Source organism: Hominimerdicola intestinalis (assembly GCF_054655215.1).
The window spans coordinates 115,343-173,013 of the sequence record NZ_BAAHNZ010000002.1 but is presented as its reverse complement, the minus strand read 5'-3'; the positions used below and the strand labels follow the sequence as shown (position 1 = coordinate 173,013).

At 40.7% G+C, this 57,671-nt stretch carries 59 protein-coding genes, 1 other RNA gene and 1 pseudogene (1 of these 61 cut by a window edge); 51 read left to right on the top strand and 10 right to left on the bottom strand.

What is annotated here, in order from left to right:
- Positions 1-94 precede the first annotated feature (94 nt).
- From ACYQ0H_RS03215 to ACYQ0H_RS03190, 6 genes and pseudogenes are all read left to right on the top strand, one after another.
- Positions 95-1,414, top strand: coding sequence for a phosphoadenosine phosphosulfate reductase (locus ACYQ0H_RS03215; protein ID WP_459811401.1), 1,320 nt, complete (start codon positions 95-97; stop codon positions 1,412-1,414).
- Positions 1,414-1,971 carry an IbrB-like domain-containing protein gene (locus ACYQ0H_RS03210; RefSeq protein ID WP_459811400.1) on the top strand — a complete coding sequence of 186 codons (558 nt, stop codon included), beginning with the start codon at positions 1,414-1,416 and terminating at the stop codon, positions 1,969-1,971. Before ACYQ0H_RS03215 ends, ACYQ0H_RS03210 begins: the two co-directional genes overlap by 1 nt.
- A 224-nt stretch (positions 1,972-2,195) precedes the next feature.
- Positions 2,196-3,053, top strand: coding sequence for a pyridoxamine kinase (locus ACYQ0H_RS03205; RefSeq protein ID WP_459811399.1), 858 nt, complete (start codon positions 2,196-2,198; stop codon positions 3,051-3,053).
- Positions 3,054-3,231: 178 nt separating this feature from the next.
- Positions 3,232-3,564 (top strand): annotated as a pseudogene (locus ACYQ0H_RS03200) (GNAT family N-acetyltransferase); the annotation flags it as partial.
- Between the two features lie 13 nt (positions 3,565-3,577).
- The gene (locus ACYQ0H_RS03195; RefSeq protein WP_459811398.1) at positions 3,578-4,081 is read left to right on the top strand and encodes a tRNA (cytidine(34)-2'-O)-methyltransferase; all 504 of its coding nucleotides are present in this window, start codon (positions 3,578-3,580) and stop codon (positions 4,079-4,081) included.
- 69 nt (positions 4,082-4,150) lie between these two features.
- Positions 4,151-5,026: a DegV family protein gene (locus tag ACYQ0H_RS03190; protein WP_459811397.1), complete on the top strand. Its 876-nt coding sequence runs from the start codon at positions 4,151-4,153 to the stop codon at positions 5,024-5,026.
- Positions 5,027-5,071: 45 nt separating this feature from the next.
- On the opposite strand, the gene ACYQ0H_RS03185 is transcribed toward ACYQ0H_RS03190, so the two are convergent.
- Positions 5,072-5,356, bottom strand: a complete 285-nt coding sequence (locus ACYQ0H_RS03185) for a hypothetical protein (RefSeq protein ID WP_459811396.1) — start codon at positions 5,354-5,356, stop codon at positions 5,072-5,074.
- Between the two features lie 272 nt (positions 5,357-5,628).
- Positions 5,629-7,185, bottom strand: a complete 1,557-nt coding sequence (locus ACYQ0H_RS03180; RefSeq protein WP_459811395.1) for a cohesin domain-containing protein — start codon at positions 7,183-7,185, stop codon at positions 5,629-5,631.
- Between the two features lie 404 nt (positions 7,186-7,589).
- On the opposite strand from ACYQ0H_RS03180, the gene ACYQ0H_RS03175 reads away from it, so the two are divergent.
- Positions 7,590-9,356, top strand: a complete 1,767-nt coding sequence (locus ACYQ0H_RS03175) for an SH3 domain-containing protein (RefSeq protein ID WP_459811394.1) — start codon at positions 7,590-7,592, stop codon at positions 9,354-9,356.
- Positions 9,357-9,399: 43 nt separating this feature from the next.
- On the opposite strand, the gene ACYQ0H_RS03170 is transcribed toward ACYQ0H_RS03175, so the two are convergent.
- Entirely contained in the window at positions 9,400-9,573 is a 174-nt protein-coding gene (locus ACYQ0H_RS03170) for a hypothetical protein (protein ID WP_459811393.1), read from the bottom strand.
- A 483-nt stretch (positions 9,574-10,056) separates the two neighbouring features.
- Between ACYQ0H_RS03170 and leuC the strand changes: the two genes are divergently transcribed.
- From leuC to ACYQ0H_RS03150, 4 genes are all read left to right on the top strand, one after another.
- Positions 10,057-11,322 carry a 3-isopropylmalate dehydratase large subunit gene (gene leuC, locus ACYQ0H_RS03165; RefSeq protein ID WP_459811392.1) on the top strand — a complete coding sequence of 422 codons (1,266 nt, stop codon included), beginning with the start codon at positions 10,057-10,059 and terminating at the stop codon, positions 11,320-11,322.
- Positions 11,323-11,500: 178 nt separating this feature from the next.
- Entirely contained in the window at positions 11,501-11,887 is a 387-nt protein-coding gene (locus tag ACYQ0H_RS03160; RefSeq protein WP_459811391.1) for a hypothetical protein, read from the top strand.
- A 29-nt stretch (positions 11,888-11,916) separates the two neighbouring features.
- Complete coding sequence (gene leuD / locus ACYQ0H_RS03155; RefSeq protein ID WP_459811390.1) at positions 11,917-12,396, top strand: 3-isopropylmalate dehydratase small subunit; 480 nt, start codon at positions 11,917-11,919, stop codon at positions 12,394-12,396.
- A gap of 177 nt (positions 12,397-12,573) precedes the next feature.
- Positions 12,574-13,644 carry a branched-chain amino acid aminotransferase gene (locus ACYQ0H_RS03150; protein WP_459811389.1) on the top strand — a complete coding sequence of 357 codons (1,071 nt, stop codon included), beginning with the start codon at positions 12,574-12,576 and terminating at the stop codon, positions 13,642-13,644.
- Positions 13,645-14,004: 360 nt separating this feature from the next.
- On the opposite strand, the gene ACYQ0H_RS03145 is transcribed toward ACYQ0H_RS03150, so the two are convergent.
- Positions 14,005-14,988, bottom strand: a complete 984-nt coding sequence (locus ACYQ0H_RS03145; RefSeq protein ID WP_459811388.1) for a diacylglycerol/lipid kinase family protein — start codon at positions 14,986-14,988, stop codon at positions 14,005-14,007.
- Positions 14,989-15,203: 215 nt separating this feature from the next.
- On the opposite strand from ACYQ0H_RS03145, the gene ACYQ0H_RS03140 reads away from it, so the two are divergent.
- The 8 genes from ACYQ0H_RS03140 (at position 15,204) to ACYQ0H_RS03105 (ending at position 19,972) form a co-directional block, all read left to right on the top strand.
- Positions 15,204-16,034, top strand: a complete 831-nt coding sequence (locus ACYQ0H_RS03140; protein ID WP_459811387.1) for a tetratricopeptide repeat protein — start codon at positions 15,204-15,206, stop codon at positions 16,032-16,034.
- A gap of 25 nt (positions 16,035-16,059) precedes the next feature.
- Positions 16,060-16,563: a COG2426 family protein gene (locus tag ACYQ0H_RS03135; RefSeq protein ID WP_459811386.1), complete on the top strand. Its 504-nt coding sequence runs from the start codon at positions 16,060-16,062 to the stop codon at positions 16,561-16,563.
- Between the two features lie 119 nt (positions 16,564-16,682).
- The gene (gene smpB, locus ACYQ0H_RS03130) at positions 16,683-17,153 is read left to right on the top strand and encodes an SsrA-binding protein SmpB (protein WP_459811385.1); all 471 of its coding nucleotides are present in this window, start codon (positions 16,683-16,685) and stop codon (positions 17,151-17,153) included.
- A gap of 182 nt (positions 17,154-17,335) precedes the next feature.
- Positions 17,336-17,694: a transfer-messenger RNA gene (ssrA, locus tag ACYQ0H_RS03125) on the top strand.
- 133 nt (positions 17,695-17,827) lie between these two features.
- A complete protein-coding gene (locus tag ACYQ0H_RS03120; protein ID WP_459811384.1) occupies positions 17,828-18,169 on the top strand; it encodes a hypothetical protein in 342 nt (113 codons plus the stop codon).
- 28 nt (positions 18,170-18,197) lie between these two features.
- Positions 18,198-18,977 carry a leucine-rich repeat domain-containing protein gene (locus ACYQ0H_RS03115; RefSeq protein ID WP_459811383.1) on the top strand — a complete coding sequence of 260 codons (780 nt, stop codon included), beginning with the start codon at positions 18,198-18,200 and terminating at the stop codon, positions 18,975-18,977.
- 17 nt (positions 18,978-18,994) lie between these two features.
- Positions 18,995-19,315 (top strand): DUF4176 domain-containing protein, encoded by a 321-nt coding sequence (locus ACYQ0H_RS03110; RefSeq protein ID WP_459811382.1) that lies wholly within the window; start codon positions 18,995-18,997, stop codon positions 19,313-19,315.
- 3 nt (positions 19,316-19,318) lie between these two features.
- Positions 19,319-19,972, top strand: coding sequence for a GNAT family N-acetyltransferase (locus ACYQ0H_RS03105; protein ID WP_459811381.1), 654 nt, complete (start codon positions 19,319-19,321; stop codon positions 19,970-19,972).
- 414 nt (positions 19,973-20,386) lie between these two features.
- Here the strand turns inward: ACYQ0H_RS03105 and ACYQ0H_RS03100 are convergent, their stop codons facing one another.
- Positions 20,387-20,578, bottom strand: a complete 192-nt coding sequence (locus tag ACYQ0H_RS03100; protein ID WP_459811380.1) for a hypothetical protein — start codon at positions 20,576-20,578, stop codon at positions 20,387-20,389.
- 340 nt (positions 20,579-20,918) lie between these two features.
- Here ACYQ0H_RS03100 and ACYQ0H_RS03095 point away from each other — a divergent pair, with 340 nt between their 5' ends.
- From ACYQ0H_RS03095 to ACYQ0H_RS03065, 7 genes are all read left to right on the top strand, one after another.
- On the top strand, positions 20,919-21,353 hold the full coding sequence (locus tag ACYQ0H_RS03095; RefSeq protein ID WP_459811379.1) for a hypothetical protein: 435 nt from the start codon (positions 20,919-20,921) through the stop codon (positions 21,351-21,353).
- Positions 21,316-21,651, top strand: a complete 336-nt coding sequence (locus ACYQ0H_RS03090) for a DUF6076 domain-containing protein (RefSeq protein WP_459811582.1) — start codon at positions 21,316-21,318, stop codon at positions 21,649-21,651. The genes ACYQ0H_RS03095 and ACYQ0H_RS03090 overlap by 38 nt, the downstream gene beginning before the upstream one ends.
- Positions 21,652-21,756: 105 nt before the next feature.
- Complete coding sequence (locus tag ACYQ0H_RS03085; RefSeq protein ID WP_459811378.1) at positions 21,757-22,488, top strand: LytR/AlgR family response regulator transcription factor; 732 nt, start codon at positions 21,757-21,759, stop codon at positions 22,486-22,488.
- Positions 22,469-22,915, top strand: coding sequence for a GNAT family N-acetyltransferase (locus ACYQ0H_RS03080; RefSeq protein ID WP_459811377.1), 447 nt, complete (start codon positions 22,469-22,471; stop codon positions 22,913-22,915). Before ACYQ0H_RS03085 ends, ACYQ0H_RS03080 begins: the two co-directional genes overlap by 20 nt.
- Positions 22,915-23,646 carry a sensor histidine kinase gene (locus ACYQ0H_RS03075; protein WP_459811376.1) on the top strand — a complete coding sequence of 244 codons (732 nt, stop codon included), beginning with the start codon at positions 22,915-22,917 and terminating at the stop codon, positions 23,644-23,646. The genes ACYQ0H_RS03080 and ACYQ0H_RS03075 overlap by 1 nt, the downstream gene beginning before the upstream one ends.
- Before the next feature lie 89 nt (positions 23,647-23,735).
- Entirely contained in the window at positions 23,736-25,616 is a 1,881-nt protein-coding gene (locus tag ACYQ0H_RS03070) for an ABC transporter ATP-binding protein (protein WP_459811375.1), read from the top strand.
- Complete coding sequence (locus ACYQ0H_RS03065; protein ID WP_459811374.1) at positions 25,609-27,504, top strand: ABC transporter ATP-binding protein; 1,896 nt, start codon at positions 25,609-25,611, stop codon at positions 27,502-27,504. The genes ACYQ0H_RS03070 and ACYQ0H_RS03065 overlap by 8 nt, the downstream gene beginning before the upstream one ends.
- On the opposite strand, the gene ACYQ0H_RS03060 is transcribed toward ACYQ0H_RS03065, so the two are convergent.
- The 3 genes from ACYQ0H_RS03060 to ACYQ0H_RS03050 all read right to left on the bottom strand — a co-directional run bounded on the left by ACYQ0H_RS03060 (position 27,471) and on the right by ACYQ0H_RS03050 (position 29,442).
- Positions 27,471-27,710 carry a tyrosine-type recombinase/integrase gene (locus tag ACYQ0H_RS03060; protein WP_459811581.1) on the bottom strand — a complete coding sequence of 80 codons (240 nt, stop codon included), beginning with the start codon at positions 27,708-27,710 and terminating at the stop codon, positions 27,471-27,473. The genes ACYQ0H_RS03065 and ACYQ0H_RS03060 overlap by 34 nt on opposite strands.
- A 318-nt stretch (positions 27,711-28,028) precedes the next feature.
- Positions 28,029-28,391 (bottom strand): PH domain-containing protein, encoded by a 363-nt coding sequence (locus ACYQ0H_RS03055; RefSeq protein WP_459811373.1) that lies wholly within the window; start codon positions 28,389-28,391, stop codon positions 28,029-28,031.
- Between the two features lie 25 nt (positions 28,392-28,416).
- Positions 28,417-29,442, bottom strand: coding sequence for a hypothetical protein (locus ACYQ0H_RS03050; protein ID WP_459811372.1), 1,026 nt, complete (start codon positions 29,440-29,442; stop codon positions 28,417-28,419).
- Positions 29,443-29,544: 102 nt separating this feature from the next.
- Between ACYQ0H_RS03050 and ACYQ0H_RS03045 the strand changes: the two genes are divergently transcribed.
- The 5 genes from ACYQ0H_RS03045 (at position 29,545) to ACYQ0H_RS03025 (ending at position 34,206) form a co-directional block, all read left to right on the top strand.
- Positions 29,545-30,138: a phage portal protein gene (locus ACYQ0H_RS03045; protein WP_459811371.1), complete on the top strand. Its 594-nt coding sequence runs from the start codon at positions 29,545-29,547 to the stop codon at positions 30,136-30,138.
- 28 nt (positions 30,139-30,166) lie between these two features.
- Entirely contained in the window at positions 30,167-31,897 is a 1,731-nt protein-coding gene (locus tag ACYQ0H_RS03040; protein ID WP_459811370.1) for a minor capsid protein, read from the top strand.
- 2 nt (positions 31,898-31,899) lie between these two features.
- Positions 31,900-32,094, top strand: a complete 195-nt coding sequence (locus ACYQ0H_RS03035; protein ID WP_459811369.1) for a hypothetical protein — start codon at positions 31,900-31,902, stop codon at positions 32,092-32,094.
- Positions 32,095-32,337: 243 nt separating this feature from the next.
- Positions 32,338-33,420, top strand: a complete 1,083-nt coding sequence (locus ACYQ0H_RS03030; RefSeq protein WP_459811368.1) for a Fic family protein — start codon at positions 32,338-32,340, stop codon at positions 33,418-33,420.
- Positions 33,421-33,501: 81 nt separating this feature from the next.
- Complete coding sequence (locus tag ACYQ0H_RS03025; RefSeq protein WP_459811367.1) at positions 33,502-34,206, top strand: DUF4355 domain-containing protein; 705 nt, start codon at positions 33,502-33,504, stop codon at positions 34,204-34,206.
- 350 nt (positions 34,207-34,556) lie between these two features.
- Here the strand turns inward: ACYQ0H_RS03025 and ACYQ0H_RS03020 are convergent, their stop codons facing one another.
- Positions 34,557-35,201: a hypothetical protein gene (locus ACYQ0H_RS03020; RefSeq protein ID WP_459811366.1), complete on the bottom strand. Its 645-nt coding sequence runs from the start codon at positions 35,199-35,201 to the stop codon at positions 34,557-34,559.
- A 746-nt stretch (positions 35,202-35,947) separates the two neighbouring features.
- On the opposite strand from ACYQ0H_RS03020, the gene ACYQ0H_RS03015 reads away from it, so the two are divergent.
- From ACYQ0H_RS03015 to ACYQ0H_RS02985, 7 genes are all read left to right on the top strand, one after another.
- The gene (locus ACYQ0H_RS03015; RefSeq protein WP_459811365.1) at positions 35,948-38,290 is read left to right on the top strand and encodes an ABC transporter permease; all 2,343 of its coding nucleotides are present in this window, start codon (positions 35,948-35,950) and stop codon (positions 38,288-38,290) included.
- 15 nt (positions 38,291-38,305) lie between these two features.
- On the top strand, positions 38,306-39,073 hold the full coding sequence (locus ACYQ0H_RS03010) for an ABC transporter ATP-binding protein (RefSeq protein ID WP_459811364.1): 768 nt from the start codon (positions 38,306-38,308) through the stop codon (positions 39,071-39,073).
- Position 39,074: 1 nt separating this feature from the next.
- The gene (locus tag ACYQ0H_RS03005) at positions 39,075-39,344 is read left to right on the top strand and encodes a DUF1905 domain-containing protein (protein WP_459811363.1); all 270 of its coding nucleotides are present in this window, start codon (positions 39,075-39,077) and stop codon (positions 39,342-39,344) included.
- 2 nt (positions 39,345-39,346) lie between these two features.
- The gene (locus tag ACYQ0H_RS03000) at positions 39,347-40,015 is read left to right on the top strand and encodes a response regulator transcription factor (RefSeq protein ID WP_459811362.1); all 669 of its coding nucleotides are present in this window, start codon (positions 39,347-39,349) and stop codon (positions 40,013-40,015) included.
- A complete protein-coding gene (locus ACYQ0H_RS02995) occupies positions 40,002-41,231 on the top strand; it encodes a HAMP domain-containing sensor histidine kinase (RefSeq protein ID WP_459811361.1) in 1,230 nt (409 codons plus the stop codon). Before ACYQ0H_RS03000 ends, ACYQ0H_RS02995 begins: the two co-directional genes overlap by 14 nt.
- Positions 41,232-41,888: 657 nt before the next feature.
- Complete coding sequence (locus ACYQ0H_RS02990) at positions 41,889-42,080, top strand: hypothetical protein (RefSeq protein ID WP_459811360.1); 192 nt, start codon at positions 41,889-41,891, stop codon at positions 42,078-42,080.
- Between the two features lie 12 nt (positions 42,081-42,092).
- Entirely contained in the window at positions 42,093-42,731 is a 639-nt protein-coding gene (locus tag ACYQ0H_RS02985) for an ABC transporter ATP-binding protein (RefSeq protein ID WP_459811359.1), read from the top strand.
- A gap of 159 nt (positions 42,732-42,890) precedes the next feature.
- Here ACYQ0H_RS02985 and ACYQ0H_RS02980 read toward each other — a convergent pair whose 3' ends face one another.
- Complete coding sequence (locus ACYQ0H_RS02980; RefSeq protein WP_459811358.1) at positions 42,891-44,156, bottom strand: glycoside hydrolase family 27 protein; 1,266 nt, start codon at positions 44,154-44,156, stop codon at positions 42,891-42,893.
- 212 nt (positions 44,157-44,368) lie between these two features.
- Between ACYQ0H_RS02980 and ACYQ0H_RS02975 the strand changes: the two genes are divergently transcribed.
- The 13 genes from ACYQ0H_RS02975 to glyA all read left to right on the top strand — a co-directional run.
- Entirely contained in the window at positions 44,369-45,844 is a 1,476-nt protein-coding gene (locus ACYQ0H_RS02975; RefSeq protein ID WP_459811357.1) for a glycoside hydrolase family 43 protein, read from the top strand.
- Between the two features lie 127 nt (positions 45,845-45,971).
- Complete coding sequence (locus ACYQ0H_RS02970; RefSeq protein ID WP_459811356.1) at positions 45,972-47,072, top strand: metallophosphoesterase; 1,101 nt, start codon at positions 45,972-45,974, stop codon at positions 47,070-47,072.
- Positions 47,065-47,442, top strand: a complete 378-nt coding sequence (locus tag ACYQ0H_RS02965) for a PAS domain-containing protein (RefSeq protein ID WP_459811355.1) — start codon at positions 47,065-47,067, stop codon at positions 47,440-47,442. Before ACYQ0H_RS02970 ends, ACYQ0H_RS02965 begins: the two co-directional genes overlap by 8 nt.
- A complete protein-coding gene (gene tgt, locus ACYQ0H_RS02960; protein WP_459811354.1) occupies positions 47,443-48,582 on the top strand; it encodes a tRNA guanosine(34) transglycosylase Tgt in 1,140 nt (379 codons plus the stop codon).
- Between the two features lie 94 nt (positions 48,583-48,676).
- On the top strand, positions 48,677-49,237 hold the full coding sequence (locus ACYQ0H_RS02955) for a manganese efflux pump MntP (RefSeq protein ID WP_459811353.1): 561 nt from the start codon (positions 48,677-48,679) through the stop codon (positions 49,235-49,237).
- Positions 49,238-49,400: 163 nt separating this feature from the next.
- The gene (locus ACYQ0H_RS02950; protein ID WP_459811352.1) at positions 49,401-50,060 is read left to right on the top strand and encodes an HAD family hydrolase; all 660 of its coding nucleotides are present in this window, start codon (positions 49,401-49,403) and stop codon (positions 50,058-50,060) included.
- 75 nt (positions 50,061-50,135) lie between these two features.
- On the top strand, positions 50,136-51,794 hold the full coding sequence (locus ACYQ0H_RS02945) for an AMP-binding protein (protein WP_459811351.1): 1,659 nt from the start codon (positions 50,136-50,138) through the stop codon (positions 51,792-51,794).
- A 54-nt stretch (positions 51,795-51,848) separates the two neighbouring features.
- Entirely contained in the window at positions 51,849-52,469 is a 621-nt protein-coding gene (locus tag ACYQ0H_RS02940) for a hypothetical protein (protein ID WP_459811350.1), read from the top strand.
- 54 nt (positions 52,470-52,523) lie between these two features.
- Positions 52,524-52,718 carry a hypothetical protein gene (locus ACYQ0H_RS02935; protein WP_459811349.1) on the top strand — a complete coding sequence of 65 codons (195 nt, stop codon included), beginning with the start codon at positions 52,524-52,526 and terminating at the stop codon, positions 52,716-52,718.
- 84 nt (positions 52,719-52,802) lie between these two features.
- Positions 52,803-53,822, top strand: coding sequence for a phenylalanine--tRNA ligase subunit alpha (pheS, locus tag ACYQ0H_RS02930; RefSeq protein WP_459811348.1), 1,020 nt, complete (start codon positions 52,803-52,805; stop codon positions 53,820-53,822).
- Positions 53,823-53,841: 19 nt separating this feature from the next.
- The gene (pheT, locus tag ACYQ0H_RS02925) at positions 53,842-56,253 is read left to right on the top strand and encodes a phenylalanine--tRNA ligase subunit beta (protein ID WP_459811347.1); all 2,412 of its coding nucleotides are present in this window, start codon (positions 53,842-53,844) and stop codon (positions 56,251-56,253) included.
- Between the two features lie 176 nt (positions 56,254-56,429).
- Positions 56,430-56,675: an IreB family regulatory phosphoprotein gene (locus ACYQ0H_RS02920; protein WP_459811346.1), complete on the top strand. Its 246-nt coding sequence runs from the start codon at positions 56,430-56,432 to the stop codon at positions 56,673-56,675.
- 168 nt (positions 56,676-56,843) lie between these two features.
- Positions 56,844-57,671, top strand: partial view of a serine hydroxymethyltransferase gene (glyA, locus tag ACYQ0H_RS02915; RefSeq protein ID WP_459811345.1) — the 5' portion only. Its footprint extends 420 nt past the window's final position; the window shows 828 of its 1,248 coding nt (coding positions 1-828); its start codon is at positions 56,844-56,846; the stop codon falls past the right edge of the window.

The following is a 57,671-nucleotide window of genomic DNA, read 5'->3' as shown; positions in this document are numbered from 1 at the left end:
ATGCTTTCTTGTGTAATAATTGCTATAATATGTAGAATAAACTTGAAATATGTCAAAAAATATAGTATAATTATACAGCAAGGCGGTGATAAGTTTGATAAAAAATTATCTGGACATTAATGTGTATGAAGCATTCCTTAATCGTATGGAGTATATTTTTCAGGAGTTTGACAATATTTATGTTTCCTTCAGCGGAGGTAAGGACAGCGGACTTTTGCTTAATCTTATTCTTGACTATATCAGAAAGAATAATATAAAGAAAAAGATAGGCTTATTTCATCAGGATTTTGAAGCTCAGTATTCATATACTACTCAATATATTTCCGAAACCTTTGAAAAAAACCTGGATCTTGTCGAGCCGTACTGGGTATGTCTTCCTATGGCGACCAGAACCGCTCTCAGCAGCTATGAAATGTACTGGTATCCGTGGGACGATAATAAAAGGGACTTATGGGTCAGGAAAATGCCTGATAAGCCTTATGTTATAAACCTTGACAATAATCCGTTTTATTACTATAAATATAAAATGCATCAGGAAAGCCTTGCAAAGCAGTTCGGAAGGTGGTACAGGGATATACACGGAGGCGGAAAAACCATATGTCTTCTCGGAATAAGAGCTTCTGAATCCCTCCAGAGGTACAGCGGTATTGTAAATAAAAAGTACGGCTATAACGGAATGTGTTGGATAACCAAAACCTTTAAGGACGTATGGTGCGGTTCTCCGCTTTACGATTGGGGTGTAAACGATGTCTGGGCCGCTAACTATAAATTCGGTTATTATTACAATCATCTTTATGATCTTTACTATAAGGCCGGTCTTACTCCGGAGCAAATGCGTGTAGCTTCACCGTTTAACGATTACGCAAAGGACAGCCTGAATTTATACAGAGTGCTTGAGCCGGAAATATGGGTAAAGCTTCTCGGAAGAGTAAGGGGAGTTAACTTTGCATCAATATACGGAAGATCTTCTGCAATGGCTTACAGAGGTATTAAGCTTCCCGAGGGGCATACCTGGAGATCGTATACGGATTTTCTGCTCTGCACTCTTCCGAAAAGCCTGAGCAAGGAATATACGGATAAGTTCAGGACGTCAATAAGGTTCTGGCATGAAACCGGAGGAGGTCTTTCAGAGGAAACGATACAGGAGCTTCTGGAGCATGGTTATAATATTGAGCGAAACGGCGTGTCCAATTATACTCTGAATAAAAAATCAAGAGTCGTTTTTGTAGGAAAGATCCCTGATGATACTGACGATATACTCAGTACAAGAGATATACCGAGCTGGAAAAGAATGTGTATGTGTATTCTGAAGAATGACCATTTATGCAGAACTATGGGCTTCGGAGAAACAAAGAAGTATAAGGTCAAGATAGAGAAAATAAGAGAGAAGTACAAAAGTCTGGAGGAGATATAATGGAATTAAAAAGTCCCGTTTATGGTGTAAGGCCGATTCCGATAGAAAAGATCGTTCCTAATACATATAATCCGAATACAGTTGCGCCTCCTGAGCTTGATCTGCTTTATGACAGTATTAAGGAGGACGGCTATACAATGCCGATCGTCTGCTATTATTCAAAAAAGGACGACACTTATATAATCGTTGACGGTTTTCACAGGTATCGGGTAATGCTGGAACATGATGATATATACAAACGTGAAAAGGGTCTGCTTCCGGTATCGGTCATAAATAAGACGATCGATCACCGTATGGCAAGCACTATCCGTCATAACCGGGCGAGAGGTTCTCATGATGTCGATCTTATGAGCAATATCGTTAAGGAGCTTCATGAGCTGGGAAGATCCGACGCCTGGATCGCAAGACATTTAGGAATGGATAAGGACGAAATACTGAGATTGAAGCAGATCACAGGTCTTGCCGCATTGTTTAAGGATGTAAGTTTCGGAAAGGCATGGATACCGGAGGAAGAGGGAGAGTTTGAAGAGGAAACTGAGCCTGTAAATGAAGCTTAGAAAAAGCGCTGAATTTATTGTTTGTTTTTACAGATCAAAATTTATAATAACCTATTGAAAATAAGTGCGGAATATGCTATAATATTTAATACATTGGCTGAAAGCTGTTTTTAATGCAGTTAATTTATTAAAGCTTGATGTGTTTTTATTTTTAACAACAGATCGAAACGGAGGCGTGCTGGCTCGTACTGGATCTCATAATTCGGTGCGTGTAAAGCGAAAGTATGACAGGACCGAAAAGAGTTGCGGCGATACATGATATTTCCGGGATAGGAAGATGCTCTCTTACTGTGATAATTCCCGTTTTGTCTGCTATGGGAGTACAGGTCTGCCCTGTTCCTACAGCAGTGCTTTCGGCTCATACCGGCTACGGTGAATTTGTAATGAGGGATCTTACCGATTATATTTCACCTGCTCTGGAGCATTATAAAAAGCTTGGCACTGAATTTGACTGCATCTACAGCGGATTTCTTGCTTCAAGCGAACAGATAGACCATTGTCTTGATTTTTTTTCAAGTTATCCCTCTGCGCTGAAGGTCGTTGATCCCGTTATGGGCGACGGAGGAAAATGCTATGCGACCTATACAAAAAATTTGTGCGACCGAATGAGCGAGCTTGTGGCTGTTGCAGATATAATAACACCTAATTTGACGGAAGCGGCAATACTTCTCGGAGAGGAATATCCGTCTGCACCGCTTAGAAGCAGTGAAGCCAAATCGTGGCTTGCAAGGCTTTCCGAGCTTGGCCCTGATACAGTGGTCATAACCAGCGTTCCTATTGCTGAGGGAGGAATTGCAACTATTGGCTATGATAAAAAGCGCAGCAGCTTTTGGAAGATCATAAACGATTATGTTCCCATAAGCTATTCCGGCAGCGGAGATATGTTTGCAAGCGTGCTTATAGGAGGAATACTCAGGGGCGACAGTCTGCCTATAGCCATGAATAGGGCGACCTCGTTTACTCAGCTGGCTATTAAAACAACCTACAGCTACGGTACTAAGTGGACGGACGGAATTATGCTTGAGCCGCAGCTGCCGTGGCTGACAGGCTATCAGGAGCTTTCTGATTATACAAACCTTTAGAGCGATACCGAGGCGTTGATAGCTTTATTGAAAAATTCAAGAGGTGTTTTTAATAATATATTTGTACGCTTGTCTGATAAAAATAATATAGAAGATATAGTAGCTTTAAGATATGAAATGCTTCGGGTTGTGAAAAAATAACAGCACACTTGAGTATTCAGAGCAATTTTGTGACGATACAAGAAATTACTTCAAAAACGGCGAGCATTATACTGCCATTGCTTTTGTTGATGAAAACGCCGTCGGCTGCGCTACAATGAGAATGATTTATGTAATGCACACCAACGACCATCCGTTTGGCAAGCGCGGACATCTGATGAATGTTTATGTTAAGCCTGAATACCGCAGGCAGGGTATTGCTGAGAAAATGGTCAGGCTGCTGATTGATAAAATGAAGGAGCTTCGTGTATCTAATATAACGTTGGATTCAACCCAAAGCGGCAGACCGCTTTATGAAAAGCTTGGGTTTATTCATTCAGACGCATATATGGAAATGAATATTGATTATTGAAAGAGAAAATATTATGCATAAATTAAATCTGGTTCTGGTTGAACCGCAGATTCCTCAGAACACGGGGAATATTTCCCGTACCTGCGCCGTTACCGGAGCGGCTCTTCACCTTGTAAAACCTTACGGATTTGAAATTACTGACAGGCAGCTGAAACGGGCAGGTCTTGATTACTGGGATAAGCTTGAAATTTATCAGTATAATAATATTACAGAGTTTTTTGAAAAGAATAACGGTGAGTATTATTTTTTTACTACCAAAGGAAAAAAGGTTCACAGCGATATCAGTTATCCTGCCGGTAAAGCTGTTTATATAATTTTCGGCAGGGAGGATAAGGGTCTGCCGGAAAAGCTTCTTGCAGAGAATTATGAACGCTGTGTAAGAATACCTATGAGAAATGAGCTGAGAAGTCTTAATCTTTCAAATTCTGCTGCCATTGCCTGCTACGAGGTGCTTCGCCAGTGGGATTATCCGGATCTGGAACGTGAAGGAAAGCTTAGGGATTATTTAATTAAATAGCAAAAGTCTATTGCTGAATTTTAAATGCCGCGAAAGGAGGTACGCTCTTTAAACAGAGCGTGAAAGCTAATGGCGAAAATAAAACTTTTAACCGATTCCGCTTGTGATATTACCAAAGAACAGGAGGAAGCCTTTGATATTCAGGTCGTACCTTTCAAGGTAGCTATGGGAGATAAAAGCTATACCAGCCGCGTTGATTTTGATAATGAAAAATTTTACAGAATGATGGACGAATACGACGGTCTTCCTGTAACCTCGCAGATCACTGTATTTGAATATGAGGAGATATTTGAAAAGCTTTTTGCAGACGGTTATACCGATATTATTAACGTTACTATAAACAGTGAGGGAAGCGCAACCTACGGCAATGCTGTTATGGCGGCTGAAAATTTATTTGCAGCTCATCCGGAGCTTAAAAAAAGCTGCCGAATATTCAATATCGACAGTCAGGGCTATACCGGAGGCTATGGATTTCCGCTGCTTCAGGCTGCTGCTAAAATCAAAAGAGGCTGTTCTGCTGAAGAGGCTGTCAGCTATATTCAGGATTGGGTAGAAAACTGCGTTATCTTCTTTGCTCCTTATTCGCTGAAATATGCTAAGAAATCCGGAAGGATCCCGTCAGCGGCGGCATTTGTCGGCGAGGTAATGGGTCTTAGACCTATAATGAGGATACACGATCATAAGATTATAACCGAAAGCAAGGTGAGGGGAGATAAGGCAATCGTTCCGAAGATCGTTGAGCTTTGCTCTGATGAGATAATACCTCAGACTCCTTACTGCGTAGTTTACGGAAATGATGAAAGCGTACGTGATGAGATCTCAAAGGCTCTAACAAAGAAGCTTGGTTATCCGCCTTCTGAGTATTTTCAGATCGGAGCGGCAATAGCAATTAATGCAGGACCTAAGGTTTCCGGAGTTATTTTTAAGGGTAAACCGGTCAAATAATCATAAGAAAAGCGAAAGGCGTCTCGGTTATACCGGGGCGCTGTATTAATTTTCCTCGCTGCTATCGTTAAGCAGTAGAGCTTCAATAATAAAGTTTACGCCGAATCTTACTCCCGCTGTCCACGACCCGTCCGATTCAGCTGTCAGCATTTCGCCCAGCAGATTGTCGATTTTCTGCTGCTGCTGTTTATCTGCTCTGCAATCTGACAGAATTTTGAATATTTCAGAATAAGCGTTCTGATATTTTTTGTTCTTTTTCAGTACGCCGTTTATTTCGTCGTCAAAATTGTATACAAGCTTTTGCAGTGAAGTAATATTAACACCTCCCATTAATCAAGTCTGGCGTTTTGTAACGCATTGCATTAATATCCAAGGAATTATTTTTATAAACAGTTATTTTATGTAGATATTATATATTATATGTCGAAAAATGTCAATGAAATGATATAATATTATCTCAGCTTTGGAATTATACACAAAATTTGTGAAATGTGTAAGGTACCATTTAGTGATTTAGAAATAAAATTGTCCGATGAATTTACGGCTGAGGCCAATAATGTATAAAAAAACGCCGGAAATATCGTTCCGGCGTTTTTGCTGTATTAATCTTCTTTTTTATGAACTCGGTTGAATATTATTACGAATAGTGACCAAAGAATTTCTGCGGCGCACAACGCAGTAATTATTATTCTTATCGGTTCAGCGGCTGAACCCGTAGAGGGATTGCTGTCTGATGACGCTGAATCGGAATCTTTTTCTGCTTCCTGAGCAGCGTGATCAACTGCGTTTTCTACTGCTTCATTATTTGATTCCTGCTGAGCTATGCTTGAAGTGCTGCTGTTCGTTTTTTCGGCTTCGCTGCTGACAGCAGAGTCCTCTCCTATGCTGCTGCTGTCAGAGCTTGTACCGTTTTTATCTGTGTTGGAATCTGTATCTGTCTTACTATTACTGCTGTCTGAACTGTCGGAGTCTGAACTCTCAGTTTCTGAATTATCAGAAGCCTTTACAGGAACGACTTCTATGGAATCAATAGCAAATTCGGAATTTTCCTTAAGATAGTAAAGCTGAACGAAAACGTTGCCCGAAATAGAATTAGGATCTATATTTTCAGCTGTCCAGGTGTCTGAACCGGTTTCATGTGTTATATTTCCGGTGGACTGCCAGCTGTTGTTTACAAGCATTCCTATTCCGCCGTTTACGCTTCCGTTTGTAGATATGTTAACTTTAATATTATATAGCTGTGAGTAATCCTTTATGTAGTCTGAAAGACTGAATGAATAACTTACGGCTTCTTCTGAATTGAAATCCTTATCATCGGTCTTGTATGTATAAATAGGCTCGGTTTTCTCATTTTCCTGTGAAGATACAGACACAGATTCATCCGGCTTTGTAACAACAGGAACTGTGGTGGTTGTTTGCGGCTTTACGGAGGATACCGAGGTGACTGTCTGGGGCTTTGAAGAAGTTTCTTTGCTTGCAGTTGAAGCAGCTGTAGTTGCTGCGGTAGTTTTAACAGTTGTTGTGGTCTTTTGTGTAGTAGTTTTTACTGTAGTGGTCGTCTTGGCTTCCGTAGTAGTTTTTGAAACGGAGGAAGATACTGTGGTAACAGTTGTTGTTTCTGTCGGCCCGCTGACCGTAAGCGGAGATTTATCGGTAGGAGCGGAATATGAAGAATTTACATAGCCTGAACCGTTAGAAGAAACCATTGTTTCAATATCTGTCCAGAAATTTATCTTTCCGCTAGCTCCGCTTTTAACAGTAAAGGTTGCGAGGGCAATATCTGTTTTTGAGGTAATATTTGTACTTGACAGGTTTGCACCTACGATCTTGACCGTTCCCTCAGAAGAAACGTAATTGGTAATTACTGAAAATTTACTTCCGACATTATATGCTGAGTCCATTTCAGATTCGGAGGGAACATAAACGTCTACCTTATCGGCGTCGTAATGCAGATTGATCGTAAAGCCGGCAGCCCCGGTATCGTTAGGTATGTATCCGACTGTTACGTTTATTCTTTCGCCTGCTTTTGCAGTGTTCTTGTCGGCAGTCAGGGTTATCTCATTTGTAGCTGACGCTGAAGTGACCGTTGAAAGTATCGAAGTTATCATCAGTGCAGCAGTTGCGATTGAAAGTGCAATCTTATTTACCCTCAGGTTCATTTTATACCCTCCTGTTATTTTAATTCCGTAATCTTGACTGTATTAATTAAATCTTAACAAAAAATAAAGTGTACCGAATTTTGAACATCATTTCAAAAGGTTACATTTAGTATATGAATTATAGCACAGCTATCTTAAAATAGTCAATAGTCAAAATGTCGAAAAAACGGCGATATTTTTAGGTATTTTGCGAGCCACATTATATTTCACTAAATATATGCAGCAGGTAAGGTTACAAAACACAATATATGCTGTAATTGAATTGTAATATTTGATAAAAGAACGTTTATTTGTACTTGTAAATATTTTTTGAATAAAAAAACGGTTGACAAAAAAGATTTTCCTGCCTTATAATATAAAATAAACCGATATATTCAGACAATATATTTAATGAGGGAAGAAAAATGACTTTTAATAAATACTTTTTTGCCGTAGCGGCAGTTTTTGTAATATCAATCTTAAGTTCTTTTTTTACAGTAAGTGCGGCTCAGACAGGAAAATGCACTGCTGACGCTTTAAATATCCGTTTCGGAGCAGGAACTTCATACTCTAAAACAGGAATGCTGTATTACGGAGATACCGTTACTGTTGAAAGCACAGTTAAAGGCTCTGACGGCTCAGAGTGGTATAAGATAAGTTATTCTAAGTCCGGATCTGAAAAAAGCGGTTATGTATCCTCGGAGTATATTTCTGTTTCAGGTTCGCAGCAGGTAGGTTCGTCAGATAAGGATTTTGAAAGCTATCTTGATAAGCAGGGCTTTCCTGAAAGCTATAAGCCTGCGTTAAGAGAACTTCACAGTAAATATCCCAATTGGGTCTTTACAGCACAGCAGCTTGAAATGACTTGGGATAAAGCTCTTAAAGAAGAAAATGTTCTGGGACGAAACCTTGTACACAGCTCAGCATTAGCGTCCTGGAAGTCAATGGAGAAAGGAGCATATGATTTTGAGAATAACCAGTGGTACGGACTGGACGGTTCTTGGGTGGCGGCTTCTAAAGAAATAATAGCTTATTATATGGATCCGAGAAACTTCTTGGACGATACCTATATATTTATGTTCGAGAATCTTTCATATAATAAGGATATACATAATATCGGCGGAGTAAAGGCTATTCTGTCAGATACGTTCATGAGCGGCAGTTATACCTGTCCCGATACAAAAAAGACGTATTCCTATGCGCAGACTTTTATGGACGCAGCGGAAAAGTCGGGAGTATCTCCGTATCATCTTGCTTCAAGATGCAGGAATGAGCAGGGAGTAAACGGCGCTCCTCAGTCGCTGGGTACGGTAAAGGGCTATGAAAATTATTTTAATTTTTTTGATATTCAGGCTTATGCGACGTCGACTATGACTGCGGCGGAAATGGGCTGCAAGTACGCCAAGACTAAAAATCCGACCTATCTTCTGCCTTGGACTAATCAGTATAAGTCTATTATAGGCGGTTCTGTTTTTCTGGGAACAGGATATATTACCAAAGAACAGGACACCCTTTACCTTCAGAAATTTGACGTAGTAGACGGAGGAAACGGCTATTATTATCACCAGTATATGACCTGCGTTTTCGGACAGGCTAATGAGGCTGTTTCACTAAAAAATGCTTATTCGGACGATGTTCTCAATTCTAAGCTCGAATTTAAGATACCTGTTTACAAGGAAATGCCTGATACAGTATTTACAAAGCCGGTTAGCAGCGGAGATAATAACAATCTTCTGAAATCGCTCAGTATATCGGGTCAGAAGGTTACGCCTTCGTTTGATAAATATACCCAGTCTTATAAGCTTACAGTAGATAACAATATTTCGTCAGTAACGGTAAATGCGACGGCTTTAAGTAAGAAGGCGAAGATTTCGGGAACAGGGAATAAAAGCCTGAAAATAGGCAAGAATACACTGAATATCAATGTAACTGCAGCAAGCGGAGCTGTCAGAACCTATAAGATAACCGTTACCCGAAAGGAGGCTTCAAAAGGGCTTCAGCTCGGCGACGTTGACGGCGATAAATCTATCACGGTAGTTGACGCGCTTACGGTACTGAAATACAATGCAGGAAGTATTGATCTTACCGCAGAACAGAAAAAGCGAGCCGATGTTGATTCAAACGGCAAAGCCGACGTTGTCGATGCACTGATAATATTAAAGTACGTTTCCGGTAAGATAACAGACTTCTGATATAAGTTATGTAGCCGCAGACCGCAGTTCTGCGGCTTCAGCTTTATTTCATCATCATATTGATGCCTTCAACCATATCGCCGATAGCGTGAATAGCTTTTCCGGCGTTGGACTTTAAGCGGCGTTTTTCCCTTGAAGTCGCATTTGCAACAGCATAGGTTATAGCTCCGGCAGTAAGTCCGATTGAAACTCCTTTAGCAATTGAACTGATTTTCATTTTTTTCGCTCCTTTCATAAAGGCGGTTTGTTCCGCTGTTATTATTTTTTGAAACGAAGCGTAATTAATTCAAGGATAGTTATGCTGTATTTATTCTCAAAATTAAGGCAGAATAAACAAAGTATATGAATAAGTATTAAGCGTTTTGTATGAATTTTACAAGAACTTTGATGTCAGATTTGTTGCATTTAGTTTCATATTTTATAAGATTATAAGAGCAAAATCTTCTGAAACCAATGTATGCGCGGTATTGTGGAGGCAGTGTAAAAACTAAAATGGTTATGTAAGCTAATATCCTTATAATTCAAACGTTATATATAAATATTATTCATATTTAATATAACTTTTATGTATTTACATGCACTCAATGGGTGTGTTATAATAATAATATGTTAAGCGTTATAAGCTGTAAATTTTTAAACCAATTAATCATTGCGGTTTTGAAAATTCAAGCTTTTAAATAGAGAAGGGAGTAAGAAATATATGGGTATGACTATGACGCAGAAGGTTCTTGCCGCTCATGCCGGTCTTGACGAGGTCAAGGCTGGACAGCTTATCATGGCTGATTTGGATCTTGTGCTTGGAAACGATGTAACTTCGCCTGTTGCTATCAACGAGTTTAATAAGGCGGGCTTCGATTCAATTTTTGATACCGAAAAAGTAACGATGGTAATGGATCATTTTACACCTAACAAGGATATAAAAGCTGCCGGACAGTGTAAGCAGTGCAGGGATTTCTGCGGCGAATATAAGATAAAGAATTTTTTTGATGTAGGCGATATGGGTATTGAACACGCGCTGCTTCCTGAAAAAGGGCTTGTCGCTCCTGGCGACTGCGTAATCGGCGCAGACTCCCATACCTGTACATACGGAGCTCTTGGGGCATTTTCCACAGGTATCGGTTCTACGGATATGTGTGCAGGAATGGCAAAAGGAAAAACATGGTTCAAAGTTCCGTCAGCTATTAAATTTAATATAACCGGAAAGCTTCCGAAATATTCAGCTGCAAAGGATGTTATTCTTCATATTATCGGTATGATAGGAGTAGACGGAGCTCTTTACAAGTCTATGGAATTTTCCGGAGATGGACTTAAAAACCTTACTATGGAAGACAGGCTTTGTATGGCTAATATGGCGATCGAGGCGGGAGCTAAAAACGGTATTTTTGCCGTTGACGAGATAACGCTTGATTATATAAAGGATAAAGTCAGCAGGGATTACAAGGTATATGAAGCAGATCCCGACGCCGAGTATGATGCAGTATACGATATTTGTCTGGACGATATTAAGCCGACTGTTGCGTTCCCTCATCTTCCTGAGAACGCCAGAACTTTTGATATGATCGGCAATGTAAAGATTGATCAGGTAGTTATCGGTTCATGTACCAACGGCAGAATAGAGGATATGAGATGTGCCGCTGAAATACTCAGAGGCAGAAGAATTGCAGATAATGTAAGGTGTATAGTTATTCCCGCAACTCAGAAGGTATATCTTCAGGCTATGCAGGAGGGACTGCTTGAAATTTTCATTAATGCAGGCTGTGCCGTTTCAACTCCTACCTGCGGACCTTGCCTTGGCGGACATATGGGTATACTCGCTAAGGGAGAAAGAGCAGTTGCAACTACCAACAGAAACTTTGTCGGAAGAATGGGTCACCCCGAATCCGAGGTTTATCTGGCATCTCCTTATGTTGCGGCGGCTTCGGCGGTAACGGGAAGAATATCTCAGCCGTCGGAGATAATCGGCTGAGAAGCTGAAGAAAAAGCGATGGTAAAATAGTTTTTAAAGAAAATTTTAGAGGGAATTTTCCGGGGGCAGCTGAATGGTCGGAAAAGCTCGGGATTAAATTCTGAGATAAAGCGTTCTGATCATTTGTTATTTGATTAATGAATCAATTGGGGCACTAATTATTTAGGAGGATTCATAAATGAAAAATTACATTCGTGAAATATTCTGGGATATTATCCTAAGTATCATTACAAAAAAATACGGTACTTCTCTGAATGACGATCAGAGAGAGGATAAGGCGGATGAAATGGTAGAGCAGCTTCGCGCAGAAAATAATTTTACCGTTGAGATGACTCAGGCTTTGCTTGACAAAAAGGGAATGAATAGTTTCTATACCTCAAATATTAAGGGTCAGCCTGTATACGGAATAGTAAAAGAGGGAATGTTCCATAAAGTAAAAACCTGTTATTTTATCTCAAGGAATAAGGACGAGATCACTCCTCAGTATCTTGAGCAGGTTTACGAGGAACTAAGGAAGCAGGCTATGGGAGAGAATATCTTTAATTCTCCGGATTATAAAAACTGATCACATATCGGAAAGGCAGGTTCAATTTAATGAATGCACACGGCAGAGTACATAAATACGGGGATAACGTTGATACAGACGTTATTATTCCGGCAAGGTATCTGAATACTACCGACCATAAGGAGCTTGCTGCTCACTGCATGGAGGATATAGATACTGAATTTGTAAATAAAGTGAATAAAGGCGATATTATTGTTGCACAGGCTAACTTCGGCTGCGGTTCTTCAAGGGAACACGCTCCTATCGCAATCAAGGCAAGTGGAATTTCCTGCGTTATCGCCAAGACATTTGCAAGAATTTTTTATAGAAATTCAATAAATATAGGTCTTCCTATTATAGAGTGTCCCGAGGCTGCGGAAAAGATCAGTGACGGCGACGAGGTGAAAATTGATTTTGAAAGCGGAGTTATTACAAATATAACAAAGAACGAAACCTATCAGGGGCAGGCTTTTCCTGAATTTCTTATCAATATTATAAACAGCAGCGGCCTGCTTAATTCCCTGAAATAAAACCAATATGAACGGCAGTGTCACTAAGAACACTGCCGTTTATTTTGCAGGTCGGTAATTATGATTATTCATTGATATGTCAAAAGCTATGTCAAAAAAATTGTCTTAACTACTTGAAAATTATATTAAAGTGTATTATAATTAAGTTGAACAAAAATTATGAAAGAAGGATTTTGTATGTTGGATATTAAAATCGAGCGTACCTCTGCTCCTAAGGAAAAGCCGGCTGATGAAACAAAGCTCGGCTTCGGGCATATTTTTACAGATCATATGTTTATTATGAATTACGATACGGGTATGGGATGGCATGATGCAAGGATAGTTCCCTACGGAGAAATATCTCTTTTCCCCGCCGCAATGTGTCTTCATTACGGACAGGAGATCTTTGAAGGACTGAAGGCATATCGTACTGCTGACGGAAGCGTTCAGCTTTTCAGACCTGACGAGAACTTCAAGAGAATGAATGTATCGGCTGAAAGAATGGTTATTCCGAAAATAAACGAGCAGGATTGTCTTGACGGACTTATGGCTCTGCTTAATATAGAGAAGGATTGGGTCCCTCATACTGAGGGAGCGTCTCTTTACATAAGGCCGTTTATTATCTCAACAGATCCGTATGTAGGAGTAAAGCCGGCCGACCATTATATGTTTATGATAATCCTTTCTCCGTCGGGAGCGTATTATTCAACAGGATTAAATCCGGTTAAGATATATGTTGAAAACAAATATGTTAGAGCGGTAAGAGGCGGAACAGGCTTTGCAAAAACGGCTGCAAATTATGCGATCTCTCTTGCCGGTCAGGACGAGGCACATAAGCAGGATTATGAGCAGGTTCTCTGGCTTGACGGCGTTGAAAGAAAGTACGTTGAAGAAGTAGGCTCTATGAACATATTCTTTGTTATCGACGGTGAGGTTATTACACCCGAGCTTACCGGTTCGGTTCTTCCGGGTATTACAAGAAAATCAGCTATCGAAGTTTGCAGAGACAGGGGTTATAAGGTAACCGAAAGAAGAATATCTATTCAGGAGATTGCCGACGCCTATGATAACGGAAAGCTTGACGAGGTATTTGGAACAGGTACTGCCGCCGTTATCTCGCCTGTAGGACATCTGAAATGGGGCGATAAGATAATGGAGATCAACGATAATAAAATCGGTCCTGTTTCACAGATGCTTTACGATACTATGACTGGTATTCAATGGGGAAAGGTAAATGACAAGTACGGCTGGATCGTTCCTGTAAAGTAAATATAACAAAAGCATTTTAAAATATGAGCCGGTACTCAGTAATTAGTATCGGCTTTATTTTATGCAAAAGAAGAACGGCTTCCGTTTTTAACATCGGAAGCCGTTTTGAAGTCAGACCTTTTTGCGGCAGAAGCCAAAAACATAGAACAGCCAAACGGCCGTTACAGAAACTGCACAAATCGTTCCTGCAAACTCACTATCGAAGGCAAATGCACACATACAAACCAAGGCTGCGTTAATTAAAAGAGCTGCAAATAATGAAATAGAAGCCTTTTTGATTTTAAAATTCAAGCGAAGATCATTTCCTTTCTTAAATTAAGCAGATCATTTCTGCTATGTATAAAACGGTTGGCTGTTTCTTTAGTATTCGATTCCTTCCTGATCTTCCAGTATCGTGTCGATAGGAATATCAGCGGTATCGATCGCGTTGATAAGCTGCTGTTCAGCAGTTTTGTCATCAGGCTTTACAAGGAATCTTACTGCCTGTTTATGATTAATAATTTCGACCTTATTGTGAGCGCCTCCGGATTCTCCGTCAAGCGTCCACGCTATTTCAGCTTCTGAAGTAAACTTTACCTTAGAAGTCTTGAATTTTATAAAATGTTTATCAGTAAGCTTATTCAGAGCTGCTTCAGCCAGCAGACTTTGAAGCATCAGCGGACTTACCGGAGTTTTAACAAGGATCACCTCAAATAATCCGTCATCAAAGCAAACTCCCTCTGAGATCAGCTTTTTCATTCCTCCTACTGAAACTGTGTTTGAAACAAGTCCAAGTATAAAATTTCCGTTTATAGTTTCTCCGTCATGCTCAACAGTTATATTATATCCCGTATACTTAGGTAGACGCTTTATAGCCTCTGCTACATAAGCGGCATGGCCGAATAAATTTTTAGCGTTCTGCGGCGTTTCATAGGAAACGTCCGTAAAAGCGCCGAATCCTGCAACATAAACGTAATATTCACCGTTAAATTCTCCGACGTCGTAATCGAACGGAACTCCGTCGACTATTGACTGAGCTGCGGCAGGCATTTTTGTTGAAATACCCATGCTGTAAGCAAAATCGTTTGTAGATCCTGCGGGAATATAGCCTAAGGGTATAGTCTTTGACTGCTCCATCATTCCCTTTACCGCTTCGCTTAGAGTTCCGTCGCCGCCTGAAGCCACGACCAGATCATATTTGAAAGCATTATCTTTTATTTTTTTATATCCGTCAAGCGGTGCCTGAGTAGGATAAGCAGTTACGGTATATCCTCCCTTGGTAAATATATCGATTATTTCGCTAAGGTTGGAACGAACCGCTCCCTTGCCTGCCTGCGGATTATAAACAAACAATAATTTTTTCATCAATATATTCCTTTCTTTTTCTTTATCTGTTTGCATACAAAATATATAATTGATAAAAATACGTTTTGTTATATTTCTAATAATATTATAGCATAATATGCAAAATTGTCAAGGATAAAGCGGCTGTTTTTGTGTAAAAATTCTTTACTTGATTTTTACTTGTTTCTATTTACTTTTACAGTATAATGTGTTATTATAAAAACGAGGTGCGAGCTATGAAAATTTTTAAAAGCCCGCTGCTGACTGCGGTAATTATTCTTATTTCGTCGCTTGCTTTCGGACTTTTCATTATGTGTGCGATCTGGCTTGCAAGCGGAGGGAGTCTGGAAATTTCGGCAGCTGCGGCAATATATCGTTTATCTGCTCTTGTCTGTGTTATAATTATAAGTACGCTGCTGCTTGTGTATGTTATTAAGAAAAATATAATGTACCGAAGGATCTCGGTTATTATGGAAAGCGAAGGAGCGACTCCGCAGCTGTATGCTATGCTGAAAAACCAAGCTGACAGGGCAAGGGGAGAGAAAGCAAAGGCAATGTCGCTTCTTACTTTGGCGTCATATCTTGCAGAGGGTGGTCATTATAGTGAATGCTATGAGGTACTTGATAAAATAAAAACTGAAAAATTAAATCCGTTTTATCAGGACGAGTATCACAACGTACGTCTGTATGCAAACTTAATGCAGGGTAATATTGACGGCGCTGATGAAGTACTTAAAAATGCAAAGGCAAATTTTGAACGGGCAAGGCTGCGTGAATACAATATGCCGGTCCTTCATACTCTTGGAGTATATGAATACGCCAAAGGAAATTTTGCTCAGGCTGAAACACTTCTTATGCAGGCTAAAAATAATGCTCCTACTAAGCAGGCTATGGCTGACTGCTGCCTGTACCTGGGACTTTGCTATCTAAAGACAGGGAGGAAGGAATATGCAAAGGCGGCGGCAGAGGAAGCGGTGGGACAGGTCAGGACAGTGTATCAGAAAGAGAATCTGAAAAAGCTGATGAAGCTTGTAGAAAAAGCATATGCCGTATCGGACGGTCAATAAGAGAAAAGAAAGGAAATAACAATTTATGAGTGACGCATTGATCAATTGGTTTACAACTACTTTGGACGGTCTTCCGAAGGAGCTGATATGTTTCATAATATCTATGGTTCCTATACTTGAATTAAGGGGAGGTCTTGTTGCTGCGGCGCTTTTTCACATTCCGATAATTCAGGCTATACCCATATGTATAATAGGTAATATTGTACCTATACCGTTTATACTTCTTTTTATCAATAAGATCTTTGCCTGGCTTAAAACCACTAAAAGGTTCGGCGGATTTATATCGCGGTTTGAACAGAAAACTCTTGCAAAAGGGGATAAGGTGCGAAAATACGAATTCTGGGGTCTGCTTCTGTTTGTAGGAATACCTCTGCCGGGAACCGGAGCATGGACCGGCGCACTGCTTGCCTGTCTGCTTGAGGTGAAAATGAAGAAAGCAGTTCCTGCTATATTTTTCGGGCTTTTGCTTGCAACAGCTATAATGTGCATTATAACCTATCTTATTCCGTGGATTATTGCTGCGGTCTGATTTTTGATTCTGCATGATATATTAATTCCCTTGAATTTCCATAAAATTCATTTAGCGTATACTTGACTTTATTGGAAATTGGTGATATAATTAGGTTTACTGCAAAGGAGGTGCCGTAAATGGCTATAGATAAAAGCGGAACAAAGCAGATAGCCGATAACCGAAAAGCAAGACATGATTATTTTGTTCTTGAACAAATAGAATGCGGCATTGAGCTTGTAGGAACAGAGGTCAAGTCGATACGAAGCGGCGGTGTTAATTTAAAAGACAGCTGGTGTTCAATTGACAACGGGGAAATGTGGGTAAAGGGTATGCACATATCTCCGTATGAGCAGGGCAACATATTCAATAAGGATCCGCTGAGGGTCAGGAAGCTTCTGCTTCACAAACGTGAAACAATGCGGCTTTTGGGAAAAGTAAAGCAGGACGGACTGACTTTGATCCCGCTTGCTCTTTATTTCAAAGGCAGTAAAGTAAAGCTTGCGCTTGGAGTATGCAAGGGTAAAAAGCTTCACGATAAGCGTGACGATATGGCAAAGAAGGCAGCTCAGAGGGATATAGAAAGAGCTTTAAAGGATCGAGTTGGGTAACACCAATGAAAACAGAATAACTGACAGAATATTGTCTTTCTAAAAGGCACATATAAATATTTTTCGTTCGGCGATTGTCTTTGAAGGGTTCGATTGAAGATCCGGTAATATCAGATATGACAGACCGCAGCTATAAAGCTACCGAAATATATACAGAAAAGGTTTGCAGATCAATAAAAAATGGGGGCGTAAAGGTTTCGACGGGGATCTTGAAGCATGATAAGCGAGTAGAGGAGCGCACTCTCTTTAAACGGCGTACGTTTTGAAATTAAACGACAACGATAATTTTGAATTAGCAGCTGCTTAATGCTGCTCGTCTTACCTTTGATTACCACGGCTTAGGATAAGGCGTCGATTAGTGGTGAACGTCATTGAGTAAAGGCTGTAGCTCTCTTGATGTATTGCAGTCTACCGATAATTTCTGCCTGCTTGTTTGCGGACTTTAAAGGGAAACGGAGTAATCCGGAATAACAAGCTACACTCGTAGAAATTCGTGGGGATAGGTTTTCGGACAGGAGTTCGATTCTCCTCGCCTCCACCATATTACACTGACTAAATAGATGAAAGTGCCTTAAATCAGCCCGTAGATACAGGCTTTTTTGGTGTTCAAACGGCAAAAATAAGAAGTTAAAAACCATATATGAAAAAATCCGAAAAACACCGGCTGACGGAATTTGAACTCTCGACATTTAAATAGTTCAGAATATAAAGGCATATTTGAGGAAAATAATAAAAATGTAGATGCATTGATTTACTCGGAAAATATACAGTACTATGGTAATGTATTGCACATTGGCGGAAGTACCAATGTATTTAATAACAATATTCAGCTTAATCATTTATATATCAATAAAGATAAGCTTGAAAAGGAAGTAGAGATATATAATAGGAATAATAATAATCAAATCAATACTAGTGATTTGATTAATGATTATAAAACAGTATTAAATGGGGATAATCCATCTGAAAAATTGAACAGATATACAACGTGGATTAACGATAATCTTTATTTATAAATTTTTATATTAAGGTGGTTAAAATTTTATGGGCAAAACAAAAAAAATTGCTATTTCCATAGTTGCTATTATGCTAATCATCGGAATTCCATTATTAATGTTTTATGTAAAAAATAGTAACATTGATAAAATGTATATATATGAAATTGATAATAACAAAAATGAAGTTACTATAATCAGATATATTAATGATGAGTTGGAATCTGAAAAAACAAATCCAAATTACAAAGAGGTTGTTGAAATTCCTGAAACAATTAAAGGTTATGCAGTTACTGCAATAGGTGAAGAAGCTTTCATATGGTCAAAGATGAAAAAAGTGATTATACCGGAAACTGTTACTGAAATTAAAAGTCGTGCTTTTTTTGGATGCAAAAATCTCATGAATATTGAGGGCGTCGATAATGTTACAAAAATTGAATCTCAAGCATTCTATATGTGCACAGCTTTAAAAAGTATAGATTTGTCCAATATAACATATTTGGGAGATCATGTTTTTTTTGAATGTGAAAATATTACATCGTTATATTTTTCGAGTACTATAGAAGAAATTCCGATAGCTTTATGCAATAAAATGAGATCTCTAAAAGATGTAACGCTGTCTGAAAATACAAAGGCAATAGATAGATTGGCATTTGCAAATTGTACATCTCTTAATGAATTAAAAATACCTAAAAGCGTAACGGAAATATCTGAAGATGCATTTCAAAACATAGAATCTCAGCTTACGATATGCGGGGAAAAAGGCTCGTACGCAGAAAAATATGCAGAGAACAACGACATAAAATTTTCAGTGATTGAGTATAAATAAGTAATTTTGAGCAGGAATTGTTAATTGAAAAGGTAAATTATCTGCCATTGGGAAGTATTGTAGTAATTAAGGGCGGAGTAAAGAAGTATATGATCGCTGCAAGAGGGCTGGGAGTAAATATCGGAGAAAAAAGCGCATATTTTGATTACGGCGCATGTATGTACCCTGAAGGTATGATGGGAGATAAAATGATGTATTTTCAGCATGAGGATATTACAAAAACAGTTTTTGAGGGCTTTTCAGATGAGGATGACCGTCTCATGGTTGACAATATAAACGAAGCTCTGGCTAAGACAGACATGGAAAAGGCTGACGTCAAGAAACTTCAGGAGGAATAAACAATGAATAAAAATGACTATATTATCCGTTTGGAAACAACTAATGATTATGCAGAAGTAGAAAATCTTACAAGGGAGGCATTCTGGAATGTCTATACTCCAGGGTGTAACGAACATTATTTTGTTCACGTTATGAGGAGCCATAAGGATTTTATACCTGAGCTTGATTTTGTAATTGAGCTGGATGGTAAAATTATTGGCAACATAATGTATACAAGGTCAAAGCTAATTGACAAAAATGGCGAAGAAAAAACAGTGATTTCATTTGGGCCGCTTAGCATACACCCTGACTTTCAACGACAGGGCTACGGAAAAGCACTTATAGAACACTCGTTTTCAAAGGCTTGTGAGCTTGGTTATGATGCCGTAGTGATTTTTGGTAATCCGGGCAATTACGTTTCAAGAGGAATGAAAAGCTGTAAGAAATATAATGTTTGTCTTGAAGGTGATTATTTTCCTACTCCGCTTTTGGTAAGGGAACTAAAAAATAATGTCCTTGACGGAAGAAGATGGTACTTCCATGAGAGTAATGCAAGCGAGCCTTGCAATGATGAAAAAGCAGTAGAAAAGTTCGACGCTCTTTTTCCAAACAAAGAAAAATTGTGGAAACCCAGTCAGGAAGAATTTTATATTTATTGTCATTCGAGCATAGGATAATATAATAGCTACGAAAGCCGATGAATCACTGATTTGTCGGTTTTTAGTGTATAGCCTTTATTACTTTCTGTGAAGGTAACGCAAAGACGTTTTTGACATCCATCGGTAAATCCGAAATCATTTGCGACAAGCCTTTGCAGTCCCTTGAACAAGAAATACATTGAAACCAAGGAGGGTATATTCCTATGGATGGGTCATCAATTCTGCCATCGGGTTTCGGCTTTGTTGAAATAATAATCTGTCTGCGAAAGAATGAATCTGACTTGTCATTTGCGGCATTAAGCGTTCCGTTGAGCAGATGAATTTCGTTGGGGTTGAGTACAATTCTTACACTGCGATAAGTTCTCTGTCTGCACTTCTGTGTTCTGCACGATTTCTGCTGTATGCATAAGCAATCTCCTTTCCGTAGTTCTCTCAGAACACAGCCTTATACAAGTTTTCCTCTGCAATCAGATACTTTTTCCCTGTCATAAAGCACGGTAGCTGTCCCGTAGTAGGTACGCAGTAACTGTCTCGCACTATCTGACGGATACGATATTCTGTAAGTCCGTCGATAAGTTTTGCGGCTTCCTTAATGGTAAGCACACATCTGTTGGTAGTTGGCATTGCAACTCCACCTTTCATAATAAAATCGGTATAAACCGACACAGCTTTATGCTATGTAACAGGCGTGTTCGGGGATATATATATTCAGTTGTCAAGGTGCTGCACACGAACAGAAGAATGCACGTTTCGTTCGTGTTTCCCATTATATCCTCGCATTTGACAAAAGTCAATAGATGTAATATTATAACTCTATCGGCAACTATTTTCACATCTATTTTTGGTATAACTCAATTTAAATAGGATTCACATCTATTTTTTGCAAGGAGAAAAGAGCAATTTTTCTGATTTGATATGCGAAGCTATGCATTTTTATTGCAAGGTTGAGAGTATTATCTGTTCTATGTTGCCATATGATTTTTTGAAACCAAAACGCAATAGATTTGAAGCACTGCCTGACGAATATGAATGGCTGTTGGAAGATGAATATGATGAAAACGGAGCAACGCTTGATTATCATAACAAATATGAAATCAGGACTGGTCTTGACGAGTTTGACAGCGCTGATATGATAGATGAGGTGCTTGAGTTTGATAACAAGCTGAAAGCACTTGCAACCGAATACTACATTTTTATTGACGACCTTATGCGTATAAGGAAGGTTTATGATCCGTTTCTTGAGACGCTTCACAGCGAAAGTCGTTACCTTGATAATGCCGAAACAGCACAACTGCTTTACGATTTTAACGCTGAAACTCTCGGAAAAATGAAAACTTACGAAAAGCTGAAACCGTCAGGTAATATGCAGTTATCCGAAGAAATGTGGTTACTGTGGTAAATATTTTCTGCTCACAGCTGGAATTTTCTCAGATTATTGCACTAATCCCATCAAGGGTATGGATGGCAAGGTTTGTCGTGATATGGGGCACAGAAAGAAATATGCCGATAAAATCAAGACCGATCCTTACTGGAATGTTTATAACAAGGCTTACAAGCAGCATTATGCACGCTATCTCAAAAAGAAAATGACTCAGACAGAGTTTTTTGAGTGGGCGGATTATGCTTTTGAACTGCGTGGCAAGGCAGAAAATGGAAAATTAGAGTTTGAGGAATATTGTGTTCTGATAAAGAAATAGATAGCGTAAAAGCACGGAAAAGCAGTACTTTTCTTTCTAATGTATTTTAAAATTATTTGAAAAAATCATAATATGTGCTATACTAAACTTAAAGGTGGTGAGCGTATGGCAATTACAATAGCGATCTGCGATGACGACAGTATGCAGATAAATAATCTGCGGAAAATTCTTGGTAGGTGGGCTGAAAGCAAGCCCTTTGCCCTTCATATAAACGAATACGAAAGCGCTGAGGGATTTCTGTTTGATTATCCCGACAACCCGTGCTGTCTGCTTTTGCTTGATATTGAAATGCGTGGCATCAACGGTATGGAGCTTGCCAAGCAGCTCAGAGAAAAGGGCGATATGCTTCCGATTGTGTTTATAACGGGCTTTTCAGAATATATCGGCGACGGCTACGATGTGGAGGCTTTTCACTATCTCTTGAAACCGCTGAACGAGGACAAGCTGTTTGCCGTTCTTAACAGATATGCAGAGCGGTATGTTGAAAAATCAGCCGAAACAGTGCTGACGACTGACAGCGGAACCACACATATTTCAGCTGACAGAATAGTTTTTGTTGAAGCTTTCGGGCGGAACACTCAGGTTCATATATCAGACGGCTCGGTCATTGATTGCACAATGAATATCGGGAGTTTTGATGATTTTTCCGGCTTTGCTGTATCGCACCGCTCCTATCGGGTAAACCTCAGATATGTTAGGAGCGTAGGAAAAAACACGGTCACGCTTGATTCAGGCGGAGAAATCCCACTGTCCAGACGACTATACCGAGAGTTCAATAAAAGGTTTATAGAGTTTTATACGGGAAAGGGTGAACTTGATGAAAATAATGCCGTTTGAATCTGAATACAGAGATGACCTTATATTTATGGTTCTAGAAGCCAAAAATGCATTGGGAAGGATTCCGGGACTAAATGAAGATTTACTTGACATTAAAAAAAATTATTTTAACAAGGGCGATATGTTTTGGATAGCGCTTGACGATAATAACAGAGTTATCGGAAGCGTTGGCTATAACTCAATTGAAAACTCAGATAATGTTTATCTGCATCGTTTGTTTGTTAAGTACGATCAAAAACATTGCGGAATCGGAACTGCTCTTTTAAAAACCGCTGAAGATCATTTAAGAAAGATTGGGAAAAAAGCAGTCTATGTACATCTGGGTCAGCCTCGGGAACAGTGGTTTGAATCGTACGGCTTCTACCCGAAAAACGGGTTTTATGTATACGAAAAAGACAAACCATATCATATGAAAAAGGATCTGTAATGAAAATATTTATTATAACTGCCGTTGTTTTTATTGTCTGCGCATTGATAGTTTCCGCTGTTTTTTTGCTGCGTCGAATCGTTTACAATCTCATCGACCGCCGCATAGAACGCTTTCAGAGCGAGCTTATTGAAAAGCAGGTGCGTGAAATCGAGAATATGTATAAGCAGGTACGGGGCTGGCGGCACGATTACCGAAATCACATTCAGAATATGAAAATACAGCTCGCCGAGGGCAACTACGATAAGCTGAACAGCTACCTTGACGGTCTTACAGATGACCTTAATACCGTTGACACCGTAATCAAAACGGGCAATGTTATGGCGGATGCAATTCTGAACAGCAAGCTGTCCGTCGCGGAAAAGCTGAACATAGCTTTAAATGTCAAGGCATATATTCCAAGCGTTCTGCCGCTGTCCGATGTGGAGCTGTGCGCCGTTATGGGAAATCTGCTTGACAATGCAGTTGAAGCTTGTGCAAAGCTGCCAGAAAGCGAGAGGTTTATGCGAATTTACATAGGAACTCTTAAAAATCAGTTCTATCTTTCTGTTCAGAATGCTGCAGGAGAGGTAAAAAAATCTGTCGGCGAATATCAGTCCACCAAAAGCGGAGAACACGGCTACGGAATTTTCCGAATAGACCGTGTTGCTAAAAAATACGGCGGTTATGTCAACAGGCAAAACGAGGAGGGTGTGTTTGCTACAGAAATAATGCTGCCGTTAGGGGCGTAAATTTACCATTCATGCATCATAACGACCGTTCGTGTAAAAATCAACACAGCGGTCGATTTTTATGATATGATTAGTGTGAGGTGAAAGCTGTGAAGGAAAAGAGAAAAAAGGTTACAAAGTATACAAAAGAAAAAAAAGCCGCTGCTTGGGCGGAATATAATGAGCGGCAGGCTAAGGTTTCACACGGGGTTCGGGATAATATGTCCTACATAATTCGTGAGGTAAGAAAAAACTATCCGATTTATTTGTTCACTTCGCTGTCAATCGTGATTTTTGAAACAGCGGAAAATCTTTGTAACGCATATACGGATAAGTATGTTGTAAATCTTGCAATCGGGGACGGCTCTCGGCTTACGCTGGCACTTATTTGTCTTGCACTTATTATTGGCTCGAGATTTTTTCGGTATATAAAAAATCAATGCTTTGATTACGAGGGCAACGTAGGTGCATTCAGATTTTCCAATATGTTTATCAGAAAATTCCTGTGCAAAAATATGTCCACTGATTATGAAAACAACGAGAAAACGTTTGTGAACGACTCGCTCCAGAAAGCCAGAGAAGTAACAACGTATATTCAAAATACGGCATTGGGAACAATAAGAAAAACGCTTTCCTGTGCTATCAATATTCTTGCATTCGGCGGAATACTTTCCATGCTCCACCCAATGCTGATTCCAATAATTGTCCTTCCTGCAGTTGCCGGATATTATATCAACCGCCACAAAATGAAGTGGATTTGGAATATGGCGGATAATTGGCAGACCTTTGAAAGACAGCTGAATTATATCACTCGTGCCAGCAGTGATTTTGCATATGCAAAGGACGTGCGGATTTTCAATATGCAGGATTGGTTCGGAAAAATGTTTAAGCGCTCATTTGATAACCGTCTTGACTGGTATGAACAGCAGGATGAATGGGAGTTTCGTCATGGGGTTTTTGAGTATTTTATTCAGATTGCAGGCAATTTCGGCGCATACGTTTTCGTTATTTACGAGGTTGTCAGCGGTAATATCGGTGCCGGCGATTTTGTTTTGTATTTTAATTCTATTCAGAATCTTTCAAATGCGGTGAGAAACTGGTGCGAAAATTACGCCGGTTATAAGTGGCTTTCTGAAAATATTTCATACGTCCGCGATTATTATGAGATGAAAGAAAATACCAACCGTGACGAGGGTGAGCCGCTTCCGACGGGTGAATATGAAATCGAGTTCAAAAACGTGTCCTACAGCTATTACAAATCGGAAAACCCAACAATCAAAAATATTTCTTTCACACTTCACAAGGGTGAAAAGCTTGCGCTTGTGGGACTTAACGGCGCTGGTAAAACCACGCTGATAAAGCTTATGTGCGGACTTTATGACCCTACCGAGGGAGAAATTCTGCTTAACGGCAAGCCAGTGAACATCTACAACCGAGAGGAATATTTCAAGCTGTTTTCGACAGTTTTCCAAGATATTTCGACGCTTCCCGTAACGATTGCGGAAAATATAGCAGGCTCGAAATCGGAAGATATTGATAAGCGGCGGGTTTACGAATGTCTTAAAAAGGCAGGACTTTACGATAAGGTTATGAGCCTGCCGGAAAAGGAAAATACACGACTTGTAAAATCGGTTTATGATAACGCAACAGAGCTTTCGGGCGGTCAGGCACAAAAGCTCGCCCTTGCAAAGGCATTGTATAAAAACGCTCCTATACTGCTTTTAGACGAGCCGACCGCCGCTCTTGACCCCATCGCCGAGCATAAAATGTATCTTAATTATGCAGAATTTTCAAAGGGGAAGTCGAGCGTATTTATTTCACACAGGCTTGCGTCTACACGCTTTTGCGACAGAATTATTATGATAGAAAACGGCGGAATTTCAGAAGAGGGCTCTCATGCCGAGCTTATGAAAAAGGGCGGAAAATACGCCGAACTGTTTAAGCTTCAAAGCAGCTATTATACCGATAAGGACGGTGATTTTGATGAGTAAGGATAACGAGAAAATGACGGTCAGGGAAAAGCTTGAAATATACAAAAAATGTCTTGCGTTAATTGAAAAAAGCAACAAAGGCAATTTACTTCTGCGTATTTTACAACAGTTCTTTTTTGTGATTTCGGAGTTTCTAGGTGTATATCTTGCGGCTTCTGTAATCAACGCCATAACGAAAAACGAGCCTCTTGGTAAGCTGATTTTTACAGCAGCAATGGTATGTCTTGCTGATTTTGTGCTGTGTTTTTCAGTAAGCTTATGCGCCAAAAGACATAACAGCCGACATTTTTCATTAAATATGAATTTGCGCAGAGAGCTGAGCCAAAAGGTAATGAACATGGACTTTGTAAGGGTTGAAACGTCTGAAACGCACAAAGCCTTCGACAAATCCCAGAACCAGATATGGAATGGCGGAACCGGTTTAGCGGCGGTTTGCAACCACACAGTAAATGCCTGCATGGGGCTGATTTATATTATCGTAGGCACAGTGCTCATTGCGCCGATAGCTTTTTCCAAGCCTGTTGTAACTGCCGGATTTGTCGGATTTGTTCAGTCACCGTGGGGGCTTGCGGCTATGACTTTGCTTGTAATTTTGCTTGAGGTTTTCAAAGCAACATACGTCAATCAAAAATCAATTAGAGCCTATGAGGATATTCAAAACAGCGATGACGTAGCTCAGGCAAGGCGCTCAAGAGAATTTTATGAGAATTTTGTACTTGATAATTACCGCAACGGCAAAGAAATACGAATTTACGGCGAACAGGACCTTATAATCTCCAAACACGAAAAAAGCTCGGACTTCACAGCCAAAAGCTGGTTTGAGGGGTATAAGAAAGCGTTAGCCCCTAATCTGGCGTTTCAGATGATAAATATTGCAACAAGGGTTATTATGTACGGTTTTGCCGTAATCAGAGCAGCAACGGGAATGCTTTCACCCGGCGAGGTAGTAGCGTTTGCGCTGTATTTTACAAGAATTCAGAACGGCATTTCAGATGTTTCCGATGGAATTGGAATCTTGAAAACAACGCCTATATTCTGCAAGCAGATTTTCGACTTCCTCGCCATTCCTGACGAGAAATACAAGGGGACAATCCCCACTGAAAAGCGTGACGACAACGAGTACGAATTTGAATTCAGGCACGTTTATTTCAAATATCCTAACAGCGAGCAGTATGTTTTGCAGGATATAAATCTAAAATGGCGAATAGGCGAGAAAATGGCGCTTGTGGGCAAAAACGGCAGCGGAAAATCTACACTTGTAAAGCTGCTCACAAGGCTTTATGACCCTACCGAGGGCGAAATAACGCTGAACGGGATTGATATACGGAAGTACAAATACGAGGAGTATATGGATTTGTTTTCTGTTGTGTTTCAGGACAGCAAGCTGTTTTCTTTCAGCCTTGCTGAGAATGTTGCGGCTGATACGGAATATGACGAGAAGCGTGTTACCGACTGTGTAAACCGAAGCGGACTGACATATAGGCTTTCTGAAATGGAAAACGGCATAAAAACCTGTCTTTACAAGGATTTTGACGAACATGGCGTGGAGATTTCGGGCGGCGAGGCGCAGAAGCTCTGCCTTGCCAGAGCAATCTACAAAGGCGCGCCGTTTATTGTGCTTGACGAGCCGACAGCGGCGCTTGACCCCATTTCCGAACACGATATCTACACTAAATTCAACTCAATAGTAGGAACAAGAACGGCGATCTATATTTCACACAGGCTGTCAAGCTGCTGTTTCTGTGACGATATTACCGTTCTCGATGGCGGCAGAATTGTAGAGCGTGGCTCACATGATAAGCTGCTCGACGATAAGGGAGCGTATTTTGAATTATGGTCGGCTCAGGCGGAGTATTACAGAGATACTGCGGGGGAATTGTTTGCGTAATGTATAAAAATTAAGGAACTGTTGTAAATTTTGCAACAGTTCCTTGTTTTTACCGAATTATAGCTGCTTTGTGCTGTGTGATCATAAAAGTGGTTTACAGTCATGCTTATATCAGAGTGTCCCAAACGTCTGGCTATCTCTTGTATATTAATAGCTTCATTTGCAAGTAACGACGTATGAGAGTGCCTAAAATCATGTACGCGTATCGTTTTAATGCATGCGTTTTTTTAAAATCGGTCATTTTCATTTTGCACGGAAGTGTCACTCAGCGCCTTGATACATCCGTGCAAATTTTGTAATCATCCCTAAATCCGTCAATGCTTTTACAGCGTTTTCGGTGCTTGTCCAGTATGCTGATAAGCGGCTTCAGAAGCTGTAGATGACTTATTTTTCGGAGGAGTTATCATGCCGCCGCAACAGGATTTTTAGGTATATACTACATTTTTACTGCAAACTCATTATATCGGCATATAGATTGTCCTTAATTTTACCCCCTGAGCGCCGCTAACACTCAATTGGGGCAGTTATAAAACGTAGTTACTGATAAAATTGCATATCTGTGAAACATTACAATTGCTCTTAAATTCAAATTTAACTTTTCCTAATCCGCTGAACCAAAGCTCTAGTTCACTGTCAAGATCTAGTACCCCTGCTGTTTCCACTGAATACGACTGAATTTTGCTGTAAGGGAGAGAGGTAATGTCTTTCTTGACACCGGTATTTCCCTGAACGTTAATAGCTAGTATACGTTTATTCGTGAATACAATGCCATCACGAATCGCTTGGTATGTAGCGCAAATTGTTTCCCCACTTACCATGAGAGGCTCATACGCCTTATCATCAACCCTCTTTAGTTTAAAAAATCCTGCATTTTGAAAATCAATCATTAGATTTTCTTCCTTTATATAATTTTTATGGTTTGTTGGATTCAGAATTGCTATTATCTTCTGTGGTTGAATCACTCTCAGAATCTGAATTTGATTGTGAGGAATCGTTAAAATCGTAGTTTAAAGGTGAGTATATTCTATTGCCGATAATCATGCGTTCGGCAATCAATGCGGGTCTATTTTCTTTTTCGGAATAGCCCATAAGAGTCCCGTAAATTCTCAGTTTATTATCTGCAACTGCGCTTGAAATGCTGTTTAGATCGGATTCTGAATATGCGTTAAGCCAAACGAGCCACTTTCCATCATCAGTGTCACATAGCAAATAATCAAATCCGTTTTGGCTCATATATTCAGGGTTTGTTGTAGTTATGTATATATTATCACCTTTGAGATCTTTGGTTTTGGAGGCGGAATTATAATCGTTGTATTCTGCGTATTTATATCCGGCTTCTGAGCCATTAAAGCCAGATATTACTCTGTTTATTATGTCTGGTTTGTTAAAAACTACGACCAGCAAAATTCCGTCTATAATTACAGCCAAAGCCAACATACCGAGGATAAATCCAGCTGCTACAGTTTTAGAGCTTGATTTGCTATGCTTTTTAACAGCGTTATTTGTAGTCACTAAAATAGGGGATGAACCAAACTCATTTGCCGTTTCTTCGGTTTCGGTATTATTTACTTTGTTTTTCATGAGCAGCGAGATTCCGAGTAAGGTAGCAAATATAAATGAAACAACTGTCCATATCTTTAAATCTTGGAAAAATGCACTTTGATTTGCCAAAGCGACGATTCCGCCCAGAGCATAAGCTACTATAGCCGTAATTGTACCGCCTGTTGATTTTCTGGCTGCAACAGTAGTAATACCGGCTGCAAGCATAAAAAATCCTAAAATTATACCTGCTGCTCCTCCGGCTGTTTCTGATTTTGTAATTGCCTCGCCTAAGCTGGCGGCGCAGGACTGAAAACCAATTATTATAGATAGCAAAATAGAAAAGATACCTATAATAAGTCTCATAGTAAGCGCACCGCTTGTGTATTTGTTTGACATATTTCACCTCCACAAATAAATTTATATTACCATTATACAACACTTTTTTACAAATATCAATAGAATTTGTTATATTGTCTTAAAATGTCGTAATGATTTAATATGGCCGACAACAGCGCCGAAAAGGCCGAGACCTATAAAGCGGTAAAGGATAACGGGATACTTGAACTCCCGAATGACGCCAAAGCTGAATACCTTACAAGGCAGTTCGATGAAGCCAGCGTTGAGATACTCAGAAATGCTATAAAAAAGGATATACATACGATCTCAAATGTTCCCGATATGAGCGACGACAACTTCGGCGGAAATGTTTCAGGAGTTGCTATGGCATATAAACTTTTGGGTTTTGAGTTGATGACTAAAACGAAAGAACGCTTTTTCAAGGAGGGTCTGCGCTATCGCCTGAAGCTTATAGCCAATGTACTTTCGGCTCACAATACGGTAATAGATACGGACGGGATAGAGATCGTAATGTCGAGAACGCTTCCGCAGAATACCGCCGAGCTTGCCGATACAGTCTCGGCGCTGTCAGGACTGGTCTCGCAGGAAACGCTGCTTTCACAGCTTCCGTTCGTAGAAGATCCGGCTGAGGAGATAAAAAAGCTCAGAAAAGAAAATCAGAAAGCTTTGGAATATCAGCAGTCGGTGTTCAGCCTGAGAAGCGACGGTGCGGAAGATGAAAACGAGGAGCAGTGATCACTGGCGCAAGCGGGCGGAAAAGCGTATGGACGAAGCTGTCCTTAAAGCGGATTCGGCGGCGGACAAGATAGGAACAGCATATCTTGAAGCATTAAAGGATATACAAAAAAGGCTTGACAGCATATTCAGGAATTTTTCCGCCGGCATTTCCGAGACTGAAGCAAAGCGCATACTTAAAAGCATAAGGGAGCCTGACGTTATAAAGCGGCTCGAAAAGGCTGTTGACAGGATAGAGGACGCAGAGAAAAAGGCTTTAATGCTTGCTGAAATAAATGCTCCCGCATATAGGGCGAGGATAGATCAGCTTAACATACTGTCGGGAAACGTCAAGACCGTATGTGAAAAAATCGGCGGCAAAACTCTGTCGCTTATGGATCGGGAGCTTTACGGGATAACCGAAAGCACATATTACAGAAGTATTTTCGATACTCAGAAAGGAACAGGACTGGGCTTTACGTTTGCATTGCTTTCGCAGGACAGGATCAATGAAATACTGCTGACTAACTGGAGCGGCAAACACTATTCAGAGCGTATTTGGGAAAATACAGAAATGCTTGCCGAGACTGTACAGGAGATACTGCTCAAAGGCTTCCTTACCGGAAAATCAAGCGGCAGAATGGCAAACGAGCTTCAGGAAAGAATGCGCTCATCTTACAGCCGAAGCCTGACGCTTATAAGGACGGAGGCAAGCTTTGCTGCCAACAGCGCCGAGCTTGAAAGCTTCAGAGAAACCGGAGCGGAAAAATACCGTTTTGTGGCTACTTTGGATTTGAGGACATCTGAAATATGCAGGAGCCTTGACGGAAATGAGTATCCTCTCGCCGAAGCCTGTCAGGGTGAAAATTGTCCTCCTATGCACCCTCGCTGCCGCTCAACAACTATTTCGGCGCTTGATGATGAGATAATGGCAGAACTGAAACGTCGGGCAACAGACCCGATAACAGGAAAGCCTGCGACCGTTTCTGCGGATATGAGCTATAAGGAGTGGTATGATAAGTACGTTAAGGGAAATGCTGCTGCGGAAGCCAATGAAAAAGCGGTCAGAAATCTTTCCTACGACAGAAATCAGTTTGAGAGGTACAGAAAGCTGCTTGGAACAGAAATGCCGAAAACGCTTGAAGAGTTTCAGAAGATCAAATATACTGATAAGCATAATTATGGACTGCTGAAGGCTCAGGCACGAAAAGCGGCGGTTGACAAATCGGGGGAAAGTGGTATAATAAATATAAGGGGTGAAAGCAGTTTGAATTTGGTTATCGACAAGTTTACGCCATGCCTGGAAAATGCTCAGACGGGCGCTATTGTACCAACTGTATTTGCAAAAGCAAGTAAAAATGAACTTAAGAATCTAAAGGACTGGAAGTTCAACTGGCTGGATGAGGGCTTGAATGACTCTGAGATTTATAAGCTGTGCATAAGCGGAGAGGATACTATTCAGGGACTTGTAGCTGTTACAGACTTCAGACGTGATATGGCTGTTTATGTTAATATAGCTGAAAGCGCTCCGCATAACTTTGGAAATCATAAAATGTATAACGGAGTCGGCGGTCATTTGTTTGCAATAGCAGCACAGGTTTCACGTAATAAGGGTTACGGCGGATTTGTATTTATGGACGCAAAAAACACTGAGCTTGTTGAGCATTACAGCAAAACTCTCGGTGCGGTGCTTTTGGGCAGACCTCACCCGTACAGAATGTTTATTGACGAGGAAAATGCGGCCGAGCTGCTGAAAATATATACTTTTGAGGAGGGTTGAATATGTCGCAGGAAGAATTAAAGAAAATGAGAGAGCTGGATAAGGCGGCTGAAAAATACGGTGGTTTTACAGCGCCTCTGTCTGATAAAACAGTACGTTACGATTACAGGAAAATAAGTCGGTACTGCAAGGAAAAGGGCATTGAACCTGTGGATATGACCATCCGTGAACTTAATAGGTTTATAATTAAAAATTAAGATAATCAGGATAATGATTGAGCATATGTTCAATACAGATTAGGACAGAAATCCAAAAAAAGATAAGACTAATCGAGAAAACGCATAGTTTTTTACCGCTCCGCTAAGGCGAGGCGGTAATTTTTATAAGTGCAAGCTGTATATTCAGGATAAATTTATCAGCGTTATAGCACACTTTTTTTCGTAAAAGTATTGTATAAATAAAAAATGTGTGTTATAATATATCTAAAGGGGGATTTTATCATGAAAGCACCATTTGTTCCAATGTCGTTACCATTTGAAAAAAAGTATATTGTACTCGAAGAATTAGTGTCTGATATTGCAGCTGCTTCCTCTAAACTGGGAGAATTCAATGAAAGAATGAATCATTCTAAAATAGTGGATACTTATTCGGTAAAACATATGCTGAGAATTGAATCGTTGTATTCAACAAAAATCGAGGGCACACAGACGACTATTGACGCTGTATATGAATCAGATGTTGAAGCTTCCGAAACCAAGAATCCCGATATAAAAGAAGTGCTGAGATATGCGGACGCTTTGAGCGAGGCAAGTAACAGAGCCAAGGATAATCCTATAACCATAAAGCTGCTCAAAAGAGTGCATGAAATATTGCTGAGTGGAAATGTCAGAAAAAATTCGCGCTTTATTGCGGGTGAATTCAGAACTCAGCAGAACAAGGTAGGGGAACATATACCTCCCGTTGCGGCAGACGTTACGAAATGGATGGGCAATCTTGAACGGTATATAAACAACGATTATAATTATGATGACGGATTACCCGCAATAGTTAAAGCAGCTTTGATTCATGCACAGTTTGAAACTATTCACCCATTCCCTGATGGGAACGGCAGAGTTGGAAGAGTACTTATACCAATCTATTTGTATAAGCAAGGAGTAGTTTCTTCGCCTTATTTTTTTCTGAGCCAAGAGCTTGAGCAGAATTCAATACGATATTATTCGTATTTACAGGGTACCAGAACATTAACTCCTAGGGGATTTACCGATTGGATCAAATTTTTTCTTAATTCTATTATCAATCAGACTAAAAGGGATATTTCTTTCCTGAATAATCTTGATCAGCTTTATGATGTTACTTTGAATAAATTGAGAAACAGCGTAAATTCAATCAATACGGAAGTGATCGTAAAAGCAATCTTTAATAATCCAATTTTCACAATAAATAAACTATATCAGGAGACTGGTATAAATAAGAGTTCATTACGAAAATATGTTGATATTTTAAAAGATAACGAGATTTTATTTAAGGATCAGAAAAGCAGGAATTCAAAGTTTTATTTTATGGAGCTTTTAGATCTGCTTTAAAAATTCAATATGGATATAAGCGCTCAGCTTCGGCGGGGCGCTTTTATTATACTCAAAATTAAGAAAGGAAGGTAAAACCACATGAAAGCACACGGAATCAGGATATCAATGCAGTTTTTTGCGGAGGATCCCTCTGCGGGTGACGGAAGCGGAAGCAGCGAGCCGTCTACCATTACTCTTGAACAGGTCTTCAGCACATTCAAGCCGGAAGATATTCTTGGATCCGACAGCATGAAATCGGCGCTTGAGGCTCACACAAGGACTGCCGCTGAAAAAGCTGTTTCAGACGCAAAAGAGGCATGGAAAAAGGAAAAGCTTGAAGCCATCGGCGAAAGCAAAAAGCTTGAAAAAATGAGTGAAGCCGAAAGGGAGAAGTATAAGCTTGAGAAAGAAAAGGCGGAGTTTGAAAAACAGCGAGCCGCATTTGAACAAACTCAACTTGAGCTGTCCGTCGGTTCGGAGCTGCAGAAAAGAGGATTGCCCGCCGAATTTGCAAAGTACCTTACCGCTGATACGGCTCAAACATCCAAAGCCCGTATTGACGAGTTCGAGAAGGCTTTTAACGCGTCGCTTTCTGCGGCGGTGGATCAGAAGCTGAGGGGCGGAGATCCACCCAAGGCAGCAGAGCCGAGCAAAAGCGGCATAACAAAAGAGGCGTTTGCGAAGATGGGATATTCCGAACGGCTCAGCCTGAAGAAAACCGATCCCGAAAAATATAACGAACTGAAAGGATCGTCGGTGATCTGCTCAAGCTGTTTGCGCTGCTCTGGGCGGTATCAAATCTAAAAAAACTGATCGTTAAGGTCCATGAGCTTTATAAGTGGTTCAGGGATCTTGAGGTTATCAAAACCGCTAAAAAGTGGCTGGATAGTTTTATTACCGTGTTTAAAAATTCTGAGGCTGAAAAAACAAGCAATCAGAAACGGCTTGTACAGTGTTTCCGAGGACTTGGTAAGTATGATAATTCATTAGGGTTTGCGGTTGTTGTGGTATGTGACGAAATACTCGGTTGCCGCCGTCATCAGCGCTGAAAACGAAATTGGCGAAGAGCAAAGCAGTATTGCAGATGCCGTGTCGGAATAATATAAAAACACCGCCTATCAAATCGGATAGGCGGTGTAAATTAGTTAGGTGTATCAGAATTCCAGATATATAATATCGCTATCAAAGGAATCGTCCCAATCGTCCCGGTTGAAAATGTGGAAAGTAAACTCAACATTTTCTATACTGGAGATATTATTTTCTTCAAGATCATATGACTTAATCGTAATCCCGTCATTGATTTTCTTTCCTGCAGCAACATCCGCTGAAATCAAGCCTCTGATCATGAAGCCGTTTGCTGAAAAATCTCTTACTTGAATGGTATATGATCTATCAGTATTATTTTCAATAAGCAGTTTTATCTTAGAACCCCAGAAATCGTGATCATCTAACCCCTTATATGTTATCTTAATTCCGTTGGTGTCATAAAGAACAATATCTTGAGGTACGGCTATTGAAGTGGTTGTCGTAGTTGTTGTGGTTTTTGTGGTTGTTGTAGCGGTATTGTCCGACTCTTTTGTTGCAAGGGTGGTTTTGGATTTTTTAGTCGCAAGCGTTGTCTTTGATTTCTTGGTGGTTGTAGTCGTCGTTTCAGGCATAGTAGTTGCAGAGGTATCCATTTCTGATGATACAATTTCCGTATCGGAACTGTTTTCAGTTTCACCCGATTCTGCTTTTCCGCAGGATACTGTTCCTGCGCACAGACATAACGCCAGAGCAAAAGTAAGTAGTTTTTTCATGTTAGTCCCCCATTTAATTTACTTTAAATAAATTATAGCACAAAAATTGAAAAAAGCAACAGTTTTATTATATAAAGCATTGAAAATTCTTCCTTAAGGTGATATAATGAAGAGGAAGCTTATATTTGTTAAATCGCTGTCTGATAAACTGGTATTGAAAATACAACGTGAGCTATTATAGACAGCTGTCTCCCTCTGCGTAGAGGGAGTGGATTGAAATGCGTAGTTGATCTGCTTATCGCTTACGCCCGTAAGTCTCCCTCTGCATAGAGGGAGAGGATTGAAATCCTTTATATCGATAATACCCTATGTATATTGGGTGTCTCCCTCTGTATAGAGGGAGAGGATTGAAATTACCCTAAGACATCGGTACAAGTACGCTTGCCTTGTTTCCCTCTGCATAGAGCGATAACCCTAACGCAGCTTGAACCCTAGTGCTCAAACTGCGTTGGTTTTATGTCCAATATCCTGTAAATTCGGGGTTTGCGGCGTTTTGTATTATAGAACAAAATTTGCTCTATAAAATAAAAAGTTAAGTTTCAAAAAGAAAAATCAAAAACCTGATATTTCAGCACTTTAGTCAGCTTTTATCGTTCAGCTATTTTGTAGAATATGACAGCGAGCCATCGTACTTAAATGTACGGTGGCTTAATTCTTGCAAAACTGATATTCCAAAATCAGATTTAAGGATTATTTAATAATTATCGTGCTATAATGAAATCACAAAAGGGAAAGGCGGTAGAAAAATGTTTCTGAGCATATTGAAAAAAGACCTTAAGCGAAAGAAAACAATGAACATAATCCTGCTGATTTTTATTACTTTGGCAGCAATGTTTATTGCAAGCAGTGCAAATAATTTAATTACCGTTACATCTGCGCTGGATAAATATTTTGAGAAGGCAGAAGTACCTGATTTCTGGTTTTCGTTGGTATTTCAGACGGATATAGAAAAATTTTCGGAATTTGCCGAGAAAAACGGCTATGAATATAAAATTACAGATCTGATTCAGATAGACCCTAAGGATATAACGATAGATTCAGAGGTATTTGATTATAAAAATACTACCTGTATTTCCTCATTAAACGGCAGTAAGGTTTTTGACAGTGACGGGTATGAAATTACAGAAATAAATAATGGTGAAATTTATGTTTCTGCTGAAATATTCAATTCAAATAATTTTCACGGTGGTGAAAAAATTAAAATAAGCTTAAATGAAAAAGAAAAAGAATTTACCTTAAAGGGATACGTCAAGGATGCTCTTTTCGGTTCTTCTATGATCGGCATGACTCGTATGCTGGTAAACAAAGATGATTGGGAGTTTTTTAACGATGAACAGGCAAGCATAATGAGTTCCGTATGCGTTTATACAAAAGACACACAGTTTAACGAAAAATTTATGGAGCTTGAACTGAACCTGGTTTTTAACGCGGATTACAGTATGATTAAAATGATGTACATCATGGATATGATGAATGCGGCAGTAGTGCTTGTCGTAAGTATATGTCTGATACTGATTTCAATGGTAATTCTTCATTTTACAATTAATTTTACTATGAGTGAGGCGTTCCGTGAGATCGGAGTTATGAAAGCGATAGGCATTCCGAACAACAGTATACGAGGCCTTTACATAGCAAAATATCTTGCAATTTCCGTTATAGGAGCATTGATCGGCCTGGCACTAAGTATTCCTTTTGGAAAACTGCTTCTTGCAAACGTTTCAAAGAATATCATTATTTCGAGCAGCGATAATTTCATTATAAATATTTTATGTGCTGTGGGTGCGGCGGCTGTTGTTATGCTGTTTTGTTTCTTCTGCACTCGCAAAATCAAGAAATTTTCGCCCATCAACGCAATCAGAAACGGCGAAACAGGTGAGCGTTTTTCTGGAAAAGGACTGATTTATTTAAGCAGATTTAGAATGCCTGTTATTCCGTTCATGGCGGTAAATGATATCCTGAGCGGAATAAAAAAGTATGCTTCAATGTTTGTGATTTTCACTTTGGGAATACTTCTTATCATTATTCCGATAAATACGATCAACACGCTGCAATCGGATAATCTGATTACATGGTTCAGTATGGCGGAATGTGACCATGTAATATTACAGGAAACAATTTTTACTCCTGAGGGAAACAATAAGGAAATGATTGAACACGACCTGAATGACGTTCGTAATACGCTGTCAGAAAATAATATAGAAGCTGACATTTTTCAAGAGATTATGTTCCGGATAAGTATTACGCACAACGGCAAAAAAGAATCGTCGCTTGCTTTTCAAGGTATGGGTGATGTAACTGCAGATATGTATAACTATATTGAAGGTACTCCTCCGCAAAATAAAAATGAAATTGCAGTAACATATATTATTGCGGATAAGATCGGCGCAGATATAGGCGATGATGTAGATATAAACCTCGGAACTGAAACGAGAACCTATACCGTTTCTGCAATAAACGAATCAATGAACAATATGGGCGAGGGAATACGTTTTTATCAGGACGAGAAGCTTGATTACAGCTATGCCGGCGGCTGCTTTGGTGTTCAGATTAAATATACCGATAATCCTGACTCTAAAACTCTTAAAGAAAGAAAAGCTTTGCTGGAAAGCTACTATCCTGATGCGGAAATTTATACTGCAGGCGAATATATAAACGACATGATAGGCGGTATTGCGGGTCAACTTGAGAACGTAAAAACACTTATACTTGCAGTTGTTATTTGTATAAATATGCTGGTTGCGCTGCTTATGGTAAAGAGCTTTATCACAAAGGAGAAAAGTGAAATTGCAATACTTAAAGCGATCGGTTTTAAAAATTCAAGTCTGATATTGTGGCAGATAATGCGAATCGGTATAATTCTGCTGATGTCGGCAATAATCGGAGCATTGCTGTCTTCTCCGCTTTCTAAGCTTATGATCGAACCGATATTTAAAATAATGGGCGCATATAGTATTGAATTTGAAATTAAGCCATTTGAGGTTTATGCGTTTTACCCTCTGATTGTTCTTGCAGTAACTTTGCTTTCTGCTTTTATCTCAGCTCAGGAAATACGAAAAATATCAGCCTCAGAAGCTTCAAATATCGAATAAAAAGGAGAATTAATTATGAGAACAGTATTAACCGCAAAGGATCTTTGCAAAACATATATAGTAAACAAGCGTCAGAACAACGTGCTGAAAAACGTGAATTTCAGCATTGACGAGGGTGAAATGGTTGCCGTTATGGGACCGTCGGGTTCGGGCAAATCAACCCTCCTCTATGCTGTTTCGGGTATGGACAGCATTACCGCAGGCGAGGTGCAATTCTGCGGCAAGGATATAGCAAAAATGAGCGAAAAGGAGCTTGCGGATTTACGCCTTGACGAAATGGGTTTTATCTTTCAGCAGATGTATATGCTGAAAAACCTCACCGTGCTTGATAATATTATTCTTCCCGCCTGCCAGTCCGAAAAGAATAACGAAACACGCAAAGAAACGGTTCAGCGAGGACAGAATTTAATGCGAAAGCTTGGTATTATTGAAATTGCCGATAACGATATAACCGAGGTTTCGGGCGGACAGCTTCAGCGTGCCTGCATTTGCAGAAGTATGATTAACAAGCCGAAAATGATTTTCGCCGACGAGCCAACGGGTGCGTTAAACCGCACATCCTCCGACGAGGTTATGGATGAGCTTGCAAAGCTTAACGGAGAAGGCGTTACGATCATGCTTGTAACTCACGACGTAAAAGTTGCGGCAAAATGCACAAGAGTTTTATATATAGTTGACGGAAACATAAAAGGAGAGTATAATTTAAACAGGTATACCTCGTCCTCTCAGTTAAGAGAGCGCGAAAGAACGCTTAATAACTGGCTTATGGAGATGGGTTGGTAATATGAATGAAAAAATATATGAGTTTGACGCAGAAATTCTGAAAGTTCCCGATATTGACGGAGCGTATATTGAGTTCCCGTACGATGTACGCAAGGAGTTCGGCAAGGGCAGAGTCAAGGTTACTGCCGAATTTGACGGAGTACGATATGACGGAAGTCTTGTGAGAATGAAAACGGTAAAGCATATCATCGGTCTGCGTAAGGATATCCGTGCAAAAATCAGCAAACAGGCGGGAGATATCATCCACGTTAAAATTAAAGAACGGGAGTAGTCATGATTGATATTTTAATAGTAGAGGACAACAAGGAAATTGCAGGGCTGCTCTGCGATTTTCTCCGTGCCGAAAATTATACCGTGTCCGTTTGTGAAAGCGGTGAAAAAGCTTTGCCGCTGTATGAAAAATACGGCGCAAGGCTAATCGTGCTTGATATAATGCTGCCCGGAATAGACGGCTTTGCGGTCTGCTCGAAAATTCGTGAGCAGAGCAACACGCCGATTATTATAGTCAGCGCAAAAACCGAAAAAGATGATAAGCTGAACGGTTTGATTTTAGGCGCGGACGACTACATAGAAAAGCCTTACGATATTGATATTCTGCTGGCAAAAATCGGCGGAATTTTCAAGCGCAGATATGCTTTTGACGAAATAACTGACGGCGATTTTAAGCTTAACAAAGCAGAAAAAAGCTTGTATAAAAACGACGTTCAAATCGAAATTACCGCAAAGGAATTTGAACTGCTTTTACTTTTGATTGAAAACAAGGACAAAACTTTAAAAAAGGAATATATATTTAATCAAGTCTGGGGCAGCGACAGTTTTTCCGAGCAGCAGACCTTGACTGTGCATATTAAATGGCTCAGGCAGAAAATTGAGGACGACCCGAAAGATCCTCGGAGAATTCAGACGGTCTGGGGCGTGGGGTATAAATATGAAAGCGTTTAAGAAAGTTTTTTTCGCTGTTTTTATAGTAATCGTTCTGATTTTTGTTGGTGCAAATATTGCTTTGCACAGCTATGATACCTCCGTAAGCGGCAGACCGTACCGCGTGGAAATAAACAAAATTGCTCTTGAAATAGAGGAAAACGGCTTTGAAAGCGTTGATTTATCATCATATAATTATGTAACGAATATTGAAAAATACAGCGATAATTTTTACGATACGGACAGTGATTATGCGGTGCGTGAAATCGGCGGCGAGCTTTATCGTTTTGATTATACGGCGTCGGCTGAGAAAAATCACAATGCTGCGGTTATTGTAAATATTGTTCTTGCCGTTATGTCGGTTATGGTTTTCGCCGTGCTGATTTACATAAAAAGAAAAATAATCTCTCCTTTTGATACGCTGAAAGATGTTCCCTTTGAACTATCAAAGGGAAATCTCACCATACCCATAAAGGAAAACAAAAGCCGTTTTTTCGGAAGATTTATATGGGGAGTTGACCTTTTGCGTGAAAATATGGAACAGCAGAAAAATCGTGAACTTGATCTCCAAAGGGAGAAGAAAACCTTGCTTTTATCGCTTTCTCACGATATAAAAACACCCATTTCGGCAATTAAGCTTTACTCAAAAGCGCTTTCAAAGGGGCTGTATTCTGACAAGGCTAAGCAGCTGGAAATTGTTGAAAATATCGGCGTTAAGGCTGATGAAATTCAAAGCTATGTAAGTCAGATTATCAGTGCTTCTAGAGAGGATTTTATTACATTTGATGTAAAAAACGATGAATTTTATCTGTCGGAGGCGGTAAAAAGCATTGCGGATTACTATACCGAAAAGCTGTCACTTGTAAAGACTGGTTTTGAAATCGAAGATTATATGGACTGCCTTTTGAAAGGCGATATTGACCGCAGTATCGAGGTGCTTCAGAACATTGTCGAAAACGCCATAAAATACGGTGACGGAAGGCAGATGAAAATCTGTTTTTCCGAGGAAGAGAACTGCATTTTGATTTCTGTAAAAAACAGCGGCTGCACTCTTTCGGAACCCGAGCTGCCGCACATTTTCGACAGCTTCTGGCGGGGCTCAAATGCCGATAAAATCGGAGGCAGCGGTCTGGGACTTTACATCTGCCGTCAGCTTATGCATAAAATGGATGGAGAGATTTTTGCGGAGGCGGACAAAGGGTATATGACTGTAACTGCTGTTTTTCAAAAGGTATAAAGCTCTAGTTTTCTGAAAATAGATGATAAAGCATCGGAGCGGCTTTATCACCCTTTTAGAAATTCTGGGGAACGCAATCTTTTAAAAAACGTTCAAGCTTTTCGGGCGCAGTAAAACTTGAGAACGACGGAAATAGTATATGCGTTTCATTTTTTATGCCAGAGGCTTTTGCAAAGAGTTCATAGGCAATTTAAAAGACGTATCACACAGTGCTTTGCTTACGATCCTTCTGAAATTAGTCAATGCTTTTAAAGCGTTGAAAGCGTTCCGATATGCAGATAAGCGGATGAAATGTTTAAAAAATATTCACAAGGATTTCGGGGAATGAATTGTATTATAAATGAAAAGCCTTTCATATATCGGAGAATATATAAAGCGATTTCAATTTTGCAAATTAATAACTGAATATTAACCATGAATCGGGTAATCGCGGCATCTGGCTGTAATAAAAAAGTAAGGTCATTTTACATCTTATGGTTAGTTTTTGTACGGAACGTAACAGCGGACTTATGCGGCTTACGATTTCCAGAACAGGGAAAGCAAGATTTTATATCTCAAAATTTTTGACTTCGTTTATTTGCGGAGGACTGGCTGCGCTGTTCGGAGCAGCACTCTACGGCACACTAGTCTGGATCATTTTTCCAAGCCGGTCCTCTTATGGTTCTTCAGACAATGCCGATGGCTAACTCTATTATCTGGCTGCATTACACGAAATATTTCAGGCAGTCGTTGGTATCAATGGGATTTTCAGCAGCGTATCTCATAATATTTATTGCAGTACTTATAATATTCTGCGGTGCGGCAATTCACAAATTTAACTATGACAATGTAGCGGAAATAGCAATGTAGAAGGGTAACAAAATGGACATTATAGATATTAAAAGCCTTAATCTCACACTATCAAAAACCCATATTTTAAAGGACATAACCGTATCATTCTCAGAGGGTAAGATCCATGGATTGATAGGAAGAAACGGTTCGGGAAAAACAATGCTTATGAAATGCGTCTGCGGATTTATAAAGCCGACGAGCGGTGAGATAATTGTCGACGGAAAGAGGGTCGGCAGAGATGTCGACTTTCCAAAAAACATGGGGATCATTATTGAAACGCCGGGATTTATACCCTATTACAGCGGCTATAAAAATCTGAAGCTTCTTGCAGGACTTAATAATAAAATAGGCAGGGAGGAAATACAAAAATCAATGGAGCAGGTAGGATTAGACCCTAAGCTGAAGCGTCATGTCCGCAAATATTCTCTCGGTATGCGCCAGCGTCTTGGACTTGCACAGGCGATAATGGAAAATCCGAAGATCCTTATTCTTGACGAACCGTTTAACGGTCTTGACAAGGACGGAGTAAAGGAAATGAGAGAGTACCTGCTTTCATACAAGGAACAGGGAAAAACTATTCTTATCTGTTCACATTCGGCGGAGGATATTTCTGTGCTGTGTGATACTGTTCATGAAATGGATAAGGGCGTTATTGAAAAGGTAGTGTGATAATAGAGCAGCACTTTTTTATATGCCGTTATCCGATACTGTAAGAAAATAAACAGCCCAAACGGTTACTTCTTTCTTTATTTAAAGAAGCTGACACGTTCGGCTGTGCTTAAATCAATACTTTTTATTTATAATATTCAAGGCTCTTATCATATACTTTTACTGCTTTTTTAATAAGAAAGCCTTTGCGCCGTGGCAGTCAAGCGAAACTTTCAGAACCTTTTCGGCTGTAGATTTTTCGCCGCTCCAGAGTTCGGCTGAATTTACAGGGGTATATATCTCCAGATCGGTTAGCGGTATTTCTATTTCTCCGCTTTTTTCTCCGACATTGAAAACTGCGGCGTACTGTCCTCCATTACAGCTTACTGAGGTCCATAGAATATATTCGTTTCCGCATATCTTCTTTCTCCATACCTGATGTGAGTGGCGGGAATCCCGATGCATTTTAAGAATACTTTTATTTGTGACAAGACTTATTGTAAAATCGTCAAAGCCGGTCATATCTCCGCCTATCATAAGCGGGGAGCGGAAAATTGACCACAGTGTAAGCATTGTGAGCTGCTCATTGCGGGTAAATTCGGTTCTTATAGCTCTGTCGTAATCCTGCTTGATCGGACCGATAGGAAGCATATCTGCGTCGGGCCAACTGCCTGCTCCGCAGTGCGTGCACCACTTTTCTGTACGCTCAAACATATTGTAGAGCGACTGCCAGTTATCCCAGAAATCGTCGGTTATTCGCCACATATCCGACACCTCCTTGAAAAGCTCGGCTTTTTCAAGAGGCGCGGGTCCGGGCGAAAGGCTTAAGACCATTTCACGTCCGCAGCTTCTAAGACATTTGCTCAGCATTTTCAGCTCGCGTTCCTCTTGCGGAAGTTCTCTTGCAATGTCGTCGCATTTTATGAGATCCACTCCCCAGTCTGAATATAGCTCAAACAGACTGCGGTAATATTCCTCAGCGCCGTCTTTTTCGGGATCTACGCCGTACATATCCGTATTCCAACTGCATATACTTGAGGTTTTGGCTATCTGCCTTGCAGTTTTGGACGTATCTCTGATCTTAGTGTTTCTGTGTACTGCCTGACGAGGTATTCCTCTCATTATATGTATACCAAATTTCAGACCAAGCGAATGTATGTATTCGGCAAGCGGTGCAAAGCCTTTTCCGCCTTCTGATGACGGAAAGCGGTTAGGGGCGGGAATAAGTCGGGAATATTCGTCCATGCAAAGTTCGCTGAAGGGATTATATTCGTGCGATGCCGCTCTTGGTTCGTACCATTGAATATCAACGACAATATATTCCCAGCCGTATTGTTTTAAGTACTTTGCCATAAACTCGGCATTCTTTCTTACAATTTCCTCTGTTACTGACGCTCCGTAGCAATCCCAGCTGTTCCAGCCCATAGGCGCATTTTTTAGTATCATAAAACACCTCCGATTTATTTTCTCGCTGATAAAATTATAACCGCTTAACTATGATTTAACAAGAACTTTGTTTGCCGAAACAGGACAATTATTAATATTATTCCCAAGATTAATAAACGTCCATAATAAACAAATAAAAATCTTGCGTAATAAGATGTTGTAGTATATACTTGTACATAAGATATTAAGATATTTTGTCGGAGGTTTTGTTTATGAAATATATAAATCCGGTTGTAAAAGGCTTTTATCCGGATCCCAGCGTATGCTCTGCCAACGGGAAATACTATATGGTATGCAGTTCGTTTCAGTATTTTCCCGGAGTACCTCTTTTTGAAAGCGGCGATCTCGTAAACTGGACGCAGATAGGCTATGTACTGACCAGAGAGAATCAGGTCATGCTCGATAAAATAAACAGTTCCGGTGGAGTTTTTGCGCCTACTATCCGTTATAACAACGGACGCTTCTATATGGTTACGACAAATGATACTACACACCAGAATTTTTATGTATATACAGACGATATATACGGTGAGTGGTCCGATCCGGTTTACGTCGATCAGGGCGGAATAGATCCGTCGCTTTTCTTTGAAAACGGAAAAGCATATTTTATGAGCAACGGCAGCGATGATAACGGTATCGGCGGAGTTGTTCAGTGCGAAATAAATATTGAAACAGGTGAAAAGCTGACTCCGAGCAAATGTATCTGGCAGGGTTCCGGAGGGCGTTATCTTGAAAGCCCTCATCTTTACAAGATAAACGGAATGTACTATCTTATGGCGGCGGAGGGAGGAACCGAGTATGGCCATATGATAACCTGCGCCCGTGCGGATTCGGTATGGGGAGAATTTACAGGCTGTCCGAGTAATCCGGTGCTGACAAACCGCAATAAAGCGCCGTACCTTATTCAGGGTATAGGACATGGCGATCTTATTCAGGATAAATACGGAGAATGGCATATTTTGAGTCTTGGCTTTCGTCAGATACATATGTGGATGCCGTATCACAATCTCGGAAGAGAGGTTTTTCTGATACCTGTAAAGTTCGGATCAGACGGTTGGTTTACTGCCGGAAAAGACGGAACAGCAGAATACGAATATGAGATAAAGGGAGATTTTTCTCAGACAGAAAAGAAGGTATATACCTTTGAAAATACTTCTTGGGATATAGACTGGTGTTTTCTCCGCCGTCCCGATTTCAGCAGCTATGAGCTGCATAATGACAGAGCGGTGCTTCACGGCTGTGAAATAACGCTTGAAGAAGCCGATTCACCGACGTTTATCGCGCTCAGACAGCGGGATTTTGAGTTTGAGCTTTCTGTAAATGTCAATCTTGATTCTGGTGAAGCTGGGGTGACCTGCTATATGTGCGAGGACGAGCATTACGATATTGTGCTTAAAGAAAACAGCGGCAGCTATGAAGCGGTTCTCAAGCTTAATATAGGCGGCATAAAGCATATACAGAAAGCAGTCGGTATCTCTTCCGAGACAGCTAAGCTGATAGTAAGGGCGGATAATTTCAGATATAATTTTTACGTCTTGGCAGACGGCACTGAGATTTATCTCGGAAGCGGAAGTACGAAATATCTTTCCAGCGAGGTTTCGGGCGGATTTACCGGAACTATGCTTGGGTTATACAGCGTTGGTCACAATTCGGCGGAATTCAGCGGCTTTAACTGCTGTTATAAATAATAATTTTGATATATGATCATTATTAGTTTGGACGGTTTTCCCGTCCTTTTTTCTTGCTGTAAGTTGATTTTATTTTATTGTTATGATATAATAGCTTTGATACAATATTACAGAACGGAGAACGCGAATGAAACCTATCATAAGGCTTGAGCTTCCTGAGAAATGCAGGATTCTTGCCGTAAGCGATATTCACACCTGCGATCATCTGCTTAAAGATGTTTTAATAAAGGCTGAATATAAGCCGGGTGAGGATTATCTTATCATAGTCGGCGATATTCTTGAGCATGGGGATAATAATCTCAGCACGATCCGCACGGTTATGGAGCTTTGCAAAAACGATCGGGTTTATTGCCTGCTTGGAAACAACGATACGGGCGTAATAAGAATGGCGTTTACCTATCCATATAAAAGATTTCAGGAGAAGTTTTATTGGGAAGGTACAACATATAATCAGATGGCGAATAGTTTTGGGTTTGATTGGTGCAGTGAGGAAAACTGGCTTGATATAAGAGCGGCTGTATATAAAAAATACAAAGCCGAGCTTGATTTTATGAACAGCCGCCCTATCGCTATTGAAACACAGGAGCATATTTTTGTTCATGCAGGTCTTGAAAATCGTCCCGACTGGGAAAACGCCGATAATGATTATGCGATTACTGTACCGTGGTTTTTGAATATGGAAAATCCCACGGATAAATGGCTTGTAGTGGGTCATTTCCCTACTTATAATTTTGAAGCGAGCAATTGCACTAATCTGCCGATATTTAACTATGAAAAAAAGATTATAGACATCGACGGCGGATTGACAATCAAGCGTGCTTGCCAGCTTAATGCGCTTATTATTAATAAAAACGGCAGGGATTACAGCTATGATGTGGTGTGGGATACTTTCTTTAAAAAAGCTGAGGTCATTGCGGATTATGATTCGGAATTTTCACCTGTTTATACAAATTGGTCTGATCAGGATATTGAAGTTCTCAGTATTGATAACGGATTAGCTTTTGTACGTGATAATAAAACAGGCAAAACGGGATATATTCCGAAAAGCAAGGTTTATGATATAAAGGGTACTAAACAAATTTGGGATTTTCTTTCCGCTTTTCCGCCGGTGAGCAAGGGAGAGTATGTTTATTATGCTGAAAGCTCGGACGGCTATGCAAGAATCACCAAGGAATCAGGCGAAGTTGGCTGGATACCTGCAAAATGTTTGGAAGGGTTTGATGAGTAATATGGAGTTAAGTTCGTTTTTTAAAGGCATAACAGACGGCAATGAACAGCCGGTGGTTATTTGCAATCTGGAGCATGAGATCATTTATATGAATCCTGCGGCAGTTAAGAGGTATGAAAGTGCAGGAGGGGCAGGACTTGTGGGAAGAAGTCTTTTAGATTGTCATAATCCGAATTCGGCTGAGCTGATACGCCGTAATATTGCAGCAATGAGAGAGGATAAAAGTGTAAATAAGATATTTGAGGTCCACAGCACACTGCGCGGCGGAAACAACGATGTTTATACGGCTGCGATCCGTGATGAAAACGGAGAGCTGATAGGGTACTATGAAAAATTTGAGGATAAAAATCTGTATTCTGAGGAGAAATAAATGTATACTTTACTGAAGCAAGAGGGAAGAGCAAGAAGAGGAGAATTTAAAACCGTACACGGAACTATTCAGACGCCTGTATTTATGAACGTCGGAACATCGGCGGCAATCAAGGGCGGAATTTCATCGGTAGATCTGGCGGACGAGCTGAAATGTCAGGTGGAACTATGCAATACCTATCACCTTCATGTACGTCCGGGTGATGATATTATTTATAAAATGGGCGGTCTGCATAAGTTTATGAACTGGCATAAGCCGATTCTTACCGACAGCGGAGGATTTCAGGTATTTTCTCTGGCCAAGCTGCGTAGAATTAAAGAGGAAGGCGTATATTTCAATTCTCATGTCGACGGAAGAAAGATTTTCATGGGCCCGGAGGAAAGTATGCAGATCCAGTCGCACCTTGCTTCAACTATAGCAATGGCGTTTGACGAATGCGTTGAAAATCCCGCTGCTTATGAATATTCCAAGGCGTCCTGCGAGCGCACCACAAGATGGCTCGTAAGATGCCGCGATGAATTGAAGCGTCTGAATTCTCTCGATTCTACTATAAATAAAAATCAGCTGCTTTTCGGAATAAATCAGGGCTGCACCTTCGACGATCTTCGTATCGAGCATATGAAAGCGATACGGGAGCTTGAGCTTGACGGTTATGCGATCGGCGGTCTTGCGGTAGGCGAGCCTACTGAAGCCATGTATCATGTAATAGAGCAGGTCGAACCGTTTATGCCGAAGGATAAGCCGAGGTATCTTATGGGAGTGGGAACACCCGCAAACATAATTGAAGCGGTTTACAGGGGAGTTGATTTTTTTGACTGCGTAATGCCAAGCCGTAACGCAAGACACGGAACTATATTCACCTGGAACGGTATTATGCACGCAAATAACAAGCGGTATGAGCTTGATGAACGTCCTCTTGATACGGAGTGCGGATGTCCTGTCTGCCGCAGCTTTTCAAGAGCGTATATACGTCATCTTTTTAAGGCGAATGAGCAGCTTGCCGGAAGGCTTGCAGTAATGCATAATCTTTATTTTTATAATACCCTTATGGAAAAGATACGTGACGCGCTTGACGAGAGCAGATTTGAAGAATTCAGAAATAAATATTCCGGCCTTCTTGAATCCAGACTTGAGGATTAAGAAGCTGCTTTATTCGGCAGCCTTATGTGTGTTTTGCGCATAAGGCTGCTGCTGTTAAATAACTAAAGCGGCTTAAGAGGAAAGGCTTGATAATATGGATCTATATGAAATTATTTTTGTCGCTTTGGGTTTGTCAATGGACGCATTTGCGGTTTCGGTAACTAACGGAATGTGCGTAAAAAGACCGGGGTTCGCTCATTCGCTTTGGTGCGGGATATGCTTCGGACTTTTTCAGGGTGCAATGCCAGCAATAGGCTATGCTCTCGGCAGAGGCTTTGAGAAATGGATATCAGCTTTTGATCATTGGATAGCCTTGATACTGCTCGGCTTTATAGGGGGAAAAATGATAGCCGACAGCCTTAAATCTAGGGAGTGTGAGGACAGGATAACGGAACTGACCTTGCCTGTGATGCTGGTACAGGGACTTGCTACAAGTATCGATGCGCTTGCTGTAGGAGTGAGTTTTGCGGCGTTATCGGTAAATATAGTAAGCTCCAGCGCAGTGATCTGCTTTGTTACCTTTGCGGTAAGCTTTGCGGGAGTTTATATAGGAAGGATTTTCGGCGGCAGGCTTAAAAGAAAAGCGGAGACTGCCGGAGGAATAATACTTATAGCTATCGGATTAAAGATTTTTATAGAGCATACGTTTTTTTAAAAGGTTATTATGTAAAATTCTGCGGAATGATTTAATAATTGCCCTAAGAAAATGTTCATAAATAAGCAATAATTATGTGCTATCATATTATGCGTAGATTTTTTGACAAGTGTATAAAAAACAGTCATGTGTATAGATTTCTGAATGATAGGTAACAATTAAGATGAAGTTATTGGTTATTTTTGACTTGGACGGAACGCTGATCAATTCAATATACGATCTGGCGGACGCTGTAAACGGGGCGCTTACCCGATTCGGATATCCTGTCCATAATGTCAGTGAGTATTATTATTTTGTGGGAAACGGAACGCTTAAACTTTGCGAAAGAGCATTGCCTCAGGACAGAAGAAGCAGTGATGAAATAATACGTCTTCATTCAGCCTTTGCTGAGAGATATGAGAAATGCTGTATCAATAAAACAAAGCCGTATGACGGTATCCTTCCGCTGCTTGAAAACCTTAGGGCAATGGGTGTAAAGTGTGCCGTGGCTTCAAACAAAACAGATAAATTTGTACATTTTATAGTGGATTCGCTGTTTGACAGGAATGTATTTGACTATATTCAGGGAAAAACTGAAAGTGTACCCGCAAAGCCTGACCCGGAGATACTGGAAGCGATTATCAGAAAATCGGGCATTCCTAAAGACCGATGTATAATGGCGGGGGATTCTGATGTAGACATCATGACCGCCAAAAACTGCGGGATCAGGTCTATAGGCTGCGCCTGGGGGTTCAGAGGAACCGGCGAGCTTGTTAACGCCGGAGCTGATTACATAGCGCACCAGCCGGCAGACATTTTAAATAATATATCCGCAAACAGCTGAAACGCCGTTTAATTACGGAAAGTTTTTTCAGACGCGCCGTTATATTATAAACATCAGATGGAGGACGTTTTTTTAATGAAGGATTTTTACAAAAGGTTTGTCAACGAGGAGCTTGACGAGAACGGAAGATTACTGAAATTTGAGCTGAACTTAAAGGAAAACTTCAACTTTTCCTATGATGTCATAGATGAGATCGCAGCCGCCGAGCCGGACAGGCTTGCGATTCATTGGGTAAACGAAAACGGAGAAGAGCATAAATTTACCTTCAAGGAGCTTTCGGAAAAGAGCAGTCAGGTTGCCAATATGATGCTGGCTTACGGCGTGAAAAAGGGCGATATGGTTATGGCTGTGCTTAAAAGACATTACGAATTCTGGTTTCTTGCCTACGGCCTCATTAAGCTCGGAGCGATACTTGTACCGGCTACCTGTCAGCTTAAAAAGAAGGACTATATATACCGCTTTGATGCAGCTGAAATCAGCTACATCGTTGCTACCGCCGAAGATGATGTTCCTGCCGAGGTAGATGCAGCTCTTGAAGAGTACGGCGGAATGAAGCAAAAGTTCATAACTCACGGCGAGGCGAACGGATGGATAAACTTTCTGGAGGAAATGGAAAAATACCCTAAGGCTTTTGAAAGAATGGAAACTCGGACAGAAGAACCTATGCTTATGTATTTCAGCTCCGGAACTACCGGCTATCCCAAAATGGTACTTCACAGGCATTCTTTGGCCGCAGCGCATATTATTACGGCTAAGCACTGGCATCATCTTGATGACGGTTCGCTTCATCTCACAGTATCTGAAAGCGGCTGGGCAAAATGTGCTTGGGGAAAAATGTTCGGTCAGTTTGCCTGCGGAGCAACTACCTTTGTATATGACTTTGACAGGTTTGTACCTGCAAATGTTCTGAAGGTACTGCAGGATTATAAGATAACCTCTTTCTGCGCTCCTCCGACTATGTACAGGTTCTTCATTAAGGAGGGTCTTGAAAATTATGATCTTTCTTCTCTTAAATACAGCTGTATTGCCGGCGAGGCGCTTAACCCCGAGGTTTACAACAAATGGTATGAATATACCGGACTGAAGCTTATGGAAGCGTTCGGTCAGACGGAAACAGCGGTTCTTATCGGAAATCTTTACGGAACAGAGCCTAAACCCGGTTCTATGGGTAAGCCGACTCCTCTTTATAATGTAGGGATAGTTGACAGAAAGGGAAAGCCTGTAGGAGTCGGGGAAACCGGAGAAATCGTAGTTTACGCCGAAAGAGGAAAGCATCAGGGTCTGTTTATCAAGTATTACCGCAATGCAGTTGAAACCGATAAGGCGTGGCGTTTCGGAATGTATCATACGGGAGATACCGCATATATGGACGAGGACGGTTATTTCTGGTATGTAGGAAGAACGGACGATCTTATTAAGGCTTCCGGTTACCGAATAGGACCCTTTGAGATCGAAAGTATCCTTATGGAGCATCCGTCGGTTCTTGAATGTGCTATAACCGCAGCAGATGATCCTATAAGAGGAAAGGTAGTAAAAGCAACAATAGTTCTGACCAAGGAATACAGGGAGAGGGCGGGAAGCGAGCTGGTAAAAGAGCTTCAGACCTATGTTAAAAAATCCACCGCTCCATATAAATATCCCAGAATTATAGAATTTGTGGACGATCTTCCGAAGACTATAAGCGGAAAAATAAGACGTGTTGAGATACGCGAGAACGACGCTAAGAAGATATAATAAAAATCAAATAGGGACTGAGCTTTCAGTCCCTGTTTTTATAGGAGAATCAATATGCTTTTGTACGAATATCCTCCGAAGCTGGATAGGCAAAGCAGGCAGCTTAAAGCCGTTCATGATATAGAAGAGCATAAGAAAATGCGGCGCAATATGTATAAAAACCTTACTCTGGGAGCGGTCATAATTCTGCTGGGAGCGCTTATTTCTTTGGCTGTTATAAGAATAATAGTAATTCTTCTGGGCGCCGCTAATATCGTTACTGCATATCTTCTCTACAGGTTTTCGGCTATGTCTAGGGATACAAAGTGCTATACCCGTATTTACGAGGACAGGATAGAGCATTGTCAGGGAAGTATGCTTAACGATCGGCATACTGTAATGACGTTATATTTTGATGATATAGTAAGCTCTTCTCAGACACCTTCGGGAAAGCTTACGGTCTGCTTAAAGGATAATTATGAATCGGAGATCGTCTGTGATAAGCCAAGAAGAAGCTTTAAAAAGGAGCTTGATGAAAATAAGGTCACAATTGATTTTCAGGATACAAAAGCTAAGCTTTATCTTATCGAGAATCTGCATGAGCAAATTAAATACCCTAAGAAGCAGTATAATGTGATTGAAGATGAAGAGGACGAGGACGATAAATGGGATCCGCTTCATAAGCATGGTCTGTAAATGTAAATTTTATGTTAAATGCTATTGCAATGCAAATTGAAGTGTGCTATAATTTTGTTAAACACATTGACCAAGAGAGTAGGAGTATTTGTTAGATTTTCAGAGAGAAGCCGCAGCTTTTGTGCGTCTGAAAGCGGTTTTAAATCGGAATATTCTGAAGTTCACTTGCGAGTGGTTCCGCCGAAGTTTTTTATTGTAAGCGGAAACGTAGGATTCTGCGTTAAAGATGCGGGAGTGTCTGCTCCCTGACTAATAGGTGGTTTAAGCAAGCACAGTCTTGTCCTGATTAGCTCGGGATAAGGCTTTTTTTATTAATATTCGGGAGGAAGAATAATGAGAGAACAGTTGAAAAATATTGAAGCCCGTGCAAAGGAAGAGCTGTCAAAGGTTTCTGACCCTAAGCTGCTTGAAGAGCTAAGAGTCAAATTTCTCGGCAAAAAAGGCGAGATAACGGCAATATTGAAACAGATGGGAAAGCTTTCAGCGGAAGAAAGACCGGTTATCGGACAGCTTGCAAATTCCGTAAGAGCGGATATTGAAAGTGCAATTGCAGGAAAGCAGGCTCAGCTTAAAGAGGCAATGGCAGAAAAAAAGCTTGCGGCTGAAACTATTGACGTTACCCTGCCCGGAAAAGCTCCTAAAATCGGCAGGCCTCACCCGCTTAATGCAGTCTTGGCGGAGGTTGAGGACGTTTTTCTCGGCATGGGCTTTGATATAGTGGAGGGTCCCGAGGTCGAAACGGATCATTACTGCTTTGAAGCGCTTAATATGCCTAAGCATCATCCTGCAAGGGATACTCAGGATACGTTCTATATAAATGAGAACGTGCTTCTCAGAACGCAGACCTCCAGCGTACAGATAAGAACTATGGAAAAAATCAAGCCGCCTATAAGGATAATATCACCGGGAAGAGTTTACCGTTCAGACGCTGTTGATGCCACTCATTCGCCGCTGTTCCATCAGATAGAGGGATTAGTTATAGACAAGGGCGTTACAATGGCTGATCTCAAGGGTACTCTTGAGCTGCTTATGAAACGTCTTTACGGTGATGAAGCGAAGATAAGGCTTCGTCCTCACCATTTCCCTTATACCGAGCCGTCCGCAGAGGTCGATTTGATGTGCTTCAACTGTCACGGAGAAGGATGTTCAATGTGCAAGCAGGAGGGCTGGGTAGAGCTTCTCGGAGCGGGAATGGTCCACCCTAAAGTTCTTGAAGGCTGCGGAATAGATCCGGAGATATACAGTGGATTTGCTTTCGGCATGGGTCTTGAAAGAATTACAATGGGAAGATACAGTATTAACGATATGCGTCTGCTGTATGAAAACGATATGAGATTTTTGGAGCAGTTCTGATAAAATAGGAGGTTAGAATATGGATCTATCAATGAGATGGCTTGCAGATTATGTTGACTGCGGCTGTGATATAAAGGATTTTATTGCCGGTATGACTATGTCCGGTTCAAAGGTTGAATGCTATGGCAGGGAGGGCGATTATCTTTCTAACGTAGTAGTAGGAAGGGTACTTGAGATCGAACGTCACCCCGACTCTGATCATATGTATACCTGTCAGATAGACGTTGGGGAAGAAGTGCCTGTACAGATCGTTACCGGCGCTCAGAATGTAAAAAAAGGCGATTATGTTCCTGTTGCAAAGCATAAATCCACAGTGCTTCACGAAGGAAAGCCTGTAAAGATCACAAAGGGCAAACTCAGAGGGGTAGCGTCAAACGGTATGCTTTGCTCTCTCGGAGAACTGGGATTAACTGTTCATGACTTTCCTTACGCTATTGAGGACGGAATTTTTATACTCGGTGAGGACTGCAATACAACTGTAGGTATGGATATCAAGGAAGCTATAGGCTTTAACGATACAAAGGTTGAGTTTGAAATCACCTCAAACCGTCCGGATTGTCTGTCTGTTATCGGACTTGCAAGGGAGGCTCACGCAACCTTCAATGCTCCGCTTAACGTTAAAGAACCTGGATTCAAAGGTATTGAAGGTAATATCGGCGATTATCTGAAAGTAAAAATACACAATACCCGGCTCTGTCAGAGGTATATGGGAGCTGTGGTCAAGAATGTAAAAATAGAGCCGTCTCCCCGTTGGATGAGAGAAAGGCTTCGTGCAAGCGGAGTAAGACCTATCAACAACTTTGTTGATATAACGAACTTTGTAATGCTTGAATACGGCAGACCCATGCATGCTTTTGATCTGAGATATGTCGAGGGCGGAGAGATAAATGTAAGAAATGCGGCGGCGGGAGAGAAAATAACTACTCTTGACGGTATCGAAAGGGAGCTATCCGAGGAGATGCTGGTAATCGCTGACGCTGTTAAGCCGGTAGCAGTAGCCGGAGTTATGGGCGGAGAGTACAGCGGTATTATGGATGATACTCAAACGGTAGTTTTTGAGTCGGCCTGCTTCGACGGAGCTTCGGTAAGAACTACAGCTAAAAAGCTTGGAATGAGAACCGACGCTTCCGCAAGATATGAAAAGGGTCTTGATCCTCACGAGTGTTATGAGGCTTTGATGAGAGCCTGTCAGCTGGTAGAGGAGCTTGGCGCAGGCGAGGTTATAAAAACTGTAATTGATGAAAATTATCAGGACGAAACTCCCAGATCAGTTGAATTTGATCCGGATTGGATCAATGCATTTTTAGGAACCGATATATCCGAAAGCGATATGAAGGAATACCTGACAAAGCTCGGCTTCAAAATTGAAAACGGAAGGGCGGTCGCTCCGTGGTACAGGATCGACATAGAATGCAAGGCGGATATTGCGGAGGAAATTGCAAGGCTGTACGGCTACAATAATATTCCAGGAACTATTATCAGAGGCGTGGCTCAGGCTAAGAGAACCCCGAAGCAGAATTTTGAAAGGGCAGTCAGCAGCGCTGTAATGGCGATGGGTCTTAACGAGGTAACTACATTCTCATTTATTTCTCCGAAGTATTTCGATAAGATAAAGCTTGAACCTGATTCAAAGCTGAGGAATACAGTAGTTATTTCAAATCCTCTGGGCGAAGATACAAGCGTAATGAGAACTACGGTCATACCGTCGGTATGCGAGGTGCTTGCAAGAAACTACAGCTATAGGAATCCGGAGTGCTATATTTTTGAAATGGGTAACGAATATATTCCGGTTGACGGTGAAACGCTTCCCTCCGAGCTGCTCAGACTTGGATTTGGAGTTTATGATACGGGATCAGATTTTGATTTCTATAATCTTAAAGGTATCGCAGAGGGAGTTCTTGAAAAAGCCGGCGTAAAGGAATATGAAATAACAAGAGCCGGTAAAGCTTCGGCTTTTGACGAATATACCGCTTTTCATCCGGGAAGAGCCGCAGTTATAACGGTCGGAGGAGAGGAAGTTGGTATATTCGGAGAGCTTCATCCTGATGTTCTTGAAAACTACGGCATAGATACGAGAGCATTTGCAGGAAAGATAAATATCAGCGAGCTTATGCTTAAAGCGTCTTCTGAAAAAACATACAGGCCTCTTCCTAAATTTCCTGCGATAACAAGGGATATTTCAGCTGTCTGCGGAGCTGAGCTGCCTGTTGCAGAAATAGAAAAGGCGATCCGGTCAGCAGCAGGCGCTATACTTGAAAAAGTATCGCTTTTCGACGTTTATACCGGAGAACAGATCGAAGCGGGAAAGAAGTCGGTTTCTTATTCACTTTCAATGCGTTCTCATGAGGGTACTCTTACCGACGAGCAGGCTGACAAGGCAATGAGCAGGATCGTAAAAGCTCTTGAAGAGATAGGCGTTCAGAGGAGATAGATTTTTATTATTACTATGCCGCAGGGATTTTGCATTTCTGCGGCATAGAAATTTATTCAACAAGTTTATGCAAATTGAATAAATTTCATAAAAGCACTTGTTATTTTTTAAGTAATGGGTTATAATAGTATATGTAGAATGTTAAGTGTACAAATCTGTGTGAAGGAGTTGAGCTTATGCACGAACAAACTATGGAATTTTCAGTTGTAAGGGATAAAGAGACCGAACTGAAAAAAACTCTGACGATTATTTATGACGCCCTAAAGGAAAAGGGCTATAATCCTATCAATCAGATAGTAGGTTATATTCTTTCAGAGGATCCGACATACATAACCACATACAACAACGCCAGAAGCTTGATCCGTCACATTGACAGAGATGAGCTTTTACAGGCATTGGTCAAGTCCTATCTTCAGGCATAAGGAATAGTTCAGGCGGAATGATATATTTCATTCCGCTTTTTTATTTTTATATAAAAAACTATTGCCATTTCCGAGTTTATGAGTTATAATTAATATTATAGCTTGCATTCAGGCGCCGCTTATGACGGGCTGAAGCAGGTCTGAATATAAAATGTTGGGAGAATGATTATGAAAATAATGGACACTATCGGTTTTGTAGAGGACTTCGATAAGGAAGTCGGAGAGGCTATGAATTCTGAGCTGGCTCGTCAGAGAAGAAATCTTGAGCTTATAGCAAGTGAAAATATTGTTTCGCCTGCTGTTATGGCGGCAATGGGCTCGGCGCTTACGAATAAGTATGCCGAGGGTTACCCGGGAAAAAGATACTACGGCGGCTGTGAATGTGTCGACGTTGTTGAAAATATTGCGATCGAAAGAGCCTGTAAGCTTTTCGGCTGCAAGTTTGCAAATGTTCAGCCTCATTCGGGAGCTCAGGCTAACCTTGCCGTATATTTTGCTTTATGCGAAACCGGGGATACTATTCTCGGTATGAGCCTTGCTCACGGAGGTCATCTTACTCATGGTTCTCCGGTAAATATGTCGGGAAAAAATTATAATTTTGTATCCTATGGACTTGACGAAAACGGTTATCTTGACTATGACGAGCTTGAAAAGCTTGCAAAGGAGCATAAGCCTAAGCTTATAGTTGCCGGAGCTTCAGCCTATCCCAGAGTTATAGACTTTGAGAGAATTTCAAATATAGCTAAAAGCACAGGCGCAATGTTCATGGTAGATATGGCTCATATTGCAGGACTTGTAGCAGGAGGTCAGCATCCTTCTCCTATTCCGTATGCCGATGTTGTAACTACTACTACTCATAAGACGTTAAGAGGTCCGAGGGGCGGTATGATCCTTACAAATAACGAGGAACTTGCAAAGAAATTTAATAAGGCGATTTTCCCGGGAACTCAGGGAGGACCTCTTATGCACGTTATTGCGGCGAAGGCGGTATGCTTC

Bases quoted from the DNA above. Each gene is read 5' to 3' on its own strand.
- ACYQ0H_RS03160 (WP_459811391.1), top strand. From the start codon at position 11,501: ATGAAAAATTACATTCGTGAAATATTCTGGGATATTATCCTAAGTATC.
- ACYQ0H_RS03010 (WP_459811364.1), top strand. From the start codon at position 38,306: ATGAGAACAGTATTAACCGCAAAGGATCTTTGCAAAACATATATAGTA.
- ACYQ0H_RS03030 (WP_459811368.1), top strand. From the start codon at position 32,338: ATGAAAGCACCATTTGTTCCAATGTCGTTACCATTTGAAAAAAAGTAT.
- ACYQ0H_RS03035 (WP_459811369.1), top strand. From the start codon at position 31,900: ATGTCGCAGGAAGAATTAAAGAAAATGAGAGAGCTGGATAAGGCGGCT.
- ACYQ0H_RS02995 (WP_459811361.1), top strand. From the start codon at position 40,002: ATGAAAGCGTTTAAGAAAGTTTTTTTCGCTGTTTTTATAGTAATCGTT.
- ACYQ0H_RS02940 (WP_459811350.1), top strand. From the start codon at position 51,849: ATGCTTTTGTACGAATATCCTCCGAAGCTGGATAGGCAAAGCAGGCAG.
- ACYQ0H_RS02955 (WP_459811353.1), top strand. From the start codon at position 48,677: ATGGATCTATATGAAATTATTTTTGTCGCTTTGGGTTTGTCAATGGAC.
- ACYQ0H_RS03175 (WP_459811394.1), top strand. From the start codon at position 7,590: ATGACTTTTAATAAATACTTTTTTGCCGTAGCGGCAGTTTTTGTAATA.
- ACYQ0H_RS02945 (WP_459811351.1), top strand. From the start codon at position 50,136: ATGAAGGATTTTTACAAAAGGTTTGTCAACGAGGAGCTTGACGAGAAC.
- ACYQ0H_RS03170 (WP_459811393.1), bottom strand. From the start codon at position 9,573: ATGAAAATCAGTTCAATTGCTAAAGGAGTTTCAATCGGACTTACTGCC.
- ACYQ0H_RS03075 (WP_459811376.1), top strand. From the start codon at position 22,915: ATGAAAATATTTATTATAACTGCCGTTGTTTTTATTGTCTGCGCATTG.
- tgt (WP_459811354.1), top strand. From the start codon at position 47,443: ATGTATACTTTACTGAAGCAAGAGGGAAGAGCAAGAAGAGGAGAATTT.
- ACYQ0H_RS03050 (WP_459811372.1), bottom strand. From the start codon at position 29,442: ATGTCAAACAAATACACAAGCGGTGCGCTTACTATGAGACTTATTATA.
- ACYQ0H_RS03100 (WP_459811380.1), bottom strand. From the start codon at position 20,578: ATGCCAACTACCAACAGATGTGTGCTTACCATTAAGGAAGCCGCAAAA.
- ACYQ0H_RS03005 (WP_459811363.1), top strand. From the start codon at position 39,075: ATGAATGAAAAAATATATGAGTTTGACGCAGAAATTCTGAAAGTTCCC.
- ACYQ0H_RS03150 (WP_459811389.1), top strand. From the start codon at position 12,574: ATGTTGGATATTAAAATCGAGCGTACCTCTGCTCCTAAGGAAAAGCCG.
- ACYQ0H_RS03115 (WP_459811383.1), top strand. From the start codon at position 18,198: ATGGGCAAAACAAAAAAAATTGCTATTTCCATAGTTGCTATTATGCTA.
- ACYQ0H_RS03195 (WP_459811398.1), top strand. From the start codon at position 3,578: ATGCATAAATTAAATCTGGTTCTGGTTGAACCGCAGATTCCTCAGAAC.
- ACYQ0H_RS02975 (WP_459811357.1), top strand. From the start codon at position 44,369: ATGAAATATATAAATCCGGTTGTAAAAGGCTTTTATCCGGATCCCAGC.
- ACYQ0H_RS02965 (WP_459811355.1), top strand. From the start codon at position 47,065: ATGAGTAATATGGAGTTAAGTTCGTTTTTTAAAGGCATAACAGACGGC.
- ACYQ0H_RS03045 (WP_459811371.1), top strand. From the start codon at position 29,545: ATGGCCGACAACAGCGCCGAAAAGGCCGAGACCTATAAAGCGGTAAAG.
- ACYQ0H_RS03135 (WP_459811386.1), top strand. From the start codon at position 16,060: ATGAGTGACGCATTGATCAATTGGTTTACAACTACTTTGGACGGTCTT.
- ACYQ0H_RS03080 (WP_459811377.1), top strand. From the start codon at position 22,469: ATGAAAATAATGCCGTTTGAATCTGAATACAGAGATGACCTTATATTT.
- ACYQ0H_RS03180 (WP_459811395.1), bottom strand. From the start codon at position 7,185: ATGAACCTGAGGGTAAATAAGATTGCACTTTCAATCGCAACTGCTGCA.
- ACYQ0H_RS03055 (WP_459811373.1), bottom strand. From the start codon at position 28,391: ATGATTGATTTTCAAAATGCAGGATTTTTTAAACTAAAGAGGGTTGAT.
- ACYQ0H_RS02980 (WP_459811358.1), bottom strand. From the start codon at position 44,156: ATGATACTAAAAAATGCGCCTATGGGCTGGAACAGCTGGGATTGCTAC.
- ACYQ0H_RS03205 (WP_459811399.1), top strand. From the start codon at position 2,196: ATGACAGGACCGAAAAGAGTTGCGGCGATACATGATATTTCCGGGATA.
- pheT (WP_459811347.1), top strand. From the start codon at position 53,842: ATGGATCTATCAATGAGATGGCTTGCAGATTATGTTGACTGCGGCTGT.
- pheS (WP_459811348.1), top strand. From the start codon at position 52,803: ATGAGAGAACAGTTGAAAAATATTGAAGCCCGTGCAAAGGAAGAGCTG.
- ACYQ0H_RS02985 (WP_459811359.1), top strand. From the start codon at position 42,093: ATGGACATTATAGATATTAAAAGCCTTAATCTCACACTATCAAAAACC.
- ACYQ0H_RS03140 (WP_459811387.1), top strand. From the start codon at position 15,204: ATGAAAATTTTTAAAAGCCCGCTGCTGACTGCGGTAATTATTCTTATT.
- ACYQ0H_RS03040 (WP_459811370.1), top strand. From the start codon at position 30,167: ATGGACGAAGCTGTCCTTAAAGCGGATTCGGCGGCGGACAAGATAGGA.
- ACYQ0H_RS03185 (WP_459811396.1), bottom strand. From the start codon at position 5,356: ATGGGAGGTGTTAATATTACTTCACTGCAAAAGCTTGTATACAATTTT.
- ACYQ0H_RS03145 (WP_459811388.1), bottom strand. From the start codon at position 14,988: ATGAAAAAATTATTGTTTGTTTATAATCCGCAGGCAGGCAAGGGAGCG.
- ACYQ0H_RS03095 (WP_459811379.1), top strand. From the start codon at position 20,919: ATGTTGCCATATGATTTTTTGAAACCAAAACGCAATAGATTTGAAGCA.
- ACYQ0H_RS03085 (WP_459811378.1), top strand. From the start codon at position 21,757: ATGGCAATTACAATAGCGATCTGCGATGACGACAGTATGCAGATAAAT.
- ACYQ0H_RS03025 (WP_459811367.1), top strand. From the start codon at position 33,502: ATGAAAGCACACGGAATCAGGATATCAATGCAGTTTTTTGCGGAGGAT.
- ACYQ0H_RS02990 (WP_459811360.1), top strand. From the start codon at position 41,889: ATGGTTCTTCAGACAATGCCGATGGCTAACTCTATTATCTGGCTGCAT.
- ACYQ0H_RS02920 (WP_459811346.1), top strand. From the start codon at position 56,430: ATGCACGAACAAACTATGGAATTTTCAGTTGTAAGGGATAAAGAGACC.
- leuC (WP_459811392.1), top strand. From the start codon at position 10,057: ATGGGTATGACTATGACGCAGAAGGTTCTTGCCGCTCATGCCGGTCTT.
- ACYQ0H_RS03000 (WP_459811362.1), top strand. From the start codon at position 39,347: ATGATTGATATTTTAATAGTAGAGGACAACAAGGAAATTGCAGGGCTG.
- leuD (WP_459811390.1), top strand. From the start codon at position 11,917: ATGAATGCACACGGCAGAGTACATAAATACGGGGATAACGTTGATACA.
- smpB (WP_459811385.1), top strand. From the start codon at position 16,683: ATGGCTATAGATAAAAGCGGAACAAAGCAGATAGCCGATAACCGAAAA.
- ACYQ0H_RS03105 (WP_459811381.1), top strand. From the start codon at position 19,319: ATGAATAAAAATGACTATATTATCCGTTTGGAAACAACTAATGATTAT.
- ACYQ0H_RS03015 (WP_459811365.1), top strand. From the start codon at position 35,948: ATGTTTCTGAGCATATTGAAAAAAGACCTTAAGCGAAAGAAAACAATG.
- ACYQ0H_RS03210 (WP_459811400.1), top strand. From the start codon at position 1,414: ATGGAATTAAAAAGTCCCGTTTATGGTGTAAGGCCGATTCCGATAGAA.
- ACYQ0H_RS03020 (WP_459811366.1), bottom strand. From the start codon at position 35,201: ATGAAAAAACTACTTACTTTTGCTCTGGCGTTATGTCTGTGCGCAGGA.
- ACYQ0H_RS02950 (WP_459811352.1), top strand. From the start codon at position 49,401: ATGAAGTTATTGGTTATTTTTGACTTGGACGGAACGCTGATCAATTCA.
- ACYQ0H_RS03065 (WP_459811374.1), top strand. From the start codon at position 25,609: ATGAGTAAGGATAACGAGAAAATGACGGTCAGGGAAAAGCTTGAAATA.
- ACYQ0H_RS03190 (WP_459811397.1), top strand. From the start codon at position 4,151: ATGGCGAAAATAAAACTTTTAACCGATTCCGCTTGTGATATTACCAAA.
- ACYQ0H_RS02970 (WP_459811356.1), top strand. From the start codon at position 45,972: ATGAAACCTATCATAAGGCTTGAGCTTCCTGAGAAATGCAGGATTCTT.